This window comes from Bifidobacterium callitrichidarum (assembly GCF_003129905.1).
GTDB lineage: Bacteria > Actinomycetota > Actinomycetes > Actinomycetales > Bifidobacteriaceae > Bifidobacterium > Bifidobacterium callitrichidarum.
In genome coordinates, this window is the sequence record NZ_QFFM01000003.1 from 57398 (window position 1) to 115068 (window position 57671).

Genomic DNA, 57671 nt, shown 5'->3' on the forward strand with positions numbered 1-57671 from the left:
TACGCTTCAGGTTCGTCATCTGCTCCAACGTGATGTCGTTGGCCTCCTCATCAAACGCCCACATGGCGCCCAACAGTTTCAACACTTCCTGATCGGTGCTGAAACCGCCGCCGCCACGCTGTCCGCCGAGGATCTTCTGCGCGTCGACGCTGGCGACCTTCTCCTTGAAGGTCTCCTTCATGCTTTTGACGATCAGACCTTTGCCGTTGCCACCGTCACCGTACATGATGTAGGTGAGGTGCTTGTAGGGTTCGAGCATCGGGGTGGCGAAGATTCGGGTGAGGTTTTCGGCGCTGTGCCCGTTGTCGTTCGTGGTGATGAGCTTCAACAGGTCTCGCGCTTCCGCGGCGACCTTCTCGTCGAAGTCGCAGTCGAGGTTGACGAGATACGGTTCGTTGAATTTCGGGTTGCCGGGTTCGATTCGGCCGACCGGGTCGAACTGGTATTCGGTTCCGGGGCGGATGAACACGACGTTGCGGAATTTGATGCCTCGGCGTACGCGGGTTTCGAGTTTGCCGGTTTCGTACAGCATTTGTTCGACCCACATGGGGTTCCATGCGGTTTTGGGGATGACGTATTCCTTCTGCATGTCGAGTACATGCCAGGAGTCGAGGAGGCGTCCTTCGCCGCTCATGTCGACGTCCCTGCAGTAGAGGGTTTTGTCGTCGGTGCCGTCGATGTTGAGGCCTTGGAAGATGTTGCCTTGCACGTAGTCCCAGAGCATGCGCGCGTAGCCTTCGTGGAAGCATTCCTTGGGGGCTTTGCCTTCGTCTTCCCTTCGCGGGTAGTGGATGCCGTGGGCTTGGCGGTCGTAGAAGTCGGGTCGTTCGCCGTCGTTGCATTCGCGGAGTCCTGTGGCGACGTAGTTGATGTCGCCGACGTTGATGCCTCCGGGGAGTGGGGTGAATCCGTCTCCTTGGTGGAGGCGGCGGAAGGCTTCGGTGTAGGGGTCGTTCTGGAAGTCTTGTTCGTCGCCGTATCCGGTGTAGCCGTAGCTTTCGTTGACGGCTGGCGGTGTTTGGTTGTCTTCCATGGCGGTTCCTTAGGACATCGGAATGTGTGGGCGTTTTCAGTGTGTTACTGGTTTTGTGTTGCGTGTTTACTGTATCACTGTTGGTGGTGGTTGTTTTATGGTGTAGGGGGTTTGGGTGGTGTTTTTGGCTTGTTGGTGCGGTTTGTTTGGGTTTGGTTCGGCGTGTCTAACTGTGCCATACTGATATTGAATACACGTTGATTTGGTTTGCTAAACGTTGCTATCCTTTGCTGCTTTTTACTGGAACTTGCAGTAGCATTCGCCGACACTGACGATGGTCAGGTTAATTGCATCGAATTCGAGGCCTTCAACCCGCCTGCAGATATAAGAAAACCCCGGCGAAGAAGCTTAAACGCTGTCCACACGTTAAACAGAGCCGCCGGGGACGGAGAAGAGACATGAACCCAAAACAAGTTTTGAGTCAAACACCTCTTATGCCGGGAATTTCACCCGAACACGTTTACAGACTATAGCATGAAAACCACTGGAACAACGCATTCGGCGCGTTTCCTGCGGAAATACTTACTTCCAATCCGGTTTGCGCGCCATCAGTTCGATCATCTGCTCGGGCATCGGCTCATCCAACGCCTTCGTTAAAGTCTCCCAATCCTCGGCGTTCAGACGGATGGTGTGCGGGAAGTCGCTCAGTTCATCGTCGGCCGCATCGAGCAGGACGGACAACGCCCACCGGTCGGCGTCCATCCCGCTACGTTTAGCGGCCTGTTCGATCAGTCGCCGCTGCTCCGGAGTGAGTCGAATTTCAATCCGATTATCCATGTCAGGCCGCGCATCCCTGCAGGAAGCTCACCGTCTCAGCCTTCTCCCATTTGCTCATCGACAGCTTGTACTTGTTCTTGATGTACACGCGCTTCGCCATGTACGCGCACTGGTACGTCTGATTCGACGGCAACCATACGGATGGCGTGCTGTACTGCCAACGCTGCTGGCCGGTGTCCTTCCATACGGTCTTGTACCGGTTGGGCACGCCTTTCGAATACAGGTTGATGCCTTCGCTCTTGCGATTGTTCGCATCCCCTTGGGAGGCGAGGAGCACTTCGGGATCATTCGCATAGGCGACGCGATCCTTCTCCCGATCCGGCTTCCACAGGCCTGAAGCCCAGGCGTCGTTCAACGCGACGACGTGGTCGATCTGCACGTCCGCCGAGGTGGAGCGCCCGTATTTGAAGTTCACGTCCGTTCCCGTATAGGGGTCGTGGAGGACGCCGGTTTTGATCTTGCAGGTCTTCGCATCCTGCGTCGTGTTCACCAAATCTCGGGCGAGGATGTAGTCGCGGGTGGTTGCCGTCCCGCACATTTTATCGCTGTTAATCCACGTGCCGAAGTCCTTTTCCCTGTCGTAGCCGGCGGGGTGCGGGGTTTCGACGGTGATGTCTTGCGCGATTTGCGCGGCCTGCTGGTAGGTGATGGGACTTGTGGCCGCAGCGGGGAGACCGGTTGACTCGTCTACTCCACTGTTTCCGTTGGTGGTGCCGTTCGGGTTCGCCTGCAACTGCCAGCCGTTCGAACCGGTGTTGGTGTTGGGTTGGAGGTTCTGCCAACTATCGTTGTTCGGGTTCGCCTGCGGTTTCGGCAGGGTGATATGCAATCCCAACGAATCATAGTCGGAGCCGGAGGGTTTCAACCCTTCGACCCCGTCAACCTGGTTGAGGGAGGCGCCGAGCGCGCTGACGACCCGGTTCCAGGCGCCGTCGCGGACAACGATGACGCTGGCGCAGATGAGTGCGAGGATGATGAGGATGGTAGTGATGATGCCGGGAATGTTGAACCCGCCGCCACCGTTTCCGGATCGTCGTCCTGCCATTGGTGTCCCCTACCTGTGAATCCGCCGCGTTTAGAAGAGGCTCATGATCGCATTGCCCGCCAAGGCGAGCACGAACACGGCTCCGATGATGAACCCGATCAGGGTGCCGTTGTTGTTCACCCAGTCGCCGAAACCGTTGTCGCCACTGTCATTGTTGTTTTTCTTATCCGCCATGATGCTGGTCTCCTCCTGTTATTTCGCCGAATCCGAACTGGTGTCGGTTTTGCCGCTGTCGAATGAGGTGTCCTCGTCACCGGAACCGGTGGCCGGGCCGCCGGTGTCTTTCTTGCTATCCGTACCGGTGCTCTTGTCGGTCTTGTCGCTGCTGCCGTCCGTGGAAGTACCATCGGTCGACGTGTCACTGGAGCCGTCGGTGGATTCGTCGCTGGAACCATCCGTCGTCCCATCCGAGGACGAGTCCGAACCATCCAACGTGGACCCATCCAACGTCTCATCCGATGACGAATCCTCCTCCGTCGTCTTGATCAACGACTTGTTGACCGCATTCCGATACGGTTTCAACCCCTTGATATACCCGTCCGCACCCCAATCCACGACCTTCGCGCTACCGGAAGTCGGATTCTTCACCAGCAGACACATGCTGGTGGTGGAGTTCGAATAATGCGACACCGTATCCGTACCCTTATCGGTCTTCTCACCGTACGGGGTGAACGTGATCGTCACCGACACCGCCGCATACGGGCTGGTCTCGCCCTTCTTCAACCCCTCCTGACTGTAGACGGCCCAATTGATGCCCACATTCGACAACGTGCCGATGGCCGCCGGCTGGTAGGCGTGCTGCGTGTTCGGGTCGGCGACGTTCACGGTCAAAGCGTTCGCATCCTTGCCGACGTACACTTTCGCCCATTGGCGGATGATCTGCGTCAACGTGTCCGTCGAATCGATTCGACGGTATCCGCTTGGCGCGGTCGTACCGGTCGATGAGGATGTCGAGTTCACGGTCTGCATCGGCAACAGCGACGGCTTCCCGTTCGGCGTGCTCACGCCCCCGCTCACATCGATCAACTGGGAGCATTGACGGGTCGTCCCATCCGCCTTGCTGATGAAACTGAACGTGTGACTCCACGTCGCCGTCGTCACACCCTCACCATCCGTGGTCGTGCCGATACGTCGAGCCTCATCCCAGATCAGATTGCTCGTACCCTCCGGGAACGGGCTCGAATCACCGTCCAACCAACTGGTGACCGCCTCCATGGCAGCCTGTTTGCCGGGTTTCACGTCGGAGCTTTTCGCCACATACGCTTCAACCTTGCTCAGACTGTTGTTCGCCGTCGAAGACGCACCCAAGGAGATGGGGAGTGCCATGAACGCGCCGAACGCGATCATGGTCATGAGGATACGCACCCAACTGGTTTTCTTCCTCGCCTGCTTCCACGCATCCAGTTCGACCTCGTCGGCGTTCTCGAATTCACCCCAACGGACGGGTTTGCCTTTGGGTTGCTTCTTGGGTTTCTGACGTGGTTTGGTGGGTTGCTGTTTTTTGGAGGCCATGGATGCTCCCTGGATGAGGGTGTGGGTGTGTTTCTGTTGGCTGATGGTACTGGTTGCACCCGGGGTTTTGAGACGCGGACATGATGGTTCCCCGTCGGTTTTCGCATGATTTTGTGTGTAACACCGTGCCACACCGCTGCCACACCCGGTGTGGCACCTCTTAGCCCTACTCCCGTAAGGGCTGAGAGGGGGTTGCCACACCGCCACACCGCCTATACCACCTCTCCCCCATCCCCCAAAACCCTCTGTTACCGCTTTTACTTACATCCCGCCGTTACGGTGTGGCGGGGGTTACTAATACTATATGGGAGTAGGGCTGAGGGCTGCCACGCCGGGTGTGGCAGCGGTGTGGCACGGTGTGGCATTTTGTAATGAAAGTGTGTTTACTGCATACAGTCTTAACGAAAACGGTTTTACAAAAGTGGATGGAATGACACGCCAAGACCAGAACTGAAGGCAAACACAAAAACGTTTCGGAACACCTACGCGAACATGGTCCCGACAGCAAAGTCATGCCGGGAAACCTAAAGAATCATCCTATGACCGCTGTTCTCTCGCAACATCAACAATAAAAACATGTCAACCGGTTTGCCCGACGGGTTGACAACGGTCGTGTGGCGTCCAAACGTTCCAACTGGTTGGAATATGTTTTGAACCATGAGAATGGACTTGCTTTGGGTTGAATCCCATTGCTCGCCCGCTCGCGTTTCTTCGCGGTTTTTGGGGCGGTCCTCTCTTGCAAGGAGCTCATCTTATGAATTTACGCTATTCACTGCGGGGGGGGGGCTTAGATTATTTACGTTCCCCCTGGCTGTAACTATTATCTTGTTTCTTCTGACCATCCCGAACCAAGCACAAGCAGGACCTATCTATACATGTCACGGCGGCCCCAATCCTGAATCTTGCGCCAACGGGGACCCTCAAAAGTATGGGTACTCATGCACCCTCACCAGCTCCGACCCCGATATGGGCTACTACGAATACGACTGCTACTACAAGGGGGGCTCCACAGGAGGTGGGACAGACACCGGGACAGGACTCACGGCTACGATTAAATATTCGCTGAATGGAGGGACCGGCTCATTCGCCAACCAAACCGCATCCTCAGCCACGGCCGGCAGCTACGCGTTCACGCTGAGAAAAGGCAAGCCAACTCCGCCGACAGGTAAGAACTTTCTGGGATGGTCCCTAAGCCCGTATAGCATTTCTGCAACTCCACCCGTGTTGCAACCCGGAGATCAACTCATCGTCCAATACGGTGCGACCATAACCTTGTACGCCATGTACGGAACCCCATCAGACGATAGCAACTGCGTCGTGCAGATGCCTACAACCGGAGCGCCCGAAGGAACGAATGTTCTGGCCGCGGGCTCGATAGGAGTTGCCGCGACTGGTTTAGCGATGCTGCTGCGCCGAAGGAAAAACTCCTTCTGATTTGCTAGCGCATATTAAACCATGAGAATGGGCGTGCTGTGGGGATAGGTCCCCATTGCTCGCCCATCTGATTTTCTATGTGTTTTCGGGGCGATTCTCTCTTGCAAGGAGTTTCTATGAACCTACGATTCATACCGCGGGGGGGGGGCTTAAGTTAAAGACCTTCACCCCACTTCTGGCAGTCTTATGCGCGGCGTTTCTTGGAGTCATACCGGCACACGCCGGGAGTGCTGTGACCTGCAAAGTCGACGCTTGGGATGAGGATACCGCAATCAGTATCTGCCAAGAGATGTATCCCGGTTATGACAACTGCGAATACTATGATCAAGGTGCCGGCAATGCTATGGTTATCTGCACCGACGATTCAAGTAGTGGTGGTGGAACAGATACCGGAACGAAACTCACAGCTACCATCTCATATGATCTGAACGGCGGCACAGGTTCTTTCGCTGACCAATCGAAAACTTCAAATAAAGCCGGCAGCTTTACTTTTAATCTTCGAAAAGGAAAGCCTACTGCACCGGCTGGCAAGGTATTTCTAGGATGGTCGTTAAGCAAGCCGGATTCCACTACCGCTAAGCCATCGGTGTTGCAACCGGGTGATCAACTGATAGTCCAATACGGGGCAACGATAACTATGTATGCTTTGTACGGTTCGCAGGCCACTCTCAACGATTGTGTTGTTCAGATGCCTACAACAGGAGCTCCGGATGGGTTGAATGCTTTGGGTGCGGCTTCGGTTGTGCTTGCCGCTGTTGGCACCGTTGTTTCGTTGAGAAGACGAGTTCGTATCTAGTCGAATTCCCCTGACCATGAGATTGACTTCCTCCCCCGGCTGAAGCCGGGGGGATTCCCGTCTCGCGACGGGTGTTCTTCCTGTTTCATTGACGGATCGGATCGGTGTCGCGGGGTATTCTCCGTTCGACCGTCCTACCGTCTCCGCAGGCTATGACCGCCAGTCCGGCGGCTAGAATGTTTTCGGCCGCGTTGATGTCCCTGTCATGGTGTGTCCCGCAGTACGGGCATGTCCATTCGCGGACGTTCAACGGTTTGCGTCCCGTGCGTTTGCCGCACGTGGAACACACCTGGCTGGACGGGTACCAGCGGTCGATGACCACCAGTCGGCGACCGTACCAGTCGGCCTTGTATTCGAGCATACGGCGGAATTCGCCCCATGAGGCGTCCAGTATGCTCCGGTTCAACCCCGACTTGGCCTTCTGCCCGTTCCTGAGATAGGATCCGGGCCGGTCGGGGTCGGGTTTCGCCTTGACACGGCTGCTCATTCCATGCACGTTCAGATCCTCGATGACGATCGTTTGGTTTTCACGAATCAATCGGGTTGAGAGCTTGTGCAGGAAGTCGCGTCTGCGGTCCGCGATGCGGGCGTGGATACGCGCGACCTTGAGCCGTGCCTTGCGACGGTTGTTGCTGCCCCTCGCCTTGCGGCTGAGGGCCTTCTGCGCTCTCCGGAGGCGCTTGGCTTCCCGGAGAGCGTGTCTGGGGTTGTCTATCTTCTCGCCGTCCGAGGTGACGGCGAACGATTCGAGGCCGAGGTCGACGCCCACGCTTTTCGACCGTTTGCGCAGTCGGCTGACCGTGGTCTCCACGAGGATGCTGACATGCCAGCGTTGCGCCGAATCCAGGGACACGGTAACGCTCGAGGGCTCGCATCCCCTGGGGATGGTGCGAGACCATCTGACCGGCAGCGGCCGGTCGGTCTTGGCGAGCGTGAGCTCCCTGCGTTTCTCGTCCCAGGTGAACGCGGTTTTCATGAACGTGGCGGACCCGCCGTGGGATTTCTTCTTGAACGTGGGGTAGTCGCCGGTCTGGTTGAAGAAGTTCGCGTACGCCTGCTGCAGGTGTCGGAGGGACTGCTGCAACGCCACGCTGGACACGTCCTTGAGGAATTCGAGTCCTGGCGTCTTCTTCCATTGGGGGAGCATGGCGCACGTGTCCTTGAACGTCACGTTGCGGTGTTCGCTGGTCCATGCCTCGGAGCGTATGGCGAGCGCCTTGTTGTATACGAGTCGGCAGCAGCCCAGGGTGCGGCGCAGCAGATTCTCCTGCTGCGCCGTCGGGTAGAAGCGGAACCGGTATGCCCGCTTGACTGTCTTGGACTCGTCCATTAATTAAATCATATAATGATTGTTTTTAAAAACAAGGGCGCCTTGCATCCCCATGGCTAAAGCCAGGGGCATTACGGCACCAGCTGGTAAGTGAACGGTAGTAGCCTGTGCTCCTCTCATGGAGGAGAGCACAGGCTACTACCGTTCACTGATGTCAGGCAATGGGTTTCTTGTTAGAACCAATGGATGGCTTCGACTGGCCACCCACTTGGTTCTCCTTCAAGTCAATGGCATTCAGGAGTTTTGACGTGACGTCGGGATTCGAGGAGTCCACCGGCCAATAGTTGCCGTTCACGGTTATGGTCGGAGTGGAGAATCCGCCTTGCGGGTTCTGAACCTTCGGGTTGCTTGTCGTATAGTTGTTGGCGGCTTCTAGCCAGTCCTTGTATTCAAGAACGCCGGAGAACGCTTTATCCGCGATGGCCGGGTCTACGCCGGCTTTCACAGCCTGCTCCTTGAGCTGGTCGTTGCTTACCGGCTTATAGGAGTCGCCTTCCTGCGGCTGGAAATCCTGAGTATAGATGTTCGTCATGTATGCGAGCAGATGTGTCGGATTGTCGTCGTGTTCGGCGATGTAGACTGCTCCGTTCGCAGCGCGATTGGAATAATCGTCGGATGAATTCTGGTTCAGAAAGTTCACCAGATACAGGTCCACGTTGATTTGACCGGCTTCGAAAAGCTTGGTAATGGTTGGGTCGATTGTCCGGTTGAGCTGGCCGCAGTAGGGGCAGAGGGGTTCCTCATACAATCCTATGGTTGGCACGTTTTTTATTGGCTTGTTGTACCCGTTTTTTGAGAAGAGGATACCACCGGTCTTGCCGGCGCGTTTGGGCTTGTTGTTTACGCTGTTCAAGGTTTTCGCGAGCTGTTTCATATCCGGTTCTGGCTGTTGGCCCGTTTGCGTCTGAGCTGTCTGCGCGTTGTTCGCAGTTTTGCTGGATGCTAGCAGATATCCGACTGCGAAGGTCATGATAGCGAGAAGAATGGAGAGGATTCCAACCAGCCACACCCATGGCCCCATGTGATGAGAGTTACTTGGTTTGATGGTTTCCTGCTGGTTTGTTGTCATAGTTGTTTCTATTCCTTGCGTTTGACGTGCTTGTCCGTTTTGGGCTTGAAGTATTTGATGGTGGGGAGACCGTTCCGGTAGTCGGATACGGTCTCCCCGGACTTGTTGAAATGAATTAGTTGATTGTTCTATTCCTGCGATGGATGATGATCCCACTCGACATGAGCAGAAGACTTGCCCCCCAGAGCATTGCCCCGTTCACGCCGGTTGATGGCATTTGCGAAACCAATGGCACGAAAACTGGGTACAGGTTGACGTCCTTGGCACCGTAGGTGAATGTAGCGTTCGGATAATAGCTAGTGCCGGCGCCCTTCGGATCAATGTTCCAGTGATCGAACCTCATACCCGCCGGGACGGTGAACTTCTTCGACTGCAGGTTGGGGTCGCTGAAATCATAGAGTTTCAACGTCGACCCTTCATCCCTCGTATATTGGGCTACCGGGTCCGACGCATTAGGGCCACCATGGTAGATGAGCTTCGAGGAAGCCACTTTTTGCCATATAGCGTATAGGGTTTGGGAACTACCGTAACTGACGGAGATAGTCCCGCTTTTATCCTTCGGATATGCGGGTTTGGTCGCTTTGCTGTTCTGATCCCATCCGAGGAACTTGTAGTTCGTGCGCGTGGGCTGTTTGCTGCTGATGGAGAAGTTGACGGAACCCGAGGCACTGGTCGCGTAAATGGATTTCGACTGTTCGGCCGGAGCGCCAGAACCACCGTTCGCGTTATACGTTAGAGTCGCGTAGTACGTGTGATACGTGGGTCCATTATAGGAACATGATCTTGTGCAGGTACGCCACCATTGATTTTTGTAAATACATCCTTGTTCGAGATAAGCTCCGTCTCCCCACCAGTATGCGCCGCATGAAGTATGGAGAGTATAGCCACTAGGGCAGCTGGAAGGTCCTTCATATTGATCGGCATACAAGTCCACTCTCTTATACGACGTGCATTCAGCGTATGCGGTAGATACCGGAACTGTCACTGCTGCCAGACAGATAGCGATAAGGGCTAGGACACGAGCTGGTAACTTAAGCCCCCCCCCCGCAGTCTATTGTGATTAGACATAAAATCTCCTTGCAAAGAGAGCAACCCAACAAGAACCGTTGTAAAACAACGATAATGGGTTCGCCTCCGTATTGGTCGAAGGCGAACCCATTATCGTCGTGCGATGAAAAACAACCGGTTTCATTTGAACCATTGAAACCAGCCGATGTTCCTATGCTCAGCCGAGCAGGCGCTTCTTGCTAAAACAGACAAGACCAGCAAACATAAACATCAGACTTGCCGCTGGCATAGGTGACTCCGAAGTCCCGGTCGATGGCATTGACGTCAACAATGGTGTGAAAACAGGATACAGGTTGACATCAGTCGTTCCATAAATGAAATTCGCGTCCGCATAATATGTTGTCCCGGTCCCATCCGACGCAGTAGTCCAATGGTCGAATTTCATTCCGGACGGTACAGTGAATCCAACGGCTTTAAGATGCGAATCCGAGAAGTCGTAGACCGTTACGGACGTTCCCGATTCTCTTGTGTATTGTTCTACCGGGTTGTTCTCGTCGGTGCCGGCATGGTAGATGAGTCTAGATGAGGGGATTCTCTGCCATATCGCATAAAGGGTGATGGTGGAACCATAAGGGACGCTAACGCTACCGTTCTTGTCGACGGTGGCTGCTGTTGCGTGCTTATCGGTGTTCCATCCTAGGAAGGTGAAGTGGTCCTGTGATGGTTCTTTGCCTTTTAGTTTGAATATTATTGCTCCTGTGGTTCCGGTTGCGGTCATAGGGGTTGGAGCATTTGAACCACCGTTGGCGTCGAATACCAGTTTGGCGGTCTTCTGTGGTTGAGGTAGTGAAACCGGTTCTGATGGGCTATCGCACATGACCCACCAAGAGTCCAGTCCGCCTTCTCGGATTCGGATGCAGCCGAAATCTCCGAGGTCTTTGACTAGTTTTCCGTTCAAGTCAGAGATTGTGGCGTGACCCCCACCTCGGTTGGGTGTGCCATTCCCGACGGAGAAGACGTCCATGCGAAGGACGTAATTCGTGCCTTTGTATACAAACCCGGCGGTGCCGTAGCAGCCACGAGGGCAGCTATCCGCGCTTTTAGAATCCATAATCACGGTTTGACCCGTGTCCAATGTGATGGCGAACAGCGGATACCCGTCTTCCGCTTGGGAGGGGATTGCTAGTATCAGTGTTGATAGTATTGCGACGAGGATTGTTAGTAACCTAAGCCCCCCCCCCCGCAACAGACTGTGTTTGATCATATGTTCTCCTTGCAAGAGAGAAACCTATGTGAACCATTGTGATAACAACGGTCATAGGCATGCGTTCATGCCGTTTTGAGGCAACATCATTATCGAGGGTTTTCAGAAGAGTGAGACTACTTGGCTTGACGGCCCGATAATTATTGCGTCGAGAATAGTTCGCTCGACCATGCTCAGAACCTTGGAATACGGGGAGTCTGGGCTTTAATCTCTCTTGCAAGGAGTTTTTATGATTCTAGAAAATCATATGCGGGGGGGGGACTTAAGTTTACGGTCTCTCTTCTGGCAATGTTCTGTCTAGCTGTCTTTGGGGTTGTGCCTTCCTATGCCATCGGCGGGTCGGCGACATGCAAAGGCGAAATAGGGCTTGGCGAGGAAACGGCAATCAGCATCTGCCAGTCAAGATATCCTGAGTACCCGTATTGCACTTACTATGAGGAATCCCCTCATTACACGGTTGTATGCACCAAAGAAGACCCCGATTCAGGTGGTGGCACTGATCCGGATCCAGTCGAATTGAAAGCGGTCGTCATGTACGACGTGAACGGAGGGTCCGGTGCTGTCGCCTACCAGTCAAAGACCTCGACGTCGTCAGGTAGCACCACGTTTGCGCTCAGACATAATAAGCCGACCCCGCCAGCAGGCAAGGAGTTCCTAGGCTGGGCGATGGGCCGAGCTGCGACGAAACCGGTGTTTCAGCCTGGCGATCAGCTGACCGTCCAGTATGGGGCGACCGTGAAACTGTATGCGGTTTACGGGGCGCAGGGTGCGTCGACGAATGATTGCGTTGTTCAGATGCCGACCACCGGCGCCCCTGACGGGTTGAATGTTCTGGCTGCAGGTTCGATTGGATTGGTGGCGGTGGGCGCTGCTATCGGGTTGCGGCGAAGGAAGCTGTCCGTCTGATTCGACGTTGCTGATTGGACCATGAGAATGGGCGTGCTTTGGAATTAGTTCCAAGGTGCGCCCATTCGCTTGTTTCTGCGGGCGTGGGCGGGTTCCTCTCTTGCAAGGAGTTTTCATGTTCGATATTAGAAGGTTGCGGGGGGGGGCTTAAGTTTATAACTCTCGCAACGATACTTCTCTTAATCCTGCTGACACCAAACATGGCTATGGCCGCCGACTTCAATCTGTTCAGCTTCACCCTCGATACTGGGAAACAGGTTTCCATTGACGCGATTCCATCGGAAGGATGCGGGAGTGGCTGTGCCAATTCAGCGGATTTCAAATATAAGGGCACGAAGTATGTCGTAGTGATGGAAGTTTATTCTCTGGGTTCAGCTGGAGTTGCCGGATATGGACGCGCAACCGTATATTTCGCAGACACTGGAAAAGTAGCCAAAGAATTAGGTTCATTTACCTGCAATAGAGCTTTCGGCGGAGATCTTTCCGGATGGGTAGCTTGCGGAGGCCCATCGGGCAAAATCTCATTGCCTACGCCACCCAAGCAAGCGATATTGAAATTCGATGCGAATACCGGCGTTAATGCGCCTACTGATATGATCGCATCGGGCACTTCAGGGTCTAAGACGTTCAAACTGTCCGGCGCAGAACCATCAAAAACTCATTGGAGCTTCCTCGGCTGGAACACCGATCAGCATGCGACGGCCGCCGCCGTGAGTAAAACCGGCACAATCAGCGTTCCATACGGTTCAACTGTCACCCTATACGCAATTTGGCAGAACTATTACCCGGCGCTTAAAGGAGTAACCAATCAGACTATCCCGGTTGGCTCCTCTTTCGATCCTAAGGCCGGTGTGACCGCGACCGACCCGGAGGACGGCAATGTTCTCCCAAGCCTGCGGATTACAGGAACTGTGGACGCATCCAAACCGGGACAATATGAGCTGATTTATACAGTACAGGATGCGGTTGGGTATAAGACGACCGCGAAAAGAATGATCACTGTCCAACAGTTCTTGACTAGCATGCCATCAACTGGAGTACCAAACGGATTGAATGCTCCTTGGTTGTTGTCGATATTTTTGTCCGTCGTCGGTGTTGCCGCTACGGCAGGGAAGCGCATCCGCTCGTAGTTTTCCCATTAACCATAAGAATGGGCGTGCTCTTGGGGTTATTCCTTAAGGTGCGCCCATTCGCTTGTCTTGGCGGGTCCGGGCGTTTTCTCTCTCTTGCAAGGAGTTCCTTATGTTCGACGCTAAAATGTTGCGGGGGGGGGGCTTGGATTTATTAGGCGAATCCTGGTCTTCACGCTCGCAATCCTGTTGATACCGATGATAAGTCCGAATACAGCACGAGCTGATTATGCCAGCGAATACTGCAAAGTGGCCTCCAACGACATGGCGGCATGGATGTATCTTCCGGACGGTCAAATTTTGAAGGTTCCACTCGGCCCGCCAGCCCTATTGGAACAATACAAATGCCAGACGAGGATCACCTTCAAATATGCGAACACCACATATAAAGCATCCGCCAGCTATACAGCTTTCCCTTACGGTTCACAAGGCGTAGCCGGTCAAGTTTACGTGCATATTCTCGACAATAGCGGAAAAGAGATTAAGAAGCGAATGGTCGGTAGTAACTGCTGGGTTGCCGAATATGCTGTAGGTGACTTTAGTACTGACCAGTTCTATCGCTGCTCCGACTATACAACCACCCCGACAGACCCTCAAACAACCAAAACCGCCACACTGAAATTTGACCTACAAGACGGTACGGGCGATTTTAAACCGTTAACCGCAACGGGCAAAACCGGCTCTCACACATTCCAATTGGATGGAACCGTGCCAAGTAAAGCCCACTGGAGCTTCCTCGGATGGAATCAGGATGATGCCGCAACCGACGCTTCAGTGAACAAGGACGGTAAGGTCAGTGTTCCCTATGGTTCGACCGTCACCTTGTACGCCGTTTGGAGGAACAATTACCCAGTCATCAACGGAGCTCAGGATACGACGATTCCCGTCGGATCCTTGTTTGATTCGACGGCCGGCGTGACCGCCACAGACCCGGAGGATGGTGATGTTCTTCCTAGTCTGCAGGTTACGGGAACGGTGGACACATCGAAGCAAGGAACATACGAGCTTACTTATACGGTGCAGGATGCGGTCGGATACAAGACAACGGTGAAACGAGTCATCACCGTCCGTCAGATGTTGTCTAGCATGCCATCGACTGGCGAGACCAATCCGCTGATGCTTGTATCCTTGGGTATCGGACTGTTGGGTTTAACCATTCCTGTCAGGCGTCGTCTTGTCTAGTTTTTGCGGCTGCAGCGGCGTAGGATTCGTGGACTGTCTTTCTTCGGATCGATAGGGCGAACGGGTTTAATGCCCAGTAGCAGTTCAACCTGCTGGACCGCGTTCGCAAGATTCTTGCGCTGCGTATCATGACGGCAATCGTATTCGATACGGTTGCCGTCAACTTTATTATGAAAGCCCGCAACTACGTGAATAATGTTTAAGCCGTGCTCTACCCATATGGGATCTTTTGCAGTGGTGTCAGGATGCCATCTCCAGCTGTCGTGCTCGATGACGGTATTTAACCCAGGAATCCATACGTCGGCTTCCTGGCCTTTTATTATGGCCCTATTACGTACGGTTCGAGAATAATCACGTGACAGGTAGAACATCAAAGTCTGCTCACCGAAGCTAGTGTTCCATTTCGACCCGCATACGGGACAGCCATGGCCGCGTTGGGCACGTTGTCGGACTTCAGTGACCCATTTGTGGCCTTGTGGGCATTTCCAGTGGGCTTTGTACCGGCTGGATGATTTCATTCCGACTGGATTGGCTTTGTCATCCCATTCGCTCATGATTTCCGGATGGAGTGTGGGCAGGTCGTTGACGCCTGGGACGATAAGCTGTCCGGTGCAGACTGGGCATCCGTGTCCTCTGGTTCGGACAGTTATCTGTGATTGCCATGAATGTCCTTTGGGACATTTCCACCAGACTCGTTTGCTTGACCCTTTTGTCACGTTATCCGGTGTGAGTGGAAGATTTTTTTCGCGATCCCATTCTGGAATCAGTTCTGGGTTTGTTTCGGTTAGACTCATATATCTGAGTTTATGCTATTTTTGTAGCCTGTTATAACGCACGAATCTTTATGCGGGGAGGGGTTGCAGTTTTGCTGCAACCCCTCCCCGATTCAGTTAAAACCACATAGTCGGATTAGCGGTTCAAAGCTGTTCTTCGTGTGATGAAGGCCAGCACGCCGCAGCTGAGGAGTATCAGCGCGCCGATGCTACCCAAGCCGATACCAACACCGGTCGCTGCTAATTTAGCCGCCTCTGCAGGCGTTGGCGTCCACTTTGCATACAGGTGCAGGTCACCCGTGATGCGCGTATTGACGTCAAACTTCTGAGTCAGAGCTTTGTCCGTATACCATCCAGCGAACGTGTAATTGTCTCGTAACGGAGTTCCAGGCATTTGGGCGAGATGACCGTTTTCAACTTCAATCGTTTGAACCGGATTCCCATTATTCGGGTCGAACGTCACAGTGTGCTTCGTGCTATTCCATTTCGCGTACAGAATCATGTCGGAAGTCACTGTTGTGGAAAAGTCGAACGGTGTCGCGAGAGACTGATCCGCATACCAGCCGCCGAATGTGAAGCCATCGCGGGATGGGTCCGATGGCTTCTTGATTGGGGTCCCCTCCTGTACTTCGATTGGATCGATCTTGCTTCCACCGTTTGTATCGAAGGAGATTTTGTGAGTTGAAGCAGATTTATCCGGTTTTTGAATCCACTTTGCATACACGGTAGTATCACCTTCGACTGGTTTGGTGAAGTCGAATGGGATGGAGAATTCGGAGTCGGAATACCATCCGGCGAACGTCGAATCCTTTCGTGACGGGTCTTTCGGACGAGTTGGTGTCTTGCCTTCCTCAACGTTTTGAGTTGTGACATTCCCCGAACCATCGTCGAAGGTAATCGTATACTTTATGGCCTCGGGTTTATCGGGCTTGGTTCCGGAATCGGAATCATCCTGCTTCTCCCATTTCGCATACAAGGTCATATTCTTGGATATAGGGGTCTTCGAATCGAATACGTCGGTGAGCTTGGTATCCGTATACCAGCCGGCGAACTTGTATCCGGAGCGTTCCGGGATTGGAACGGTCAACGTTTTCCCTGATTCGACCGAGATGGGATCGATTTTGTTTCCGACATTGGTCTCAAAGCTAACTTGGAATATGGTTGGCTTATCTGGATCCGGAGTACTATCGTCGCTTTCCCATTTCGCATACAGGGTCAGGTCGGCGGTGACTGGCTGACTGAAATCATATGATGCAGTCAGAGTCTTGTCCGTATACCATCCTGCGAACTTGAATCCTGTCTTGGAGGGGTCGTCCGGTGCAATCAGCTTCTGTCCGTCATCGATTTTCACAGATGCTATGGTGCTTCCACCGTTGGTTTCAAAAACAACGGCATGGGTCTTTGCCGGAGTCTCGTCTCCACCGTCACCGCCGTCTCCGCCATCATCGCTCTTGGACCATGTAGCGTAGAGGGTTAGATCCTTCGTGACAGGAGAGGAGAAATCATAGGCCGTACCACCGGTCTTGCTAGTTGACCATCCAGTGAACTTGTACCCCTTGCGAATCGGATCCGCAGGCTTGGACACTGTCTTCCCTTCTTCGACGTTCTGCGCCGGAATACTGGTTTCACCTCCGTTCGTATCGAAAGTCACGGCATGCATCATAGGAGCAGCAGCGTCCTCCTCCCATTTAGCGTATAGGGTGAGGTTCTTAGTAACCGGTTGGTCGAAATCGTATGGGGTTGAATACTTGTCATCCGTATACCAGCCTACAAACTTGTATCCGTCCTGTGCCGGATCAGTCGGTTTCGTCAGTTTCTGCCCGGCATCGACTTTGACGGAATCCACTTTGCTGTCACTGTAGGTGACGAAACTGACTGTGTATTGGGTTGGGGCGGCCGTGTTCCATTTCGCATACAGTTGTAGGTCCGACGTTACCGGCGTGCTGAAATCGTAGGCTTCGGTGAGTTTGGCGTCCGTGTACCAGCCTGCGAACGTCTTCCCTTCCTTGGTGGGGTCTGAAGGTTTGGTCGCTGTCTTTTCGTCTTCCACTGTCTGAGAGGGCACGCTACTTCCTCCCGTTGTGTAGAACGTGACTTTCCAGGTTTTCGCCGCTTCCTTCCAATGAGCGTAGAAGGATGTTTCTGGATTCAGACCACTGTAGGAGGATGCTTTGTCACCGTCTCCGACCTTGATGCCACCGGTTCGGTCCGTATACCATCCGTCGAATACGAAGCCATCCCTGGTAGGAGTATCCGGTGCATCGATCACGTCATCCATATTGGAGTCGGTTCCGACGATTGTAGTGTCGGACGAATCATAATTCCGGTAGAAGTTGTGCTGGTATGAAGCATATTCTCCGCCAAGAGTGACGTTCTGGGTAAAGGCGATGGTATTGGACAGGCTCCAGTTCTCGGCTGAATCATCGCCTCCGACTGAATCCGCGTACACTGATTCACCGGAGCAGACATCCTTGGATTGACCGGACTGGCAGGAGATTTCCACGTAGGTAGTGTACTTTGAAGCTTCGGTTCCCAGTCCTGAGGCATAGTAGAACCGGTTGAACCAATATTGGAGGACGGCACCCGGCTTGGCCGTTATATCACCGTAATTGATGTAACCTTTGATACTTACCGACTGGACTTTCTCGCCCTTATATGTGTCGGGGATAGTGAATGTTCCCTTATCCGAGTAGGTCACTTTATCCATTTCACTCGGATAAGTGAATTTGGCCCCTGGGATCAGGGTGTCGGGGCCTTTGCTTACAGCACACATGACGCCATGCCCGCCCTTGCAGTCAGAGGAACCGATGAAGGTGATATTGGTTCCCGCACTGGTGGCCATTGCTGCTGACGGGACAATGGCAGCAGCGGAGATCATCGCGATAGCTGTAGACGAAAGCAGCATTTTTTTGAAGCTTCCGACCATAGTCTTTCTCCTCGCAAAAGAAAATGGTTCAGAAGCCTCATTGAGGTAATCCTTTTATGGGGTTTCTGAACCTGTGAATTCATTTCACTCCATACTGGGATAGAACAGCCTGAGTGTGGCTTCCATTGATAATGATAGAGGAGAACAGGTGGATTGGATACCTGCTGATTGCAGCATTCCAATCCACCTGTTCTCCTCTATCGGGAAGCGCCGTAAGTCACCGGATTTAGCTGTGGGGAGAAAAGTCAATAGGCGTTACATTGCCCCGGCGGTATCCAGGATATGGTTGCCCCATTCGTTGATTTTTCTGGAAAAACGCCGCATCATATCCGGGATTTGTGTAATTCCAATCGCTGCAAAGGGAATCATCGCCTGGGCCATGGGCCACATGTATTGTCCTTTTGCTTCCCATATCAGGTAGAGAAGGAATCCGCCTGCCACGAATAGGGCCAGACCGTATTGATTAGCCTGCATTTTTCTTTTGGCGAAGCAGATAACGAAACCAACGCAGGCAACTAATTGGATGATGTTCATGACATTGATCGACAGCCAATGGAGTTTCCCGTCATACATGCTGTTGGATATCCGTGTTTTTGGTCTTTCGCTCAGTGGCGGAGTTGTTCCCCTGTTCCAATTGGATGCGATGATGCTTCCATACGTTGGGTCTCCCCATTCGTATACGAGTTTCTTGCCGAAGAATCGAATCGCAGACACTGGGTTATGGGCGAATTCAACGATGCGGTTCCTTAAGTTCCTGTGGTCCATTTCGGACTGTTTTGCTGACGAGTAGGTTTCAGACGGTTGGATTGTCGGATACGTATCGAACATTCCGAGACCTCGATATGGCTGCTTACCGGTCGGGTTAGCTCCCAACCCCATGACTATCCAAGTTGTTTTCGGCAACCCGTTGCTTGGATTCGCGTCATATTCACTGAAAACGGCTTTATCGATCGACATGGGGATGATCAGGCTTGTCGTCAGTAGCAGAACCACCGGGATGAGAGGTTTCCAATCGCGTTTTCTCAAAGAGTCGAACAGCCAGACGCATGCAATTGCCGCACCTCCAAGAAGGAAGGTTCTTTTCGCGATTACCGCCACCAACATGAGAACCACTGCAGCAATATGCCAACGGTATTGATTCCTATTGAACCCTCGTGATTGTGCCAGGAACGACAGAAGCAGACATGTCAAAGCAAACTGGTTCCCGTATACGAATGTCACATACAGGATCGAAGGCAGGAACAACGTCTGAAGAACGGCGGCTACAGCCGCGGCCGGCGAGTCACCTGTCCAAGAGTATACGAGTCGAACCACACACCATGAAGCCAGTCCCACGCAGACTGCATTGCCTAATTGGAACAGCAACAGTGCATTGGATCCAGCTATCCACTGGCATGCTTTCAACGCCAATATCATTGACGACTGGTAAGGGTATCGTTCCATATACCTGGCATGTGCCCATTGGGGTGCGTCCGATTGAGTAGCGGCATTCCATAATTCGAGCGAATCCCATACGACTCCGACATTTGCGGAGAAAACCCAAAAAACTCCCCCTACACCTGTCACGAAACCTGCAACCAACGCAAGTTTCCTGTAGTCGAGGGAAGATAACCTGTGAATCAAGCCGGTCGCATATAAGGCGATGACAGTGATCAAAGCCGCTAATCCAGTGACCCACCAATGACGGGTTGAAAAAGTGAAGATGCGTTCACCGTAATCTGTGGAGACGGTCCAAATGAGGGATATGAATCCTACGATGACGCCAATAGCGATAATAATCCAGCGGGCAATGGATTCGATAAGGTAGGAAAAATAGTTTTTCACCATCAGAAAGCCCCCAATGTTGCGACAATGACCAGTAATGCTGCGATGCAGATGAAAGAGATGGAAGCTAGGAAGAATGAGAGGATTAGGCCCCAGATTTTCTCATCCCATTGACGGTAGAAAACGTATGCGAGCAAACCTGTGGATAAGCCGAATACGATGATAAATATTAGTATTATTCGCAGTAGCAACGGCATCACCTATAGTTCCGGCCGTTGACTGTTTCGTTCGATGTGAACACCATTCTCTGAAGCTCCTCATGGCTTGACAGTCTGCGGATACATCCGTGAACCAAGCGCTATGAGGCACGGGTTCACGGAATAGCTTCAGTGTGATGGTTTGCAATCTAGCTAAAGTACGCGGGACTGTAAATCCCCCTTCAGAAACCCGCCAGACTCAAAGCGCTTAACGTCAATGCGCAATCAATCAAACCACCTGAACGAAGTCGGTTAATCTCATTTCGGGAACACCATACCGGGTGCTTCAATTCAAAATCCACGGTATTGGAAACAGGCACGCAATCGTAGGCAACGACTATTCGAACATCATCCTGTAGGATTCCCCCGTCAGCATGTATGCGACCGATTTCAACTAACCGATGAGGTTCGAGACCAGTCTCCTCCATCAATTCACGCTGTGCGGTCTTCTCTGGGGTCTCTGATTCCTCGCCGGCGCCGCGAGGCAATTCCAAACTCCAAGTATGGTTAGCTGGACGATAATGCCAAGCCAATAACGTTTCCCCATGGTCATTGATAGGTACGATTACCACGCCGGGGACACTAGTGGCGAAACCCGCATAATGATAGAGAAAATCACGCCCGTCAGCTCTGATATTCTGCTTCCATACGGAAACGTGAAAACGAGGTTCGGACCATACGCGAATCTGGTCACCGCTCGTGGGAGTTCCTAATATTTCATCCAAATATTTCTTGGCTTGTATAAGTGACATTCGGTCGTTGTTAGCTGCGTAATCGCTTATTACTTGTTCTAATTTCTTATCGGATTCGGCAAGATTGTTGAATTGTTTTTCTGATTTAATCATGAGGTTAATCTAATGCTCTCGTGGAATGGGGGGTAATAGCCGAATGTGATTAGCGGATACTGCCGGTAATGATGAAACCGGTACTGAGGTGATCATGGTCAAGGACATCATCAAAGTTCCATAAACCTTGATATTGCAACGAAACGCAGTCTTTCTGAACTTAAGACACGCCCGTGTCTTTGACATGAAAACGGTATCATCCTAACTTAGATGTCAACAACCACAGAGGTTGTTGGTGTGCAGAGAATTGTTGGTATCCAAGAGATTTCCCGGCTTGGGTACCGTAATCTTCCTGTGCATGAAACCGCTATTAGATATGTGAGGAAGCATATGGAGAGAGCAGACCATCAAACGTTCAAATGGGATACACCCGACTTGGAACTAGTTTTCCGATACAGTGATTCGACACCGGTCGAACTCACGACAGTACAGTCTGGAGAAACGAAAGCAGTTTTCTCTGACCCCCTACCTATTGTGGAGATACTTGCGGCAGGGCATGGACATCGACTATCAAGCGGCAGGCTTATAGCCACGCATATCGGAGCTGAACTCAGGTATAAGAATCATGAAGCCACCGTGTCTGATGGTAAATACCGTCTGACGGTATACCTTACCGATCCGGAATCCCACGTCAATGTGGAAGCCCACTATGAGACCTTCACCGGTTCTTCGACATTCCGCTCGTATATGACCGTAACCAACGCCGCAACTGCCGATGACACCATTGTTCTGGAATCCGTCACCAGTTGGACAGCTGGCTTTGGCGCCCCGAACGCAGAGACTGACATCAATGCCTGGGACGTGCTCGAATGCGACAACGAATGGCTCGGCGAAGGCCGCTGGAAGCGTACGCATGTAACGGATTACGTGCCCGAGATGCATGAAAATCTCATCGGACACAACCAGCGTTACTCTCATACGGTCGTCTCAACCGGCACATGGTCTACCGGAAGCGGCGCACCTATGGGTGTTCTGGAATCAAACCAGCTGAAACTCGTATGGCTGTTCCAGATCGAACACAACGGTGCATGGCGTTGGGAGATCGGCAAGAACGGCGACGACGGATACCTTGCGTTGTCGGGTCCGACGAATAACGATCATTCGTGGGAGAAGATCCTGAACTCCGGCGAATCGTTCACCACTGTTCCCGCAGACATCACGCTCGCGGCATCGTTCGACTCTGCCATGGAGCAACTGACTAAATACCGTCGAGCCACGCGAACCCCGCACGACGACAACCACAAGCCGCAGGTGATTTTCAACGATTACATGAACACCATCAACGGCGACCCGACCACCGAAAAACTGCTTCCTCTCATCCAGGGAGCATCGGCAGCCGGCGTCGAAGTGTTCGTAGTGGATTGCGGCTGGTACGACGACACCGGAAACTGGTGGCCGTCAGTCGGCGAGTGGAAACCCTCCAAGACCCGTTTCCCGAACGGTTTCAGCGAAGTCATGAGCGCCATTGCCAAGGCGGGGATGAAACCCGGCCTCTGGGTCGAGCCGGAAGTCATTGGAGTATTGAGCCCAATCGCAAGCAAACTTCCCGACAGCGCGTTCCTTAGCCGTCACGGTCACCGTATTGAGGAACAGCAACGCTACTTCCTTGATTTCCGTAGCCCGGAAGCATGCGAATACATCACCGGGGTCATTGACAGGCTCATTAACGACTTCGGTGTCGCATACTTCAAGTTCGACTACAACGTGTCCCCCGGAAGCGGCACCGACATCAACAGCGACAGTTGCGGTGACGGGCTCCTGGAACACAATCGTGCCTACAGCAAGTGGATTGACAGCCTCCATGAGAAATACCCTGACCTGATCTTGGAGAACTGCTCCTCCGGTGGTATGCGCATGGATTACGCACAACTCTCCCGGTTCCAAGTGCAATCCACTTCCGACCAGCAGGACTTCCGACTCTACCCGACCATCGCCGCCGCCGCCCCAATGCAGATGCTCCCTGAACAGGCTGCCAACTGGGCTTACCCGCAATCAACCATGAGCCAAGAGGAAATCGCTACCAACCTGAACACAACGTTCTTGGGACGATTCTTCCTCTCCGGTTATATCAACAGGATGGAGGACCAGCAGAAGAAACTCATAGCGCAGGCAGTTTCAGCATACAAGGAACAGGTCCAACCTGTTCTCCCGAATGCGATACCTTTCTGGCCTACAGGATTGCCTCATTGGGATGATCCTGTCGTCTCACTGGGATTGAGGACTGACGAGTATTCGCTTGTGACCGTATGGGCACGCAATCTTGCTCAACCCCAAATCTCACTGCTGAATATCCCCTTCTACCAGGGTGAAGAAACCGAAGTCTCAACCGTGTTCCCCATCGGTGACGGGTTCCCCGCATGGCCTGTCCATTGGAGCGATGAAAAGGGCATACTGTCGGTCTTCACCCCAGCAGACGGATACGTGTCCCGTACGTTCCGCATCAAGAACAAGTAACAGTAAACCTAAAAGAACGATTGAAAAGGTTGAAAAATGAAGAACAATAGCGCAATGAAGCACATTGTTTCCGCTGCCGCATTCATAGCTGCCATGTCTATGCTGCTCGCCGGATGTAGCAATCCGACCGCGTCTAGCACTGACGTGGATACTTCGGCCGCCGATTATTGGCCGAAAGCCACCCAATCACTTGAAGGAACGACCCTGAAGATGTGGGTGCCCCAGGCTGCAAGCAAGATTCCAGTCAACATGGTCAAGGAATTCGAGAAGGCCACCGGAGCCAAGGTTGATGTCGAAGTGATTCCCGACCCTTATGAGCAGAACGTCCAAACCAAGGTCACTACCGGAGACACTCCGAACCTTGCCCTCTGGCAGCCCACACGATCCATGCTCGCAGGTTTCATCGCCCAGGATAAACTACAGAAACTCGACAACGCCCCATTCGTGGACAACTACACCGAAGGCATGGCCGAAGCCGGAGGCATGGTCGACAACACCCGTTACGCGGCATTGTTCGGAGCCCCATCCGTAATGGGTGTCTTCTACAACAAGCAGGTCTTCGAAAAGGCCGGTATCACCGATACTCCGAAGAACTGGGATGAGCTGGTCGAAACCGCCAAGAAGATCAAGGCGGCGAACATCGACGGCGTCGAATCACCGTTCTTCGAAATGGGCGGATCCCAGTGGGGTACACAGTATTCGGTTCAAGTCCAGTTGGCTGAAGCCGCCAAGGATGGATTGTGGGATCGAGTGAACACCGGTAAGGAAAAGTTCACCGATAAGACCATCATGACCGCGATCAACAACTACAAGGCGCTGTTCGATGAAGGTTTGGAAAACAAGGATGCAGGCTCCGCCAAAAACGACGAACAGGCTGCAGCATTGTGGAACGGTAAGACGGGCATGATGATTGGCATCGGTGTCATGTTCAACATGGTTGCCGCACTGGCCAACAATGACAAAACGGCGCTCGATGAGAAGATTGGCTTCTTCCCGATCTCGGCTGAAGGCAACATCGGCACCATCATTCCTGATGCGAACAATGGTGTTGTAGCTTTCAAGTCCGGGGACGACAAGAAGGATGCCGCCGCACGCCAGCTTATCAACTACTGGCTGAGCGACGGGTACGAGGGCTTCGTTAAGGACCAGAGCGCTGTTTCCGTCCTCAAGACCGTGGACTCCTCCCCTGATGTTCCTGAAGCTCTCACGGATTCCGCGGCCGCCATCAAGGATGGCGTGGGATCCATGCAATCCCTCGCCATCGGCAACCCCCGACTTGTACATCAACCTGGCTGACATGATCAATGGCACCAAGACGCCGGAACAGGTCGGACAGGCGACGCAGGACCAGTTCGCTCAGCTCGCCAAGGCTCAAGGCGCGACTGGATTCTAAAACTTCCCCGAATAAAAAGGGTGGTGGCAGGCAGGTTCTATCTCCTCTTCCACCAAGTCTGACACCACCCTCACTCCTTTTGCTTCTCCTGGTTCAAAGGAACGATTATGGCAAAACCAACATCGACAAGCCGTCACACCATCCTCATCAAACAGAACTATCCGCTCAGATTCCTAATCCCCGCGATAGCGTTCCTGCTTGTATTCTTCTTCATCCCGACAGTACTGAACTTCATCTATGCGTTCACTAACTGGTCCGCATTCAGTAAAACCATCAGCTTCAACGGATTTGACAACTTCATCACCCTGTTCACCAGCGGCACACTGCTCAGGGATCTGCGAATCACGCTCCTGTACGCAATCTTCGTCGGCATATTCCAGAACGTGTTCGGACTTGCCCTTGCGGTATTCCTTGAAAAGGACACGTTCATCAACAGGCTTTCACGAGTACTGTTCTTCGTCCCCGTCATCATGTCCGCTTTGGCAGTCGGATATATCTGGCAGGCCATTCTGAAAAGCGATGGTGCTCTGAACCAAATCCTGAGCGCATTCTCCGGGCATACTGTGGAAATCGCCTGGCTGGGCAACATCAACTGGACGTTGCTCATCGTCGCCAGTATTCACGGATGGAAATGGATGGGTCTTGCGATGCTCATCTACTTGGCTGGCTTGAAGACAATCGACCCTGATGTCATCGAAGCGGCCACCATAGATGGGGCATCCGGTTCGCAGCTGTTCTGGAAAATCAAGTTCCCATTGTTGGCACCGGCATTTACCTTCAACGTTGCCACATCGCTATTGGGCTCCATGAATGGATTCGATATCGTGCAGGCAACCACGCAAGGAGGTCCCGGTGGTTCGACGGAAATCCTGAACATCTTCATTTGGCGTACCTTCGGCCAAGGCCTTTACTCGCAGTCCACCACCATGAGCCTCGTCCTGTTCGTCATGGTCATGATTATCGCAGTACCTGTCATTTATCTGCTTCGTAGAAGAGAGGCGAAGATCCTATGAGTTCCGCAACTTTCGGTCAGGTAAAAACCAATGAGCGAGTGACAGTAAACAAGAAATCACCTCTGGGTGAGATTATCCACACCATTCTTGCCGTCATTATCCTCATCATCTTCTTGGGTGTGCCTTTCTGGCTGTTGATTGTCACGGCCGGAAAATCCCAAGCCGAAGCCATCTCCCCTAACATGAGCCTGCCATCCCACTGGCAACTATTGGAGAACTTCAAAACCGTGCTCATCGACGGCAAAATGATTCAGGCGTTCTTCGGATCGGTAATCGTGACCGTGCCTTCGGTCCTGCTTACACTGATCTGTGGTTCCATGGCCGCATGGATCCTCGCACGCCGCACCACCAAGCCAATGGCCATCGTATACGCGCTGAGTATTTCCGGCCTGATTCTTCCCCCTGCAGTCGTCACAGTCATGATGCTGCTGAAAATCATCGGATTATCCGGAACCGCACCCGGCATGGTCGGAGTATATGTCGGAATCTACCTTTCCACGGTCATCTTCTTCGTGACCGGCTTCATACGCACAATCCCAGTATCACTGGAGGAAGCAGCCAGGATCGACGGTGCCGGACCGGCGAGAATTTTCTTCACCATCATCCTTCCTCTGCTTGGACCGACGTTGGCGACTGCAACCATTCTGGTCACCTTGTACATTTGGAACGACGTGTTCTACTCGCTGTTCATCCTGTCCGGCAAGATGAACCTTCTCCCGCTCAACCTGTACAACGTGGCTTCCGCAGGCCTCTACCTCAACAACTGGCATCTAATCTTCGCCTACATTATCCTGATGAGCTTGCCGCTACTGGCGATATTCGCCTTCACACAGAGCAAGATCATCTCCGGTATTACAGGCGGAGCCGTGAAGTAAATAACATACACTAGAACCAATAAACCGAGAATCAATGGAGACGCGATATGGTGAGAACAACAGTCAAAACAGCATCCATCAGGGATGTGGCAGCCTTGGCGGAGGTATCAGTTCCCACCGTATCGCGTTTTCTCAACAACCCGTCAAGGGTAAGCGAGGAAAAACAGGAGCGGATCAGCCAAGCGATCGCAATGCTCGGCTATCGACCGAACCCGGTAGCCCGAGCATTGGTCCACAGGCAAATGCCATCGGTGGCAGTGTTCACGACCAATACCACGCTCTACGGTCCTTCCCTAGTATTCGAAGGAATCGAGGACGCAGCGAGAGAAGAGGGACTCCCTCTTTCCATCTGTGTCCTCAACGGGCAAGACCGCTCAGACCTGCGCAAAAGCGCCCAACTTTACCTGGACCAGCATCCCTCCGGCGTAATCATGCTCGACTTCGACAACCTCGACATCGACATGACCTCACTTCTACCGGAAAACCTTCCAGTCGTAACCGTTGCCGGCGACGCAAAAAAAGCCAACAATCAAGTCACGCTGGGTGCCGAGCGAGGCGGATACGAAGTCACTAAATACCTATTGGAGTTAGGTCATAAGACCGTCATCCATGTCGCACTCCCCCATGAAGGCGTCAAATACAGTCGCATGGCCGGATGGCATAAAGCATGCGAAGAATCTAATGCGCCGATCTATGCACCAATATCCTCCGACTGGGATCCCGAAAGCGGGGTGAAAATCGGACATCGACTAGCCGAAGATGATAACGTGACTGCCATCTTCGCTGGCAATGACATCATCGCTTTAGGAATCATAAGAGGCTTGAACGAAGCAGGTAAAAAGGTCCCCGAAGATGTCAGCGTCATTGGCTTTGACGATCAACCATTATCTAAAATCTGGACACCAAAACTAACCACTTACCGAATGAACTTCATAGAAGGCGGTAAACAAGCTTTCAAACTACTCAGAACTCAAATCGGAGATAAACAAATCTCGACGGAAAACGGCCATGTTGTTGTGCCTGGTGAATTAATCGTAAGAGATTCGGCTAAGAATATCTAATAGAATCAAAAACTATGGGCCCCTCCAAACTATTTGGGAGGCCCATAAGTCGACCTATATTAGATGGATAGATTTCTCCTAAACAAGAATCCAATACCGAGCAGACAGATGACAGCTGAAGCTAAGCCAACCTGAGTTAAACCGGTCGGAGCTCCCGTAGTAGGCATTTGGGCTTGATAAGCTGCCTGAGTGTTCTTCGGTTTCCCTAACAGAAGAACACCATATTCCCGGTTATTTGGTCCTGACGATGCGGTTGTAAAAGTTACATCGGACATAATTGGCTCTGCAACCAAATTATGGGTTGTAGAGCCATCTCGTATGGGCATCACCCATAGTTGGCCTGTCTCATCAATCGAAAGCGCTTCTTTTTCGTAAATCAATCCACTCCATCTAGCTGAATGAAAAGTGATTTCACGAGAATTTAATATGTTGGGATCCGTATAACAAGCATCGGCATTTTCTGACGATTTCTTTATTTCACCAGTTGCACCATTGTCAAATTGAAAAACGTTGCCTATGCTAGATACGGCGCACGGTTTATAATACAGTCCTGAGTTTGCGGCTGCTCGCGTGAAATACCCCACTCTTTTAAATGTGCCTGCAGGATATTGTTTAATCTCGGATTCTGAATATGCGTAGTACAGGTTATACGAATCATCCGCAGCCTCCGCTTGTCGTGCCGCCAGTATTGTATATAAGCATCCCAAACACATGGTGACCGCAAAAATTATAGAGAGGAACTTAAGCCCCCCCCCCGCAACATTTCTCTTAAACGACTCATATAGGATTCTCCTTACAAGAGAGCATATTTACAGCCATATCAGCCGGCATTATTTTGATGGTTTTCCAAGACCTGATTTGCATGCGACCGTCCTTGCCTTGCATGCGTTAACAATCATCGACGTTCCCGCAATCCCCATTAGATATGCTCGATCCAACGATTGGGGGAAACATGGATGAGGATGAAACACTGCAGTTGGCTCGGTTCACGATTGATGGTGTCCCCGAGATAGGCGAAGTCCGCTTGAACGAGGATGGCTCCCTGACTGGTCTACTCGCAGAATTGGATGGTTCTGCGACTGAGGTTCTCTTACAGGATGCAGATGGTTTAATGACCGAGAATGTCAGTGATTTGGAGATTATCCGCGGCCATACGGATACTGAAATCGACCGGCTGCGTGAAATTGATTGGGATGCGCGTGCCAGTCGGTCGAATCTGATTGTTGATGGTTTCCGTGATGGCTTGTTGTCGGCTGAGTCGGCTGGCGGCTTGTTGTGGGAGCATTTGTTCGGTGATGGGTCGGTGTCGACGCCTAATCAATAATGGTTTCCATTATCTATAAAATGGCGACACGCCACAGATTTTGCATCGACCAAAAACCCTCGTGCCTATCGTTTAAACCAACAACGCCAACATCGGGACGAAGGAGACAAACGATGAAGGAAACTCGCGAGGTTACATACAAATGTGGGCATATCAGGCCGAGGAAGGTTGATCTCGACAATCTCGAAGAAGGCCTCGCCTACTACCTGAACAAGAACTGCCCGTCCTGTGCTTTTAAGGAAAGGCACGCCGCAGAGTACTCTGCGACTCCCGAGGAGCGTGCCGCGGAAGCCACGAAGGCTGCCGCATGGTGTGCGGCGAACGGTTGCTGCAAGCTGGTTGGGTCGGAGAAGCAGGTTGCTTGGGCTGAGTCGATTCGGTACAAGTTTATTTCGGCGAATGTCGCCGACCTGCAGAAGCTTGTTGACGATGGTGCAAGCCAGGAGATTCTGGATAAGGCGAATGCTCTGATCAACGAGCGGAAGAACAATTCCGACGTGAAATGGTGGATCAATAGGCGTTGGAGCAAGGCGATGTTGCACGATGTCGCCGCGTTGACTGAGTGATTGCGTGCTGTGGCGTCAACGGTGACGTCCGTTTCTAATTTCTACACTTATTGATAACGATTCTTGTTATCTTATATTCGGCCTCTGATCAACAACGCTGTTGAAATCCAGTGGCATATGTGTCGGAAAAATTCAATAGGGAACCCCAATCCCCTACCCCTTATTCGTCGTCGTCCTCGTATTCGTCGCGATGCCGTTTGGGTCTGCGTATGGTCATGTCGAATGGTAGGCCGTTTTCGCGTACGGTTGCGCGGCAGAATATGGTGACGGCTTGGCTGAAGCTGATGCCGAGTTCGTTGAAGATTTCGGTGGCTTGGTCGCGTAGGTCGCGGTCGATGTTGATGCTGGTGGGGATTTTGGCTGCCATGGTTGGGGTTCCTTTGCTTGTGGTTCTTGTTTAGTTTAACGCTTGTTTTAGTGGTTTTCTTCCGGTTTTTGGGTTTGTGGTTGTGTTTTTAGTGGTTTCTGCATTGGGTGCGGACGTCTGATGTTGGCATTTCAAACCGGTTTGATTGGCGTGAAAACCTTTGTTTTATAAGGGGTTTCGCGGTTTTAAGGCTTTGCTGTATTGTCAAGCGCGACACGCCGAAGACTTGAGAAAGATTTGCTTTTTAGTGGAATCCCACTAGCTTTATAGGTAACAGGAGCCCACCAAGGGCGACACCACCACACAGCGAAAGGATCTCCAATGGAGAACAACAACAAGCGCAAGGCCATCATCACCGGCCTCGCAACCACCCTCGCAGTCGGCATGCTCGCGCCGACCGCCATGGCCGACGAAGCCACCACCACCCCGGCGACCACTACACCGGTCGACCCGACCCCGGTCAACACGACCCGTGACGCCGTGTCCGACGCACAGCAGGCCGTCGACGAGGCGAAGAAGAACGTCCAGGAGAAGCAGGATCAGCTCAACAAGGCTCAGGCCGCCGCCCCGTCCCAGTCTGAGATCGATCAGGCTCAGCAGAACGTACAGGATGCTCAGCAGGCCGTCACGGACCAGCAGCAGGTCGTAGATAATGCGCAGGCCGAGAAGGATCAGGCTCAGACGGATTACAATCAGGCGTTGAAGGATGCCGGCATCGACCAGGGTTCCCTGGACAAGGCCCAGCAGGATGTGACCACGGCTGAGAACGATAAGACGAAGGCTGACGCGGACAAGGCGAAGGCTGAGGCTGATAAGCAGGCCGCCGATCAGAAGGTCACCGAAGCTGAGAAGGATAAGGCCAACAAGCAGCAGGTTCTCGACGAGAAGACCGCAGACACTGCTGCGAAGAAGACCGAAGCCGAGGCCGCGACTGATGCGGCCGACAAGGCCGGTGCCACGAAGGAGAACATCGACAAGGCTCAGACCAAGGTCGACTCCCTCAACCAGGATATCACCGAGGCTCAGAAGGTCGCCGACACCGCCAACAAGCAGCTGACGGACGCGAAGAACACCGCCGCCGATCTGAAGGATAAGGCTGATCAGGCCAAGCAGGACGCCAAGGACGCCAAGACCGCGGCCGACGATGCGAAGGCCAAGGCCGATGAGGCGAAGAAGAAGCTCGACGAAGCCAAGGGCAACCAGTCCCTCGCCGATCTGAAGGCCGCCTATGAGAAGGCTCAGGCCGACTACGAGGCCAAGCAGAAGGAAGCCGCCGACGCCAAGACCAAGGCAACTGAGGCTAAGGACGCCGCTACCAAGGCGAAGGCCGAAGCCGACCAAGCCAAGGCCGACGCAGACACGCTGAAGGCCGACGCCGAAGGCAAGAAGCAGGCCGCAGACACCGCACAGAAGCAGCTCGACAAGGGTGCTATCGGATTCCTGGAACAGGAAGGTTCTGACGCTGCGAAGTATCTTGTGAATCAGGATGCCACTTTCAAGGAGTGGGTTGATAAGGGTTGGATCAACCCCAAGGAGAGTGGAACCAGCTTTTCACTGGACAATATGAAGAAGTCTTTGTCTTACATCGACTATTTCAATCAGATTCGCAAGGACAACGGGCTTCCCGAGCTGAAGGTCTCTGACTATCTCATGGGAACCTCCATGTCTGACAATGAGGCTATTCAAGAGAATGGTTTCAACCATCCAAAGGAATTTATCGTCGGCGAAAACATCGCCTACGGATACAATACCCAGGAGAGTGTGTTCAAGGCTTGGTATTCAGATGAAAAGGGGTACCTCGACGAATATGCGAAGACCGATTCTGAGTTGGCGGCTCACAAGACTGATTCCAACTGGATTCTAAAGAACCGTCCGTGGATTTACCACGGCGAAGAGCATGATGGTGTTCAGTATGAGTCCGTCGGACATTATCTGAATATCATCGACAAGGATTTGAAGACAACCGGTTTCGGACTTGGCGTCGGCAAGGATGGGTACACGTACTCTACCCAGAACTTCAATGCCAATCTTATGACCGGTGAAACGATCTATACCACAACGGAATACCTGGATCGAATCACCAAGTATGAGAACGGTCTAAACTCCGATATCAATGCTTGGAAGGATGCTGACAAGAAGGCTGCTGACAAGCAGACCGAGGCTGACACTCTTGCCGGTGTCGCTACTGACAAGCAGAAGGAAGCCGACACCGCTGCCGCTCAGCAGAAGGCCGCCGAGGAGGCTGAGGCTCAGCTGAAGGCTGCTCTCGACGCGGCCAAGAAGGCTTACGATGATGCGGTCAAGAATGGTGGCACCACTACCCCGCCAATGGAAGGCGGCCAGGAGCTGATTGATCGGCTCCAGAAGGAGTACAACGAGGCTCAGAAGAAGGCTGACGAACTGCAGGCCGACTATAAGGTCAAGCAGGAAGCTGCCGACAACCTCGATCAGCAGCTGAAGGACGCGAACACGGCTGTCACTGAGAAGAACAATGCTCTCGATGAGGCCAACAAGACCCTATCCGACAAGCAGGCTGAGCTCAAGACCGAGACCGAGAACCTCAACAATCTGAAGGATCTCCGCAAGAAGGCCGACGACGCGACCGCAGCCTACCAGACCGCGGTCAACGCCCAGGCCGACGCCAAGACCGATCTCGACAAGGCCGAGCAGGCTCTGCTGAATGCGGAAACCGATGCCGAAACCGCCAAGACGACTCTGGAGACCGCAACCAAGGCCGCCGAACAGGCTTCCACCAACCTGCAGGACGCGCAGCAGAAGCTGACCGACCTGGAGAACACCGCGAAGGATCCGTCCAAGGTTCCGGCCATCAAGGCCGCTCGCGAAGTGCTTGAAGGCAAGGCCAAGGCTCTTGCTGACGCCAACGCCAAGCTGGCCGAACTGCAGGCTAAGCTCACTGATGCTCAGGGCGTGGTTGACAGCCAGAATGTGCTGCTGAAGGCGGTTCAGGATGCTCAGAAGGCTCTGACCGAGGCTAATGCCGCACTGAAGCAGGCTCAGGATACCCTTGATCACCTGCTGCACCCGGATCCGTCCCCGAACCCGGGCACTCCGGATAAGCCTGATCATGGTGGCTCTGACAACAACAACCCTGGTTCCGGCGATAACGGCGGTTCCGACAACGGCGGCGAGGACAACAACAAGCCGGGCGACAACGATAACAAGCCCGGTGATAATGGCGACGGCTCTGACACGAATAAGCCTGGCGACAACAACAATGGATCCAACGGCGATAACAACACCAACAACAACGGTGGAATTGTCACTCCGGGCCAGAACAACCAGGCTAACGGTCAGAACCAGTCCAAGCCGAACACCACGGACACCGTCACCCGCTACCAGGTGAACGCCGACGACAAGAGCATCACCAAGCTCGCCAACACCGGCGTTGACCCGATGGCCGCAATCATCGCATCCGCAGCGGTCCTCACTGTCGGCCTCGGCATCGAAGTTGCCCGTCGCACCACTAGTCGTAACGACTGACCATAATTAAACACTTGGGTTCGTGACCCGGTCGTAAGGCCGGCGAACACTCTTCTCCAGCTCGCACAGGCCTTAGCTGTGTGGAAACTGTTTGACCGCGTCATGAACCCAATCCCCTAGAAACGGGCTAATCGAATCGACGTACAATCGAAAAAGGTTAGCCCGTTTCCTCATATCTGTATGGAAGAGAGAAGAATCATGCTTACTGCAATGTGCGTAATCGGCATCATCCTCCTGGTGCTAATGGCTCCGTTCATTGGATTGGGAATGTTCTTTGAAACGAGCACCGGACAGTCCGTATATGACGGCATCAACTGGGTGCTTGGCGGAGGTTGGTTTGTCATAATCTTCGGCGGAATTGTATGGCTCGGCTGTCTCTGCGGCATGCTGTTTCAACCATTCAGCCTGCTGGAAGGACAAAGCACAGAGAGAAAATACAATCATTCCAACTTCGAACTGTTCTTCAGTTTCATCATCACCACGGTTCTGACGATTCTTGCCGCACTGTTGGGTCGCTGGGTATGGCCGTTTGGTTGGTCAAGGAAAGTAGTCATGTGGGTTATGATCATTTCCATTGTCCTTCAGGGAATCGTCACCTTGCTTGGAATGAACGCCAACAAGAAACCCGCTAATCCCGTGTCGGCTACGATTCCACCTTCCGTCGCCATTATTGACACAACGATGGCATCTACAACCGAAAAGAAGGAAACACCTAAACTTCGCGTCGATTAGAGAAAGGCCCGATTCCAATTGGAAGACTGGCTTTCTCTAATTCGTTAGATCAATCAGGCCTTACGGCGACGAACGAACGCTACCGTAAAGGAGCATACCGGCATTGGCCAAAGCTTGGCTTAGTTATGTGTGTTTCTTTTTTCTTTTATCTTCTACCGGGTGGGGGAGAGAATTCGAAGTTTTGTCCTGACATATGAATGTTGGGCAGGGAATCCTCTGAGGTTCCCCTGCCCAACATTCATATGTCAGCCGCGACGGCGTTTGCTTTCAACGAGGAGCATGCTGATGCCAACGAATCCGAAGATTGCCATGGCGACGGCAAGCAGTCCGATGGCCACGCCTGTGAGTGGGAGAGGCTGGGCTTCCCATTGGGCGTAGAGGGTGATTTCGCCCTTGTCCTTGTCGACAAGGTTGGTGACTTCGGCCTCATCCTTATAGGTGGTTCCGGATCCGTCCGCCTTGGTGTTCCATCCCTTGAAATTGTGGAGAGCGTACTCGTACTTGTTCGCGGTGAGCTTCGCTGTCTGGTCATATTCTATGGACTGGTCGTCCATGTCACCGGTCGCGGCGTCATCGTTCTTGTCGAACTTGATGGTGTACTTGTTGGCACGCCAGACGGCTTCGAGGGTTTCACCTTCGACGGTCAACTTACGGGTGTCCTCGGGAAGGATGAGTTTGAGTTCCTTGGCGAGTTCCTTGTCGGACTTGTCGGTAGTGTCATCGACGACATCATCCGTTGTTGTTTTGTCGGTAGTGTCGTCTTTCTTGTCCGTGGTGTCCTTGTCTGTCTTATCGTCAGAGGTGGAGTCGTCCTTCTTACTGGAGTCGTCGGTGGCAGTGTCATCCTTCGATGCACCGGTGGATTCGTCTGTGGAATCCGTGGACTCGGAGTCTTTTCCTGTGTCATCGGTGGATTTGCTGTCAATCAGTTGAATCGTGCCCTTGGTATGGGATGCTGATTCGTCTGCGGAAGGCTTATCCGTGGAATCGGCTGAATCCGAGGAAGTATCTCCTGAATCGCTGCTCTCACTGGAATCAGTATCGCTACCTTCTGATGAAGTGTCATCGGAAGTTGATTCATCCTTCGTGGAGTCCGTCTTATCCGAGGAAGAATCCTTTTTATCGGACTTGGTACTAGCGTCAGCGAGTTTCCATCCTAGGAAGGTATGGCCGCTCCAGGTGAAGCCGTTCTCAGCAACCTTCACCTCCTCGTCAACCGTTCCCTCCTGGGATGGGGTTTCCCCGGCGGCCTTATCGGTTCCTGGAAGATAGGACAGGGTAGAACCGTTGGCCTTCCACTGCGCGTAGAGGACCAGATCGCCTTCCTTCATGGTCAGCTTGTCGCCCGGCTTATAGGAGTCACCCTTGCCGTCAGCTTGAGTATTCCAACCCATGAATGTGCGGCCAGCCCATGTGAAGCCGTTCTCGGCGATGTCGATTTCGTCACCGTCAAGTCCTTCCGAGCCATCGGTCGTTCCTTCGGCCGCCCCACTGTTCTTGTCGTAGCTGACAGTTGCCGGCATTGTGGTCCACTGGGCGTACAGGGTTTGGGTTTTCTGATTCAGTTGGACGTCATCACCTGGCTTGACCATGCTTCCGGAACCATCCGCCTGGGTATTCCAGCTGACGAACCGGTGGCCCTTCCACTTGAATTCGTTTTCCTGTGCCTTCACGCTGGAAGCATGCTCACCGGTCTGATCGTCCATGGTGCCTTCGCCACCATTGGCATCATAGGAAAGCGAAGACTCCAGTGTTCCGACTTGGACGACAGGGGTGGCGTATTCCGTAGTCTTCTTGTCATCGATGCTTTCGCCGTTACGGAAGAACTCGTAATTGAGGATTGCCTTGTCCTTGCTAACCTTGTAACCTTCTTTGCCAGCAGAGATAGCACCGGTGTCCTCGTCGCCCTTGTCTCCGTCATACTTGTACCCGGAATCCTCGTAATGCTTGATTCCATCGGCATTGACTTTGACGTTGACCGTCACCTTGTAGATGGCCTTGGCTCCGATTTCTCCCTTGGATGGCCAGGCAATCTTCAGAGTACGGCTGCTGTCATCCCAAGTCGTCTTAACTTCTTCGGCTTTCGGGGCTTTTGAACATCCTGTGGCATCTTCACCGGGGTCGACATTGTCCCTATCGGTACAGGTGACCTTCGCTTCAGATACATCGGTTGGATCGACATAGGGGCCGAATTCGTCCACGATGCTTGTATTGGCGACGCGCCAACTTGTGGCCTGTTCCTTGCCGATTTCGTCGAACAGTTTGGACATACCGTCTTCGTCGGTCAGGTCTGCTTGGATTCCTGCCTTCTTCAGCATCTCCAATGTGGCTGGCAGTTTTGTTCCGCTACCTGAGCCGACTTGAACTAGATGGAAGCGCCATGGAGTGGAACCATCTGTAGGCGCGCCCATGGCTTTCGCAGCATCGAGACCTGTTGAAGGCTCATCCGTACTGCCACCATCGGTAATGATCATCACATCACGTGTAGCGGTTTTCGTTCTGGCCGTGTCTGCGATTTGCTTGATGTATTTGAAGGTTGAGCCGAGAGCATCGCAGTCCACGCAGGAATAAGAGTATGAACCGACATTGGCTTTGAAGGTACTGGCTTTGTTGTTCCAATACGAGCCGGTATTCTTCAACGCATGATCGCCTCCTACAGATGAATAGGAGTCATACATTGAGGTGAACGCAACCTTGTTCTGCTGCTCTTCCGGAAGAGTGCTGTTCGGATCAGCAAGACTCTTGCTCGCCAGATCGGAACTGGCCTTCTTTACCGTATCGGCCAAAGCGCCCATGGAGCCACTGGAATCGTATGCGACAATGACATCGCCTCCCAGATGCACCACTGAAGGCAGGCTCTTACCTTGCAGTTCGTAGGTCATGGCATACACGCCTTCAGTGGATGTAGCTTTGACCTGACGAGAATGTATAGGCACACCCAATGTTGGGGTGTCATCGGCCATCGCTGCGGGGACACCCGCCGCAAACAGCGTCGCCGTGCCTGCGATGATGGCCGTAAGGGTTTTGAAACCGTGTTTCATTGTCCCGTTTTTCCTCTCCTAGATAGGACTGCTGTGCAATCCTCCTGGGGAGGGCCGGGCGTTAGACGAGTCTGGGGTTCCGGCCTGATAAACCGTTTCTACGGCAGGCTTATTCCCGGAAGACTATTTTAATGCGAATCGTTCTACTTCGCTGCACGCTTGTGGAGACGACGGCCCGGGAGGAGACGGAATTCACGACGGCATTGGTGCATCATCCAAGCGAAATAGTCAAGGAATACCGGGGTTCCGGCGGCGGCGGCCGCGATACTCCAGTCCTTTTCCCAGTCGAATGTGCTTCGTGCCTGGACGTCCTTTTCATATGGTGCAACGTCTGGCATTTGGGCTCTGATGCCTGATACGAGGAGTCTGTGCGTGTTTCGACCATATGGGGTGCAGGTCATCAAAGTGACTCTGTCCTCCCCCTTACGGATTGTCAGCTTGCTGAAATCATCTGGGAGGATCACGTCAATCTGGTCGACCTTGTAGGCGAGGGTTTGTCCTGCAACGTGAATATAGAAGGTGTCGCCTTTTCTCATTTCATCCAAATGGGTGAAGAACAAGGCTTTAGGACTTCCGGTATGGGCACTGATTACCGACAGCGTATCTTTTCCTCCGACTGGGAGACTGGTTCCGTACATGTGTCCTGCACCTTTATCCAAGGTCGCGAGGCTGGTTCCGTGGTAGATAGGCAGTTTGACGCTGATGCTTGGAATACTGATGCTGGCCATAACACCGTTGCCGTCGGTATCAAGAATGCTGTTATAGGTCCTGTCTTTCTGACTGATCGGAATCTGATCCTTGTCCTGGGTGAATGGATCGACCGCATCTCCCAGGACCCTCTGCCCATCCTCAACCAGTTTCCGGTTATAGGCATGAGCCTTCTTCATTTCCGCCTTCTCGTCATCAGTGGCGAGTGCGGCTGTGGCGCTTTGTTTTGCGAGTTTGTCGGCGTTGTAGAGTTGCGCGAGTGGGCTTGCCAGCGCGAGACTGACAGCTACAAAGAATAGGAATACTGTGAGCCAGCTCCATGCCCATCTTTTTTTGAGGAGGCTGCGTTGGCTGTATGTTTTTTGGCCTGGTAGTGGCTTGTGTCGAGCTATGACTCGTCCGTCCATGATTCCCATCCTTATTTGGATACCACAGTTTAGAAGGGAGCGCCCCTACCGGGGTTTTAGCCCAGATAGGGGCGCTCAGAAATCAGTTAAGGATTAGTTTCTTAACTGATTGGTTGGAGCTCAGATGCGCTGGGACTGCTTGGCCTTGACGGCGGAGACAGCCACACCGGCGGCCACAATGGCAGCCATGGCGCCGAGAATCACCTGCATGGTGGAACCGGTGGCAGGCAGCTGGCTGAGGTTCTTAACCTGCATGATGCCGATGCCGGTAGGACCGTTCTGGTAGGCGAGACCGTTCTTGTTGGTGGTGTCGTTGACCAGGGTGGAGTTCTTGGTCCAGGTCTTGTCAGCGTTCTGGGTAGCGGTAGCGTTGAAGTAGAAGTCAGCGCCGAGGCTAGCGGAGAAGCCGGTCGGGAACGGGGCCACCTGGCTCACATGGTAGTTGCCGGCGATACCGTTGATGGTAACGTTCTTGCCGGCGGGAACCACGATGGTATCAGTGCCAGTGCCGTCCTTTGACAGCGTGTAGTGCTGGTCGTCAACCTTCACGAACTTCTGTGGGGTCTTGTCTGCACCCTGGAAGATCTGGAAGCTGGCGTCAGAGGTCAGAGGATTCTTGTCCTTATCCACGGCGGTCAGGGTCACCTCACCGACGTGAGCCTCGGACGGGTTGTCCTTGTCTCCGTCCTTACCGCCTTCGATGGTGCCCAGCTGGTCACCCCAAGCGTTCGGGTTGTTGGAGTAGTCGGTGGCGATGATGTTCTTCAGGCCATCCTTGACGGTGACTTGTTCGTTAATCTGACCGTAATAGGTCACCGTAATAGTAGCGCCAGGAGTGAAGATGGCCTTGGTGGCGTCATCCTTGAGAATGTTGCGCACGTCCATGGCAGTGCCACCCTCTGGAGTGTAGGTGTCAGCGGCACCGAATTCCCAAGTCAGGACACGACCATCCTTGGAGGTGGTGGAGGTGTCGGACTGGGTGAACTTGTACAGGGAGGCATCCAGAGCCTTACCGTTCACGGTGATCGTGGTGGCGTGAGTAGCGTCGTTGACATAGTCAAGAGAGGCGCCGAGCGTATCGCGCAGGTTCAGACGGTAGCCTGGGTAGCCAGTGGTGTTCGGCACCTTCTGGGTGACGGTGTACTTCAGGTAGTCGCCGACCTTGTGAGCCGTGTCGGAGTTCTCGAAGTCCTTGGCTGGCGGAGTGATGTTGCCACCCTTGTCCGGGTTGGTTGGATCCGGCTTCTCGGTCTTACCGGTGTTGTCGTCGTCGATGGACTTGTAGACGACGGTGCCGAGCTCGCTGCCAGCGAAGGACTGGCCGCCGAGCGTGGTGCCGACGATCATCGGGATAGCGCCGGTGTGACCCTTCGGGGTGGTATCACGGATCAGGTAGTAGCCTGGGGTGAGGCCGGTGAAGTCGAATTCCTTCTTGTTGGTCGCGTTCACGGTACCCGGAGTGCCCGTGGCGTCCTTGATGGCCTTCTGAGTATTCAGAGAGGTGGCGAACTTACGCAGCGCGGAAGAGTAGGACGGGATGGTGTCGGCGGTATCGCCGGTGATCTGCATCACGTCGTAAACCGGGTTGTCAGCGTAAGTGATCTTCACGCCGGCGTCGCCGAGGGCAGCGGTGATGGCGTCCTTGTAATCCGCGTTCGTGGTCACGGAAATGCCGGTCAGGTTCGTACCGTTCGTGGTGCCGCCATCATAAGTGGCCAGTGGAATAGCCTGCAGGGTAGCGGTCTTGCCGTCGAACGCCTTATCGTTCGTAGCAAGCAGCTTGATAGTGCCATCCTTAGCCTTATCCGGGGCAATGGCGGTATCGGCAGCCATCGCAGTGCCGGCGATCACACCACCGGCCGCCAGTGAAGCGGCAGCGGTCAGACCGGCAAGCACACGCTTGGCAATGCGCTTATCAATCATTGGCATGATTGTTTTCCTTCCTATAGTGAATATTCATTTGTAGGAAAAATTGGTGAGACCAATCATCGTGGTCTTCTAACAGCCTCGCCTCGTCATCATGGTGACCAGGTCGGGGTTCAGACTGGTGGCGTGGATGACCTGACTGGTTTCCAACGTGCCGTCGTATTCGCGAACATGGGGACGATCGTCCACGCGCCCGCAAACCATGACAGGAGTACCGACTTTCAGCATGTCCAGTTCAATGCTTCGTTGGATTGCGTCGGCGGTTTTCCCGTCGAGTTGGATGATGATGCGGACTGGTTCCGCGCCTGGGATTGGAGTCCATTTTTGGAGGTTGGTGTCGAATCGGCGGGGAGTGTTGATGATGACTGCGGTGAGTCTGGCTCCTCTTCCGTTTCGTGCGGGTCTGTACACGGGTGTATCGAGTAGATCCCCGATGACCGTGCATTGGCTTTTGATTGCGGCCATCCCGCTCCTTCCTTCATGAGATGGGCTTTTCCCAACAGCGCCTCAATATAGTGGTGTGTGTTTTGGGGTCAAGTGTGGGTTCTTGTTTGGGTTCTTGGAAGGTTTTGGTCAGCGGTTTGCTTGGGTTTTGTCAGGATGCCGCGGTTTTATTGGGTTTTTATGGCTTTGAGGTGGCGGGTTTTGGAGGGGAAATTGAAAAACCCGCCCACCCCCTACAAGGGTGAACGGGTTTATTCGCTTGCGCGGATCAGCTGATTTTCAGTAGCGTGGGCCGGTGAAACGGTTCTTCCGATACTTCGGAACATGCGAATTCTCGAACACTCGGTTCTCGACCAGTGCGTCGCGCATGATGGCGGCCATGATCAGCCAGGTCGGCTTGTCCAAGTCAATCGAAAGGTTCTTCAACGCGCGGAACGTCTCCTCATCGACACGGCCGGTGATACGACGCGGCAACTGGTCTTCACGCACGTACGCGCCATCCTCATCATGAATGACGGGCAGACCACTACCGGGCTGGCCTTCCACCGGCGCGGGCACGGTCACCTGCTGCTGAACCGCAGCGACGGCCTGGACCGGAGCCTGCTGGACGGAAGCCTGCAACGGCTGTTCCACCGGTTGCGCCGGCTGGACGGGCTGCGACGGTTGACCCGTGGTCGGGGTGAACAGCATGTCAGACGGAGACTGGACTGGAGCCGACTGGACGACCGGAGCAGCCTGCACAGGAGCAACAGACTGAGCGGCCTCCGTCAGAACCGGGGCTACAGTCTCTGCCTGCACAGTATTAATAGGAGTGGCTGGAGTCTCCTCCACCACAGGCGCCACTACGGGAGCCTGCTGGACCGGCTGCTCCACTACAGGCTGCTCGACCTCCACCGGCGCGGAATCAACAGTCGCCTGCCGTTCCTTGACCCGCTCCTCCTGGAGTTTCGTCTCATCCTGCTCATACGTGGCCTCATTGACCGGACGAATTCGTTTATTCGAGTGAGTGAACGCGCTCTTGACCATGATCTTTTACTGCTCCTCTCCGTTTTCGCGCATTTGATCAAGCTGTTTGACGTATTCGATGAGCTCTTCGGCGACGGACGCATACTCCTCGTTGTCGGTGCTGGTCGTACCGTACATGCGTCGGATCGCTTCACGCTCATGGACGACGGTTTCGAACCTTGTGATTTCGGAACCATCCAATTCGTGGATCGCATCCTCGGACAGTTTCGTTCCACGCCTCATACGGGTCAACAAAACGACCGCATTCTCGGTCGCGTTGTATGTCATGCCCGCCTGACGTCGATCGGCGACACCGGGCTGCGTGGGTACGATGGTCACGTCACTGATATCCATGGCCCGTTGGATCACATCCATACTGGATGCGGGAGTGTCGATCATGATCCACGTGTCCGGATATTTCTGCATCAACCGTTCCCGGTTCAACCCATGCAGGTTCATGGGTTCCACGGTATAGGGGAGTTTCTTCCCGTCCTCGTACACGTAATCATCCCAAATGGTCGCGCCTTCGGTGTTGTCGGTGTCGAACACGATGACCTTGTATCCGCGTTTGGCGAGCTCCCCTGACAGCATCATGGTTGTCGTGGTTTTGCCGGTACCGCCTTTTTTGCAGGCTATGGCGATGATGTGTGTTCTCATAAGCTCTGACTGTATGCGGTTTGTGTTTTAGACGCGCCGATGCTTGGAGTTTTTGTGGGGTAAATGGTTGGGGTTGTACAACCCTATAGGATTGTGTGATTCGAGGGGTGGGGGAGTAGAGGGTGTGTGGATTCTGTTCGGAGAATGCAGTACACTATACAACTGTCGAACGCACAACCAGACGGTAACCTGCGTGAAGACAATAGAGGCGGCTGCCAGGGAACGGACCTAAAGAGTAAAAAAGGTCCAAACCCAAACAGCCGCCTCACCTTATATATAAGGAGTCGGAAGCCACTCCCCTATCAGCTATTCGCAACCGTAAACAACCGGGCAACAAAATCAAGGAACTTCCCCACCAACATCGGCAAATACCCGCCAATCGTCGCCAACGTCTCCCTCACCGGAATACCAAACGCCTCCAACACGCCACCAATCACCCAGACAAAGAACAACACGCAAACGATCTTCCCGGCAATCGACAAGACGCGCACCGAACGACCCAAAATCTTCATCACCACACTGCCGCCACCAATAAAAATCAGCAACAGCATCAACACCGCGCCAGTCGGCGTCAGAATCCAACTCATAAACACCGACAACGTATCATTCGCAGTACTCGTGGTCGTAGTGGTCAACTGATCAGTCCCATTCATACCAGTTCGGTCGGCTCCTTATATATAAGGAGCCGACCTCCTCCTTCCAAAGCATTCCCAGGATTGGCCGGAGGAACAGAAAAGCCGCCGACCGTAGACGGCAATGATTCTATTGGATTGGGAAACGAGGAATGAGAGACAAGAAAGAATTCCCCTGCTTTTTATATGGGTAAAAATCTCAGCTTGTTCAGGGGATCCACGTACAAGGTTTTATCTAAAGGCGTCGTAAGACCCCCGGCTTTAGCCGTGGGGATATAAGGTGTCCCGTTATCTTACAATTCCGCTTCAATTCTGTAAACATGTGATATAATGGTTTCCATGAGTATCCAGACCGTCAAACGGGCCTACCGGTTCCGTTTCTATCCCACGCCGGAGCAGGAGCATCTGCTGCGGTGCACGGTCGGATGCTGCCGCAAGGTGTATAACATGGCGTTGGCCGCCCGCACGGAGGCTTGGACGGAACGCAAGGAGCGCGTGACCTATGATGACACGTCCGCCATGCTGACCGGTTGGAAGAAACTGGACGAGTATTCGTATCTCAACGACGTGTCCAGCGTCCCGCTGCAACAGGCGCTCAGACACCTGCAGACTGGGTTCAAGAACTTCTTCGCAAAGACGGGCGACTACCCCGTGTTCAAGAAGAAAACATCGGGCGGTTCCGCGTCGTTCGTCTCGTCCGCGTTCACATGGGATTGGAAGAGCCGGTCCCTGACGTTGGCGAAGATGCGCGACCCGCTGCCGATCCGCTGGTCACGCACGCTGCCCCGCCATGCGAAGCCGAGCACGGTGACCGTATCATTGGACGCTGCACAGCGTTGGCATGTGAGCATCCTCGTCGAGGACGAGGTCGAGACCCTGCCTGACACCACCGGTCAGGTCGGCGCTGACCTTGGCTTGGAATCGCTTTGCATCCTGTCCAACGGAGAGAAGATCACCAATCCACGCTGGTACCGGAACGCCGAAACGAGACTCGCCCGCGCGCAGCAGGAGTTGTCGCGCAAGCAGAAAGGATCGAACAACTACCGGAAGGCCCGGTTGAAGGTCGCACGCGCGTACGCACATGTCAGGGACATGAGAACCGATTTCCTGCACAAGCTGTCCACGAGGCTGATCCGTGAAAACCAAACGATCGTCCTCGAAGACCTCGCAGTATCGAACATGTCCAGAACGTGCGCGCCGAAACCCGACCCGGACCATCCCGGACAATATCTTCCCAACGGACAGTCGGCGAAGAGCGGGCTGAACAAGAGCATCATGGACGCCGGATGGCGTGAATTCCGCATGATGCTCGAATACAAGGCGAGATGGTACGGGCGTCAGCTCGTGATCATCGACCGGTATTACCCGTCGAGCCAGATCTGCTCCACGTGCGGGAGGAACACCGGGAAGAAACCATTGGACATTCGTGAATGGGAATGCCCGTACTGCGGCACACGCCACGACCGTGACGTGAACGCCGCCAAAAACATTCTGGCCGCCGGACTGGCGGTCATCGCCTGCGGAGACCCGAGACTCCAAACCGCCACCATACGGTGACGGTCGAGTAATCCCGGACAATCAAAACAGGAAGATCCCTATCGCGAGACAGGGAATCCCCCGGCTTCAGCCGTGGGAAGGAAGTCAAACTCGCGAGTATTATACTCAACATCGATTTTGTTTCATGACGCCGCAGTAGCATCGCTACTGATACCATTGTAGGTAAACGCAGTTCAGCAACAGTAGAAATAGAGGCGTCCCACATGGTCGATATCAACACCCTCAACCACTACTCCTACCGAATCCAATGGTCCAACGAAGACCACGAATACAAGGGCACATGCTTGGAAATCCCCGGACTCAGCTGGCTTGACGACTCTCCCACGAGAGCCCTCTCGGGTATCCAACGAGTCGTATGCGAAGCCGTAGCCGACATGGAAGCGCGAGGTGAGACCGTCCCGGAACCGTTGGCGGAGCGATTCTATTCAGGCAGGTTCATGGTTCGTATTCCACCGGAGCAGCATCGGCGTCTCGTCGTGGAGGCTGCCGAACAGGGCGTGAGCCTCAACCGTCTCGTCGCTATGAAGCTCAGTGCCAAATGATCAAAGAAGATTAAAGGAGTAACCGCAATGACCGTGACCTATGATGACAGCCAACCATTGAAGGAACGCGCCCGCACGTTCGCCCAAATCTGGGCTGGGCGAGGAGATGAGAAATCCGAGACCCAACAGTTCTGGCGGGATATGCTCGACCATGTTCTCCTGGTCGAGAACACGTCGGATCGGCAGACGCTCTGGTTCGAACGGCGCACCGCCCTCTCCGGATATATCGACGCATTGATGATCAAGGCGCGAGTACTGGTCGAGCAGAAGAGCGGCAACATCGACTTGGACAAGCCGGAGGAACGGCAGAAAACCCAGAAGACACCGGTCCAACAGGCGTTGGATTACGCGAACGCTCTCCCACCGTCGGAGAAGCCGGGCGTGATCATCACCTGTAACTTCAATACGTTCCGCCTCTACGATTTGGAGACTGACCCGATCGCAAGCAAACCACAGTCGGAATTCGCGTTGCAGGATCTCCCCGCGCACATCAGTGAGATTGCCCGCCTGTTCACACACGAACACTCCCGCGTCGTCCAACAGGAGAAACTATCCGTCGAAGCCGGCCAACGAGTCGCCCGCCTGCATGATGGGTTGGCGAAATGCTTCCCGAACCCGGATGATCCGGTAGACCATGATGCGTTGGCTATGATCACGGTCCGTCTCGTGTTCTGCCTGTATGCGGAGGATGCGGGATTGTTCAAGGCGGACGCCTTGAGGGATTATGTGGCTGGAACCTCGTATGACCGGTTGAACGAGGACCTTTTCGACCTGTTCAAAGTCTTGGATACTCCGGTCGAGGAACGCCGCCGCTACCTCTCCCCTCGACTTGCATCATTCCCGTATGTGGATGGCGGCCTGTTCGCCGAAACCATCGACGTGCCACCATTAACCGAGGAACTGTATACCGCACTGTTGGATATCAGTGAAGGATTCGACTGGTCCGGCATCAGCCCGGTCATCTTCGGCTCGCTCATGGAGGAAACACTGTCGCATGATGAACGTCGAAAAGGCGGCATGCACTACACGAGCGTGAAGAACATCCACCGTGTCATCGACCCATTGTTCCTAGACGAACTCAACGAGGAACTCCAGAAAGCCGAATCCCTGAGCATCGCCGGCGGCGCACGTAAGAAAGCACTCGACCGGCTACACGACAAAATCGCCGGTCTCCGGTTCCTGGACCCCGCATGCGGATCCGGAAATTTCCTTACAGAAACGTTCCTCCAATTGCGTCGCATCGAGAACCGCATCCTCACCGACCTCAACAATGACGGCCAACTCACCCTCGACCTCGACGGCGACTACAACCCCGTAAAAGTGTCAATCGACCACTTCTACGGCATCGAAATCAACAACTTCGCATGCGCCGTCGCCAGAACCGCACTCTGGATCGCAGAACAACAAGCACTGGACGATACCGAGTCGACTATTTCCGGTCTGCCACGTCTCCCATTCACCGACACGGCACACATCGTACAAGGCAATGCTCTCCAACTCGACTGGAACGAAATTCTCCCTGGTGACCAGTGCGATTACGTCATGGGCAACCCACCCTTCATCGGCCAATACCTTATGAGCGATAGCCAGAAAAAAGATATGAAGGAAGTATGGGGAAAGAACTACGACGGTTATCTTGACTATGTGACCGGATGGTTCCGTAAAACCAGCAGATATCTGATCAAAGACTCTTCCTCTTTCGCGCTCGTTTCCACGAACAGCATTACCCAAGGTCAGCCTGTATCGAGTCTCTTCAAGCCGCTCATCGCGGATGGATGGCAAATTAGCTTTGCACATCGGACCTTCGCGTGGGATGCGCAATCAACAGATAATGCGCATGTCCATGTTGTGATTATCGGAATGGGACGCGACACTACCGGCTCAAACAGGCATGTACTGTTTGAGTATCCGAACATCGACGGAGACCCGATTAAAACATCTCCCTCGCATATCAACGGTTATCTAATCGATGGGCCAGAAGCTTTCGTGGAGAAAAGGACCACGCCTTTGTCTCCTGACTTACCAGAAGTTGTATATGGGTCCAAACCAACTGACGGAGGAGGATTCTCTCTTGATGACCAGGAAATTAATGATGCGGTAGCTCAAAAATATGTGAGAAAGTTTATCGGGGCACGCGAATTAATCAACGGAGATAACCGATGGTGTCTCTGGCTTAAAGCTGCATCCGCATCGGACATGATGTCTTCAAAACTCATTCGAACGAGACTGGATCAGATTAAGGAATTCCGGCTTGCCAGCACTAAACGACAGACGCAAGAAGCATCGAGAACACCTCAGCTGTTCACCGAGGACCGACAGCCGGACGTCTCTTACCTGGCTATTCCGTGTCATTTTTCCGGACGTCGAACTTACGCAACATGCGATAGGTTTACCCCAGATGTGATTCTAGGGAATTCATGCTTCCTCGCGGAAGACGAGGATGGCTTTGCTTTTTCGATTATCGAATCCCGCATGTTCATGGCATGGCAGAAAGCCGTTGGAGGACGAATCAAATCTGACTGTCGTTTCAGTAACACTATCGTTTGGAACAATCTGCCTCTTCCACGGCTATCAGAAACCGCTAAAGCGAAAATAATGGCTCTGTTAAACCAGAATTGACGTGAATGTGGATCACATGTCCAATACTGTAGTTACACTGAGATTACAGTATTGGAGGTGAGAGCGATGAGGCTCGCGGACGCGGTACGCAGACAACTCAAGGGCATGAGCCCGGTCGAACGCGAGAACGCGGTGCGCGAACTGCGCGAAGTCCTCTATGAAGACGCCTATGAGACCATCACCGACCGTGACGACGATTTGGCGTGCCCACGCTGCGGTTCCGTCTCCATCATCAAGAAGGGGCATAATTCGGACGGCTCGCAGCGTTGGCAGTGCAAGGACTGCAAGCGTACGTTCTCGAACACGCGGGATACGCTGATCGGCCGGTCGAAGCTGCCGGTCGCCAAGTGGATGATGTACGTGGAGTGCTTCGTGGACTGCCTTCCGTTGCGTGATTGCGCGGTCCGGTGCGAGGTGTCGTTGCGTACCGCGTGGCTCATGCGTCGCCGTTTGCTGAAGTGCCTCGAACGGTACCTGCCGAAGTTCGCGGCCGGGGCGGGTTCGTCCGTCCAGTTGGACGAGACATACCTGCGAGAGAGCTTCAAGGGCAACCACACGAAGGGCAGGTTCATGTTGCCGCGACCCGCACGTCATCGCGGAGGCTCCCTGCGCAGGCGTGGACTCAGCAAGGAACAGATCTGCGTGATGACCGGCATCGCCGATTCGGACACGGCGTTCGCCGTATTGAGCGGACGCGGCGTCATCTCCAAACGACGTGCCATCGAATCGCTCGCCGGACGAATCGGACGTGGCGCCCATGTGACGGCGGACGAAGCCGCCGCCTACCCCGGCGCGATGAAGGCGCTGGGCGCGGTCTTCGAGCAGGTGGACGCGGAATCGCATCGCATCAACCGGATCAATGCGCTCCACTCGAACCTCGACGGCTTCCTCCACGGATTCAGGGGCGTGAGCACGAAGCATCTGCAAGGCTATCTGACGTGGTTCCTGTGGCGGCGTTCGTTCCGTAGCGACAGGAACGATAGCATCATCAGACAAGTGGACGCGCAGCCCTGCCCGGGCGTGACGCGCGATTGGAACGGTGTCATGCCGCCTTACATGGAGTACTGGGGCATGGTGGCATAATCGCAAGTACACTGTACATATCGCTGATACGGAATGAAAGGAGGAACGGCATGGCGAATACACCCACCACGACCATGCGCCTCGACCCCGAATTGAAGGACGAGGCCATGAAGGTGCTCGAACCATTGGGATTGAACATGACCGGAGCCGTCACCATATTCCTCAAAGCGGTCGTCAGAGAGAACGGCCTGCCGTTCGATATGACGCTGGATGACGGATCAGGAAAGGCAATATGAGCGAATTCTTACTATCGGAGGCCGACATGTTGGACAATGTCGGAAAACTGTTGGAGGCGGCTCGAATCTCCGCGAACGAAGAGCAGCTCAAAATCAATGCGGAGAAAATCCTTGAAGAGCTTTGCACTGAACATGGAATCTTCTGGAACTCGTACACTTATGAGCATAGTTTCGATTCCGGGCGCAGAAGGATAGACGCCGTCCACGGTTCCACTGTCATAGAATACGAACCACCACGCTCGTTCAGGGGGATGGAGAACGCGCAGCTGAAACATGCCCGCCAGCAGGCTGAAGAATACGTCGCTCTGCTTTCCGAAGAAGAAGGCCGACAGATAGGCAGGTATTCACTCATCGCATGGGATGGGGAAACGATAACGTTCGGTCGTCCTGCTGACGATGGTTTTATTTGGGAGCCGGCACGTCCGTTTGACAATCTTTGTTTGAACCGTTTGCTGACGTTGATTGCTGACGGTGGTCGTCCGCTGGTCAGTCCGATGCTGCTCAAACAGTTCATCGGACCAGACACGGAGGTTGGCCGACGCTTGCTTCCTGTGTTGTTTCAAGCTATACGTAGCGCCCAGGCAGCGGAATCCTCGACTAGGACAAAACTGATTTACACCGAATGGACGCGTCTTTTCGGGCAGGTCGATGGAACGGAAACGGAAAGGCTGTCCCGTTATTTGGAAGACGCGAGCCGCATCCACGGAATCGACTACAGGACCGACCCGCAGGCTTACGTATTCGCTTTGAGTACATATATTGCACTCGTGGCGAAGACCTGCGCGGTTTACTCTCTCGCCTCACGCTCCGATGAGGCTCTGAATCCTTCTTCCGACCCGAGGACATTCCTCAGGAGCATTGAGACCGGTGAATATTTCAGAATGTTCGGCATTGAAAACATGCTCGGAACGGACTTTTTCTCTTGGTATCTTGGTGATGACGTGACGGAGAGTCTGGACGAACCGCTTGGTCTCCTCCTCGAACGACTGCGAACCATCGATTTCGACGTCACGCAGAAAAGTCCTGAATCAGTGCGGGATTTATTCAAGGGCTTGTACATGGGATTCACCCCTGCACCCATGCGACACGCGTTGGGGGAGTATTACACGCCGGACTGGCTGGCGTCACATGTTATGGATGCGGCGGGTTGGTCCCCAACGCAGTCTTTGTTGGACCCTACTTGTGGTAGTGGAACATTCATTTTGGAAGGTCTACGCCGACGACTGGAAACTGACTCGGGCTCCTCGCCCGCAAGGGAACTGCTGCACGGCTTGTACGGATTCGATCTCAATCCCTTAGCTGTGCTCACCGCTAGAGCGTCGATCGTCGTTTTCCTGTCAGGACGTTTCGACGCGTCCGATCCGGTGCTGCTTCCAGTGTTTCTGGCAGATGCGATCAACACGGCCGACCCTGTTGACGGTGTGTTCACCCATTCGATACTGACGGAGAAGGGAGAACGCTCGTTCTCCGTTCCTGTATGTCTGGCTGAATCCGCTGATTTCTTCCCTGTTATGGACCAGCTTAGGATATGCATCGATGCGGGACTAGATTGTCCTGCCATCGAAACGTCGCTGAAAGCGTTGTCTCCAGTTGTACGTAGTTTCGAGGCTTCCGCTGCCGCGGTCTTCGAGCGAACCATTGAAGACCTAGTGGACCTTCATCGTAATCACTGGAACGGTATTTGGTGCTTGATTCTGTTTGACCGAATCGAAGCCGGTTGCGTCAAGGACATCGACTTGGTTGCGGGGAATCCGCCGTGGGTCAAATGGAGCAATCTTCCCCGCCCTTACGCGGAATTCATCAAGCCAATCTGTGATCGTATGGATATTTTTAGCGAGGACGTATGGGTCGGCGGCATCCAATCGGACATCTCGACCGTTGTCACTTACCATGCTTTGGAACGTTTTGTGAGAAAGTCAGGAAGTCTGGCTTTCCTCATTACCGGAACGGTATTCAAGAACGAGTCCAGCCAAGGATTCCGACGCTGGAAACTCAGTCTCGAAGGTACTGATGAACTTATGACAGTGGAAACGGTGGAGGATTATGCCGCTCTCCGGCCGTTTGAGGGCGTGGCGAACTGGCCGACCTTGCTGCTTATACGACGCAACGGCAAGGCAACGAGCTACCCGGTCAAATATCGACGATTCACCAGCTCGAAGCGGGGTGCTTCGCCGAACCTTGATTCCTATGACGACCTTCAGGCGATGCCTGTACCTGGAACCGATGCAGGCCCTTGGTTGGTTGGGACCGCAGAGGAGATGAAAATCTGGCCGGGTTTGTTCAACGCTTCTAGGGAATCCGTCTATCGCGCCCGAAAGGGAGTGACCACCGACGTCAACGGTATCTTTTTCGTGACCGTACAACAGGTGCCAGACGAGAAAATGGTTCGTATCGCGAACGATCCTCGCAACGGTCGCCGGCGCGATGTCGCGGCAACGAGTGCCGTAGTGGAAAAGGATGATGTCTTCCCGTTGCTTAGGGGCCGGGACGTGCATAGATTCGTTGCCACCCCGCAGGCGGGTCAGTGCGTAATCGTTCCGCAGCGGGGAATGTTCGGGGACGAGGACTTGCCGGCAAGTCGGCCGCGGATGTTCAGGTTCCTCAGTCAATTCCGCACCATTCTCGAACAGCGGTCCAGCTACCGACGCTTCCAGCAGGGCAAGCCGTTCTGGTCCATCTGGTCGACAGGCGAATACACCTTCTCGCCATACAAGGTTGTCTGGAAGGAAATGTCTGGCGGCGGTTTCGTAGCGGCATACGTGGACTCCAGTGAGTTCTGCGGAGGAACGAAGATGGTGATACCGGACCATAAGGTCTATTTTGTCCCGGTCTCTTCCGAGGATGAGGCCGCCTATCTGACCGCCTTCTTGAATGCCGGTATGGTTTCCGATGCAATCAACGCATACTCCTCAGCGCTGAGCTTGGGAACAAGTGTCACCGACTACCTTAATATCCCTGGCTTTGATGGGCACAATGAGACCATGATGCTTATGGCATCAATGGCGAAACGCTTCAAGCATGGCGATACACCCACAAAAGAAGACGAAACGACCTTGAACTCGATGGTCCGCAAACTAATTAAGTAGAAGAACGGCTGGCGGTTTTACTTGAAAAAGAAAGACCGCCAGCCGTTTTATAAATATGTCAATTCTGGTTTAACAGAGCCAAAATAATTGAAGCAGGTCAGAATGTATTAAAGGCCCGATCAGACCATCCAGGTGAAACCTTGGCAAACCTGTACAATCCGCTGTTTATGCATCCAGATCTATTAAAAGCTCACGAGCAGCTAGACAGGCTTGTTGACATTGCTTTTGGATCAGATAAATGGCTAAAAGCCGATGACAATGCACGACTGAAAGTACTGTTTGATTCGTATACTCGGATGACTTCAGCCGATTAGGGCGAGTAATGGAATGGCCTCCCCTATGGGAGGCCATTCTTGTCTGGATTCAGTTCTGCGGAGGCAGTCCGACGGAGAATCCGTTACCCGTGATTGGCGGCTTACGTTTGTCTTCCTTCGGTTTATCCTCTTCGGTTTGTGGCGGCAGTGGTACTGGAGGTACCTCTCCTGCCTCACTGGTGGTTCTCTGTTCGGTTACAGTCTGCGGCTCGGGAATGGTTTGGGTCGCATCATTGTCCTCGGTTTCAGCAGCCGGCTTGGTTTCCGTGGGCTCGTCTTCCGACACCGGTACCTCCTCCGGCCCCTCAGTCTTAGCATCGCCGTTCTGGCGTCGTTTCGCCCATTCGGCTTTGCTTTTCTCCGCTTCGAATCGGGTTTGTTGTTCCTTGTCGGCGTTGGCTGGGCTGGTTGCGGGTGTGCCGTCGTCGTTGGGTTTGACGAATGTTTTCAACAGTTCGACGACTGACATGGGTACGTGCGCGGGTTCCTGCAGGTCGACAGCTTTGATCTCATCCAGCAACTGTCGGACGGTGACGGCTTTGATGCCGCCCGGCCATTGGAGGCTGTCGTGGAATTCCGGCGTACCGTTCTTACCGGTCGGCACACTGCAAACACGCCAATGCATGAACACGTTCGGCATACCGGGAATCTTCATCCAACGGGTTTTCCAATTGTCCGCCTGATAAGCCATGTTGCTGGACATTTTCAAACTTGGCGAATCACCGTAGCCTTTGACGAACGCATGCTTCGACTTGCTGACACGCAACAGCATGTTCTCCTCATCGGAGGGAACATACACGACATCCGAGCCGCCGGCATAGTTCTTGGCGTCAACGAACCACAAGTGCACCGTACCCTCACTGTCAATACCGGCGAGCACGCAGTCGATATCAGCCTCCATATGCTTCAGGTTCTTGTCCAAACCGTACAAGCTCCAGAAACTGATCACGTTCATCTTCTCATGCGTGATAATCTTGGCGAGATCCTTCTCACCGGTCGCGCCCATCAACGCGCTCATACCGAAGTGAGAGGATTTCAAACCGCCACCCGGATTACCGTACATGAGACACCATTTACGCGGCGAAGTGAACCATTGATCGGACGCGGCCTCCAACAACGGGTCAGGCATGCCGTCACCGGGCTTATCAACCATCCGATAACCTTTGTACGATTCCTCACCCGCCTGGGCTTGGGGAATCTCATACGCGTCGGCGATCGACTGCAATGAATAGACGCCGGTCTTATACTGTTTCGTCTTCGGACGCTGATCATAAGGTTTCATATTATCCGGAGCATTCGGCCTAGTGTCAGTCGCAGTCGTCTGCAAACGCGCCTGACCAGCCGCAGCTTCCACGCCGGTCTGAACACCCTTATGACTGTACTCGGAAAGACGCGGATCCATTTCACGCGCCTTGTTATAATCCGACTCCTGCCAAGTCGCGTTAATGATCAACGCAAGGAACACGCCAACCAACGCGACAAACAAGGAAAAGAACCGGAAACCCCAACTCGGATGAGGCGAAACGAAATTCCGATACACCACACCATGCAAACCAACATGCACAATAAACGCAGGAATCAGACAGATGACGATACGCTTCGCACGCCGCAACTGATAGCCCGGCAGGTGATCGACATCGTATTCCAATCCCCATAGACGATTCTTACGATCCTCCTCCGACTCACCCAACAATCTCGGCTCCTGCATCAGCCGATACCCACACTGAGTACCCCACGGATGGCAGAACGCCAAGGCAACAATGAAAATGATCGCGAAATCAATCCACGAGTAGAGATCTCCGAAAGCGTCTTCCAGACTCCACAGGATTGCTGTCCCAAAAGGTATTGTTTCCATGGCTTTATCGTACGACTGCGTTGTGGATGTCTGGAAAATCGGTAAGCGTGTCTCTTTGTTGGAAACTCGCCGTATCCTAAAGTCTCCCGTATTGAGTTACACTTATTTCAGTTATTGAAAGGAATGATATGACACTCTGCATCGCGGAACCAGAAACTATTTCCGAAAAAGACAAAACAATCGTCTTCAACATGCTAGAACAGTTCGACAACGATTCGGCGGTCAAAAACGTCTTAGCAGAACTTGTCTCCGACCCCAACGCCTCCATCGCCACGATTCAAAAGGACATCACACCCAATCAGGCAGCCAAAATACTCAACGTAAGCCGACCTCACGCAACACTACTCATGAAAAGCGGAGCCATCCCCAGCTACAAAGTAGGCACCAACTGGCGTACAACATTGAAGGCAGTGGAAGACTACGCCCAAGAACGCGAGCAAACAAAACTCGATTACGTCGCCGCCCAGTACTCACGTGACCAAGACATCAAAGAAGCGCTCAACTCCACCAAAATACAAGCCGAAGCCGAACGCCTCTATTCGGAAACCTGATGTTTCCAAGAAAATGACACTGGCTCAAACGGTAGCAGCATCAAGAGATGCGGACATGATTCCGGTCGCACGGTTTTACCCGCTGAGCCGATTCGTCAAATCAGGTGACTAGGGCCAATGTCATTCATTTTTATATTAGTCGAACTAGTTCATTATGCGTCACCGTACGCAAGATGATACGAACAAGCCACGCGCGTCCTTGCGAAAGACAAGCCTCGCCTGAAAGAGGCAAGGTAAGTCAATGGCTGAAAACCCTTTTCGTCTTCGACTACGGATATTCGATTCACGAAAATCTAAAAAATCTAAAAAATCTAAAATCCATCTAAAAACAATCCACACTAGTCGCCAAACGATCAACCCCACTGACGTGGGGACAAGTGCCCGTCAAAAGGCAGAACGGGACCGCGCTGAAGATTCAACCCCACTGACGTGAGGATAAGCAGTACTCGGCTGACGACGGCTGCGGGGTATTGGATTCAACCCCACTTACGTGGGGATAAGTTGCCGTTTTTCTCATTCTTTTTGATGAGATGGGATTCAACCCCACTTACGTGGGGACAAGAATGAGCCAAAGGCTGCGTCAATTTTGCAATGGGATTCAACCCCACTTACGTGGGGACGAGAACTCCTCAACAAACGCTACCTCGGTGACGTCAGATTCAACCCCACTCACGTGGGGACAAGAGACGGGTTGCCCACTGGCCTGCAGCAGTCTCAGATTCAACCCCACTTACGTGGGGACAAGGTCTTTGCAAATGGCGTCGCCGCGTGGACCTTAGATTCAACCCCACTTACGTGGGGACAAGTGCAACACGTTCTTCCTGGAGCTGGCCTTTAAGGATTCAACCCCACTTACGTGGGGACAAGAGCAAAGAAATAACGGAATATCAACGGTCTGCTTCGAGGAAAATAGTTATTTTCCCGCGAATGACAGCCGGTTTCCGTTTTCTCTACTTTAGAGGCGCCCTGTCATCCCTGTATCCGGCGTACAGGGTCAACCCCACTGACGTGGGGAATGAAGCAAGAACCGGATTATAGGATCCACGCAGTCATATCGGTGGAAACTTTCTTTAGACTCGGGAATGCTGTCTTATGCTTCGAGTTCAGATTCCGAGTGTGTGTTTTCGTCGTTCTTTCTTGTACATGTTTTCAGTCTATCATACTCTGCGGTTAACTTCGACCTCGGCGTGTCATCACAACCGTCAGCCTCAAGGATTTTATCCAACACCACCGGTGGATTGATATCCAAGGCAACGCAGATGTCAATGAATTCTGTAAAGGTTGGCGGCCCTCCGATTTCGCTTGCAAGTTGAAAGAGTCGAGTGCTTGTCATGTGAGCCTTCTCAGCCAGATCTCTGTATGACAGGGCATTCTGCGCTTTGGCTTCGGTGATTATTGCCACTAAAGCTCGATCTTCGCTGCTCCACGTTCGCGGTACTTTTGCCATACTTCTATTGTATGTGCTTATATAACAACACGCCGAAAGCGACCCTCATTTGACTCTGTGCTTATATAAGCACATAATGGTTGTCAGGAGAAGATACATAACAAAAAAGGAAAGCACCTCTTCGACGAAAAATGGGGCTCCGCTGCAACCGGAACCCCATGCACGGTCAAAAGAAAGGACTAAACCATGACCGGCCAAGAAGAAGTCTACACCGCACTAGAAACACAGTCCACGAAGATCGTTGCAGCCATACACGCAACAGCCGCCACCATGGGTGAAGGCATCAAAACTGATAAGCCCTCGTCGGACCTCCACCCCGTATGGGGCATAGCCTCCCTACAGAAAACCGATGGTGTTACTTTATTACACGTACCAGCATGGCATGAAAATGGCGAGCCCGCAATGCTCACGATAACGACTAGCTCATTCGGAGGAGTCCATTTTACCCAAACGGACTATCCAACAGCTCCAGAAGCCGAACGCCTTATGCTCTTTAACATGATCATTGGATTCGACTCGACCCTATAACACCATTGGCCGCGTGTCCAGCATCCGCTCCGTCCTATTGTTAACAACAATACAACAGAGCAGGAGAGAAAGGACACGCGGCCATGACGTTGCAAGATATCCTCGATGAGGAATTGTTCTGGCATGATCTATACAACAACCGTAGGGCCGAACGTATAGCCGAAGAACAGGAAGCACGCCGAGCAGCGGATGCACGTCAGCATTCCGAGGATATGGCCGCGTTGCAAAATTCCGTCGATGAGCTGAAGAAGCAGTTAGCCGCCGAACGCCAAGCCCGTCGTAATGAAGAACAACAGCGGTTGAACGCTGAGGCTCGGTTCCGTTTTGAGATGTGGAGTCAGACCGACAATGGCAGAAAATATTTGCGAGAGAAAACACTGTTCCTCGAAAAAGCCAAGGTAGTCGAAATTATGGTCGACGCCATCGAACAGGATACAAAGGAATACGTGGGGAAATGGTTACTCCATAATGGCTACTGGCCCAATCCAGCGTATTACGGTATCACCGCAAAAGGTCAGCTACTCAAACAGCCTCTTTTCGGTGCTGCCAAGAAACGCGATGAGGCAGTCAAACGTTTCAACGCTGCTGTGGCTAAAGCCAAGAAAGAACACATGAATGATGCGAAGCAGTATGTGGCCGGCCCTCTAATCGAAACGTTCTCCCGAGGATTCTGGATTAATGAGTACCGTCAGGGTA

At 53.3% G+C, this 57671-nt stretch carries 47 protein-coding genes and 1 pseudogene (2 of these 48 running past the window's edge); 23 read left to right on the top strand and 25 right to left on the bottom strand.

The features are described from left to right. The 5 genes from DF196_RS01890 to DF196_RS01905 form a co-directional block, all read right to left on the bottom strand. A protein-coding gene (locus DF196_RS01890) for a primase-helicase family protein (protein WP_109056247.1) crosses the window boundary here: on the bottom strand, positions 1–1033 show its 5' portion. 1079 nt of this gene lie to the left of the window's left edge; only the first 1033 of its 2112 coding nucleotides appear in the window; the start codon lies at positions 1031–1033; its stop codon lies off the left edge, out of view. A 522-nt stretch (positions 1034–1555) separates the two neighbouring features. Continuing rightward, positions 1556–1810: a type II toxin-antitoxin system TacA family antitoxin gene (locus DF196_RS01895; RefSeq protein ID WP_109056248.1), complete on the bottom strand. Its 255-nt coding sequence runs from the start codon at positions 1808–1810 to the stop codon at positions 1556–1558. Position 1811: 1 nt separating this feature from the next. Next, positions 1812–2855 carry a GmrSD restriction endonuclease domain-containing protein gene (locus tag DF196_RS01900; RefSeq protein ID WP_109056249.1) on the bottom strand — a complete coding sequence of 348 codons (1044 nt, stop codon included), beginning with the start codon at positions 2853–2855 and terminating at the stop codon, positions 1812–1814. Positions 2856–2885: 30 nt separating this feature from the next. Further along, positions 2886–3029, bottom strand: coding sequence for a hypothetical protein (locus tag DF196_RS13390; protein WP_158276242.1), 144 nt, complete (start codon positions 3027–3029; stop codon positions 2886–2888). 18 nt (positions 3030–3047) lie between these two features. Beyond that, entirely contained in the window at positions 3048–4367 is a 1320-nt protein-coding gene (locus tag DF196_RS01905) for a hypothetical protein (RefSeq protein WP_109056250.1), read from the bottom strand. A gap of 1666 nt (positions 4368–6033) precedes the next feature. Here DF196_RS01905 and DF196_RS13190 point away from each other — a divergent pair. Next, positions 6034–6597, top strand: coding sequence for a hypothetical protein (locus tag DF196_RS13190; RefSeq protein ID WP_146194662.1), 564 nt, complete (start codon positions 6034–6036; stop codon positions 6595–6597). An 85-nt stretch (positions 6598–6682) separates the two neighbouring features. On the opposite strand, the gene DF196_RS01915 is transcribed toward DF196_RS13190, so the two are convergent. From DF196_RS01915 to DF196_RS01930, 5 genes and pseudogenes are all read right to left on the bottom strand, one after another. Continuing rightward, the gene (locus tag DF196_RS01915; protein WP_109056252.1) at positions 6683–7927 is read right to left on the bottom strand and encodes an RNA-guided endonuclease InsQ/TnpB family protein; all 1245 of its coding nucleotides are present in this window, start codon (positions 7925–7927) and stop codon (positions 6683–6685) included. A gap of 154 nt (positions 7928–8081) precedes the next feature. Next, positions 8082–8996 (bottom strand): DsbA family protein, encoded by a 915-nt coding sequence (locus DF196_RS01920; protein WP_109056253.1) that lies wholly within the window; start codon positions 8994–8996, stop codon positions 8082–8084. 115 nt (positions 8997–9111) lie between these two features. After that, on the bottom strand, positions 9112–9402 hold the full coding sequence (locus DF196_RS13750) for a hypothetical protein (RefSeq protein WP_146194663.1): 291 nt from the start codon (positions 9400–9402) through the stop codon (positions 9112–9114). Positions 9403–9510: 108 nt separating this feature from the next. After that, positions 9511–9981, bottom strand: a pseudogene (locus tag DF196_RS14165) (InlB B-repeat-containing protein); the annotation flags it as partial. A 240-nt stretch (positions 9982–10221) separates the two neighbouring features. Continuing rightward, a complete protein-coding gene (locus DF196_RS01930) occupies positions 10222–11268 on the bottom strand; it encodes an InlB B-repeat-containing protein (RefSeq protein WP_109056255.1) in 1047 nt (348 codons plus the stop codon). Positions 11269–11556: 288 nt separating this feature from the next. Here DF196_RS01930 and DF196_RS13205 point away from each other — a divergent pair, with 288 nt between their 5' ends. The 3 genes from DF196_RS13205 to DF196_RS01945 all read left to right on the top strand — a co-directional run bounded on the left by DF196_RS13205 (position 11557) and on the right by DF196_RS01945 (position 14486). After that, on the top strand, positions 11557–12174 hold the full coding sequence (locus DF196_RS13205) for a hypothetical protein (RefSeq protein WP_146194664.1): 618 nt from the start codon (positions 11557–11559) through the stop codon (positions 12172–12174). Positions 12175–12380: 206 nt separating this feature from the next. Next, a complete protein-coding gene (locus DF196_RS01940) occupies positions 12381–13304 on the top strand; it encodes an immunoglobulin-like domain-containing protein (RefSeq protein ID WP_158276244.1) in 924 nt (307 codons plus the stop codon). A gap of 264 nt (positions 13305–13568) precedes the next feature. Further along, complete coding sequence (locus DF196_RS01945; protein WP_158276245.1) at positions 13569–14486, top strand: DUF5011 domain-containing protein; 918 nt, start codon at positions 13569–13571, stop codon at positions 14484–14486. Here DF196_RS01945 and DF196_RS01950 read toward each other — a convergent pair. The 4 genes from DF196_RS01950 to DF196_RS01970 all read right to left on the bottom strand — a co-directional run bounded on the left by DF196_RS01950 (position 14483) and on the right by DF196_RS01970 (position 21051). Further along, positions 14483–15280 carry a zinc-ribbon domain-containing protein gene (locus tag DF196_RS01950; protein WP_109056259.1) on the bottom strand — a complete coding sequence of 266 codons (798 nt, stop codon included), beginning with the start codon at positions 15278–15280 and terminating at the stop codon, positions 14483–14485. The two genes, DF196_RS01945 and DF196_RS01950, sit on opposite strands and share 4 nt — an antisense overlap. 115 nt (positions 15281–15395) lie before the next feature. Beyond that, positions 15396–18185 (bottom strand): InlB B-repeat-containing protein, encoded by a 2790-nt coding sequence (locus tag DF196_RS01955; protein WP_109056260.1) that lies wholly within the window; start codon positions 18183–18185, stop codon positions 15396–15398. Between the two features lie 255 nt (positions 18186–18440). Then, the gene (locus DF196_RS01960; RefSeq protein ID WP_109056261.1) at positions 18441–20012 is read right to left on the bottom strand and encodes a glycosyltransferase family protein; all 1572 of its coding nucleotides are present in this window, start codon (positions 20010–20012) and stop codon (positions 18441–18443) included. A gap of 376 nt (positions 20013–20388) precedes the next feature. Then, on the bottom strand, positions 20389–21051 hold the full coding sequence (locus DF196_RS01970; protein WP_109056263.1) for an NUDIX hydrolase: 663 nt from the start codon (positions 21049–21051) through the stop codon (positions 20389–20391). Positions 21052–21627: 576 nt separating this feature from the next. Between DF196_RS01970 and DF196_RS01975 the strand changes: the two genes are divergently transcribed. The 5 genes from DF196_RS01975 (at position 21628) to DF196_RS01995 (ending at position 27847) form a co-directional block, all read left to right on the top strand. Then, entirely contained in the window at positions 21628–23505 is a 1878-nt protein-coding gene (locus tag DF196_RS01975) for an alpha-galactosidase (protein WP_158276246.1), read from the top strand. A 54-nt stretch (positions 23506–23559) separates the two neighbouring features. After that, positions 23560–24801, top strand: coding sequence for an ABC transporter substrate-binding protein (locus DF196_RS01980; protein ID WP_241519541.1), 1242 nt, complete (start codon positions 23560–23562; stop codon positions 24799–24801). Between the two features lie 204 nt (positions 24802–25005). Then, positions 25006–25911 (top strand): carbohydrate ABC transporter permease, encoded by a 906-nt coding sequence (locus DF196_RS01985; protein ID WP_109056265.1) that lies wholly within the window; start codon positions 25006–25008, stop codon positions 25909–25911. After that, positions 25908–26786, top strand: coding sequence for a carbohydrate ABC transporter permease (locus DF196_RS01990; RefSeq protein ID WP_109056266.1), 879 nt, complete (start codon positions 25908–25910; stop codon positions 26784–26786). The genes DF196_RS01985 and DF196_RS01990 overlap by 4 nt, the downstream gene beginning before the upstream one ends. Positions 26787–26833: 47 nt before the next feature. Continuing rightward, a complete protein-coding gene (locus DF196_RS01995) occupies positions 26834–27847 on the top strand; it encodes a LacI family DNA-binding transcriptional regulator (RefSeq protein ID WP_109056267.1) in 1014 nt (337 codons plus the stop codon). Positions 27848–27906: 59 nt separating this feature from the next. Here DF196_RS01995 and DF196_RS13210 read toward each other — a convergent pair whose 3' ends face one another. Next, positions 27907–28431 (bottom strand): hypothetical protein, encoded by a 525-nt coding sequence (locus DF196_RS13210; protein ID WP_158276247.1) that lies wholly within the window; start codon positions 28429–28431, stop codon positions 27907–27909. A gap of 368 nt (positions 28432–28799) precedes the next feature. On the opposite strand from DF196_RS13210, the gene DF196_RS02000 reads away from it, so the two are divergent. Together DF196_RS02000 and DF196_RS02005 are read left to right on the top strand one after the other, a co-directional pair. Beyond that, positions 28800–29171: a hypothetical protein gene (locus DF196_RS02000; protein ID WP_109056268.1), complete on the top strand. Its 372-nt coding sequence runs from the start codon at positions 28800–28802 to the stop codon at positions 29169–29171. Between the two features lie 113 nt (positions 29172–29284). Beyond that, a complete protein-coding gene (locus DF196_RS02005; protein WP_109056269.1) occupies positions 29285–29737 on the top strand; it encodes a hypothetical protein in 453 nt (150 codons plus the stop codon). A 160-nt stretch (positions 29738–29897) separates the two neighbouring features. On the opposite strand, the gene DF196_RS02010 is transcribed toward DF196_RS02005, so the two are convergent. Continuing rightward, positions 29898–30104: a type II toxin-antitoxin system RelB/DinJ family antitoxin gene (locus DF196_RS02010; RefSeq protein WP_109056270.1), complete on the bottom strand. Its 207-nt coding sequence runs from the start codon at positions 30102–30104 to the stop codon at positions 29898–29900. A gap of 321 nt (positions 30105–30425) precedes the next feature. Here DF196_RS02010 and DF196_RS02015 point away from each other — a divergent pair, with 321 nt between their 5' ends. Both DF196_RS02015 and DF196_RS02020 read left to right on the top strand, forming a co-directional pair. Next, entirely contained in the window at positions 30426–33605 is a 3180-nt protein-coding gene (locus tag DF196_RS02015) for a CAP domain-containing protein (protein ID WP_109056271.1), read from the top strand. A gap of 198 nt (positions 33606–33803) precedes the next feature. Then, positions 33804–34337, top strand: a complete 534-nt coding sequence (locus DF196_RS02020) for a hypothetical protein (protein WP_109056272.1) — start codon at positions 33804–33806, stop codon at positions 34335–34337. A gap of 245 nt (positions 34338–34582) precedes the next feature. On the opposite strand, the gene DF196_RS02025 is transcribed toward DF196_RS02020, so the two are convergent. From DF196_RS02025 to DF196_RS02055, 7 genes are all read right to left on the bottom strand, one after another. Next, positions 34583–37378 carry an InlB B-repeat-containing protein gene (locus tag DF196_RS02025; RefSeq protein WP_109056273.1) on the bottom strand — a complete coding sequence of 932 codons (2796 nt, stop codon included), beginning with the start codon at positions 37376–37378 and terminating at the stop codon, positions 34583–34585. Between the two features lie 143 nt (positions 37379–37521). Further along, a complete protein-coding gene (locus DF196_RS02030; RefSeq protein ID WP_241519542.1) occupies positions 37522–38493 on the bottom strand; it encodes a class C sortase in 972 nt (323 codons plus the stop codon). A gap of 120 nt (positions 38494–38613) precedes the next feature. Beyond that, positions 38614–40422, bottom strand: coding sequence for an isopeptide-forming domain-containing fimbrial protein (locus tag DF196_RS02035; protein ID WP_109056275.1), 1809 nt, complete (start codon positions 40420–40422; stop codon positions 38614–38616). Between the two features lie 69 nt (positions 40423–40491). Beyond that, positions 40492–40884 (bottom strand): hypothetical protein, encoded by a 393-nt coding sequence (locus DF196_RS02040; protein ID WP_109056276.1) that lies wholly within the window; start codon positions 40882–40884, stop codon positions 40492–40494. A 258-nt stretch (positions 40885–41142) separates the two neighbouring features. Next, a complete protein-coding gene (locus DF196_RS02045; RefSeq protein WP_109056277.1) occupies positions 41143–41889 on the bottom strand; it encodes a hypothetical protein in 747 nt (248 codons plus the stop codon). Positions 41890–41895: 6 nt separating this feature from the next. Continuing rightward, positions 41896–42525: an AAA family ATPase gene (locus DF196_RS02050; protein ID WP_109056278.1), complete on the bottom strand. Its 630-nt coding sequence runs from the start codon at positions 42523–42525 to the stop codon at positions 41896–41898. A gap of 302 nt (positions 42526–42827) precedes the next feature. After that, positions 42828–43178: a hypothetical protein gene (locus DF196_RS02055; protein ID WP_109056279.1), complete on the bottom strand. Its 351-nt coding sequence runs from the start codon at positions 43176–43178 to the stop codon at positions 42828–42830. A 318-nt stretch (positions 43179–43496) separates the two neighbouring features. Between DF196_RS02055 and DF196_RS02060 the strand changes: the two genes are divergently transcribed. The 7 genes from DF196_RS02060 (at position 43497) to DF196_RS14095 (ending at position 52594) form a co-directional block, all read left to right on the top strand. After that, positions 43497–44714: an RNA-guided endonuclease InsQ/TnpB family protein gene (locus DF196_RS02060; RefSeq protein ID WP_109056280.1), complete on the top strand. Its 1218-nt coding sequence runs from the start codon at positions 43497–43499 to the stop codon at positions 44712–44714. Between the two features lie 203 nt (positions 44715–44917). Next, on the top strand, positions 44918–45256 hold the full coding sequence (locus DF196_RS02065; protein WP_109056281.1) for a type II toxin-antitoxin system HicB family antitoxin: 339 nt from the start codon (positions 44918–44920) through the stop codon (positions 45254–45256). A 27-nt stretch (positions 45257–45283) separates the two neighbouring features. Further along, complete coding sequence (locus DF196_RS02070; protein ID WP_241519543.1) at positions 45284–47875, top strand: DNA methyltransferase; 2592 nt, start codon at positions 45284–45286, stop codon at positions 47873–47875. 66 nt (positions 47876–47941) lie between these two features. Next, positions 47942–48958, top strand: a complete 1017-nt coding sequence (locus tag DF196_RS02075; protein ID WP_241519547.1) for an IS1595 family transposase — start codon at positions 47942–47944, stop codon at positions 48956–48958. Positions 48959–49008: 50 nt separating this feature from the next. Further along, positions 49009–49194 (top strand): type II toxin-antitoxin system RelB/DinJ family antitoxin, encoded by a 186-nt coding sequence (locus DF196_RS02080; protein ID WP_109056282.1) that lies wholly within the window; start codon positions 49009–49011, stop codon positions 49192–49194. Beyond that, positions 49191–52280 carry an N-6 DNA methylase gene (locus tag DF196_RS02085; protein WP_109056283.1) on the top strand — a complete coding sequence of 1030 codons (3090 nt, stop codon included), beginning with the start codon at positions 49191–49193 and terminating at the stop codon, positions 52278–52280. The genes DF196_RS02080 and DF196_RS02085 overlap by 4 nt, the downstream gene beginning before the upstream one ends. 83 nt (positions 52281–52363) lie before the next feature. Further along, positions 52364–52594, top strand: a complete 231-nt coding sequence (locus tag DF196_RS14095; protein WP_338323314.1) for a type IIL restriction-modification enzyme MmeI — start codon at positions 52364–52366, stop codon at positions 52592–52594. Positions 52595–52643: 49 nt separating this feature from the next. Here the strand turns inward: DF196_RS14095 and DF196_RS02090 are convergent, their stop codons facing one another. Beyond that, positions 52644–54449 (bottom strand): Aim21 family protein, encoded by a 1806-nt coding sequence (locus DF196_RS02090; protein ID WP_109056284.1) that lies wholly within the window; start codon positions 54447–54449, stop codon positions 52644–52646. A gap of 128 nt (positions 54450–54577) precedes the next feature. Here DF196_RS02090 and DF196_RS02095 point away from each other — a divergent pair, with 128 nt between their 5' ends. Beyond that, positions 54578–55000 (top strand): helix-turn-helix domain-containing protein, encoded by a 423-nt coding sequence (locus tag DF196_RS02095; RefSeq protein WP_109056285.1) that lies wholly within the window; start codon positions 54578–54580, stop codon positions 54998–55000. Between the two features lie 1090 nt (positions 55001–56090). On the opposite strand, the gene DF196_RS02100 is transcribed toward DF196_RS02095, so the two are convergent. Continuing rightward, positions 56091–56447, bottom strand: coding sequence for a hypothetical protein (locus DF196_RS02100; protein ID WP_146194668.1), 357 nt, complete (start codon positions 56445–56447; stop codon positions 56091–56093). 186 nt (positions 56448–56633) lie between these two features. Here DF196_RS02100 and DF196_RS02105 point away from each other — a divergent pair, with 186 nt between their 5' ends. Together DF196_RS02105 and DF196_RS02110 are read left to right on the top strand one after the other, a co-directional pair. Then, positions 56634–56975: a hypothetical protein gene (locus DF196_RS02105; RefSeq protein ID WP_109056287.1), complete on the top strand. Its 342-nt coding sequence runs from the start codon at positions 56634–56636 to the stop codon at positions 56973–56975. Between the two features lie 83 nt (positions 56976–57058). After that, positions 57059–57671: the 5' portion of a hypothetical protein gene (locus DF196_RS02110; protein WP_109056288.1), read on the top strand. 206 nt of this gene lie beyond the right edge of the window; 613 of the gene's 819 nt are visible here — the first part of the coding sequence; its start codon is at positions 57059–57061; its stop codon lies beyond the right edge, outside the window.

Coding starts and splice junctions, on each gene's coding strand:
- DF196_RS01895 (WP_109056248.1), bottom strand. CDS start 1,810: ATGGATAATCGGATTGAAATTCGACTCACTCCGGAGCAGCGGCGACTG.
- DF196_RS01900 (WP_109056249.1), bottom strand. CDS start 2,855: ATGGCAGGACGACGATCCGGAAACGGTGGCGGCGGGTTCAACATTCCC.
- DF196_RS13390 (WP_158276242.1), bottom strand. CDS start 3,029: ATGGCGGATAAGAAAAACAACAATGACAGTGGCGACAACGGTTTCGGC.
- DF196_RS01905 (WP_109056250.1), bottom strand. CDS start 4,367: ATGGCCTCCAAAAAACAGCAACCCACCAAACCACGTCAGAAACCCAAG.
- DF196_RS01915 (WP_109056252.1), bottom strand. CDS start 7,927: ATGGACGAGTCCAAGACAGTCAAGCGGGCATACCGGTTCCGCTTCTAC.
- DF196_RS01920 (WP_109056253.1), bottom strand. CDS start 8,996: ATGACAACAAACCAGCAGGAAACCATCAAACCAAGTAACTCTCATCAC.
- DF196_RS01930 (WP_109056255.1), bottom strand. CDS start 11,268: ATGATCAAACACAGTCTGTTGCGGGGGGGGGGGCTTAGGTTACTAACA.
- DF196_RS13205 (WP_146194664.1), top strand. CDS start 11,557: ATGTTCTGTCTAGCTGTCTTTGGGGTTGTGCCTTCCTATGCCATCGGC.
- DF196_RS01940 (WP_158276244.1), top strand. CDS start 12,381: ATGGCCGCCGACTTCAATCTGTTCAGCTTCACCCTCGATACTGGGAAA.
- DF196_RS01945 (WP_158276245.1), top strand. CDS start 13,569: ATGGCGGCATGGATGTATCTTCCGGACGGTCAAATTTTGAAGGTTCCA.
- DF196_RS01950 (WP_109056259.1), bottom strand. CDS start 15,280: ATGAGTCTAACCGAAACAAACCCAGAACTGATTCCAGAATGGGATCGC.
- DF196_RS01955 (WP_109056260.1), bottom strand. CDS start 18,185: ATGGTCGGAAGCTTCAAAAAAATGCTGCTTTCGTCTACAGCTATCGCG.
- DF196_RS01960 (WP_109056261.1), bottom strand. CDS start 20,012: ATGGTGAAAAACTATTTTTCCTACCTTATCGAATCCATTGCCCGCTGG.
- DF196_RS01970 (WP_109056263.1), bottom strand. CDS start 21,051: ATGATTAAATCAGAAAAACAATTCAACAATCTTGCCGAATCCGATAAG.
- DF196_RS01980 (WP_241519541.1), top strand. CDS start 23,560: ATGAAGCACATTGTTTCCGCTGCCGCATTCATAGCTGCCATGTCTATG.
- DF196_RS01985 (WP_109056265.1), top strand. CDS start 25,006: ATGGCAAAACCAACATCGACAAGCCGTCACACCATCCTCATCAAACAG.
- DF196_RS01990 (WP_109056266.1), top strand. CDS start 25,908: ATGAGTTCCGCAACTTTCGGTCAGGTAAAAACCAATGAGCGAGTGACA.
- DF196_RS01995 (WP_109056267.1), top strand. CDS start 26,834: ATGGTGAGAACAACAGTCAAAACAGCATCCATCAGGGATGTGGCAGCC.
- DF196_RS02000 (WP_109056268.1), top strand. CDS start 28,800: ATGGATGAGGATGAAACACTGCAGTTGGCTCGGTTCACGATTGATGGT.
- DF196_RS02005 (WP_109056269.1), top strand. CDS start 29,285: ATGAAGGAAACTCGCGAGGTTACATACAAATGTGGGCATATCAGGCCG.
- DF196_RS02010 (WP_109056270.1), bottom strand. CDS start 30,104: ATGGCAGCCAAAATCCCCACCAGCATCAACATCGACCGCGACCTACGC.
- DF196_RS02015 (WP_109056271.1), top strand. CDS start 30,426: ATGGAGAACAACAACAAGCGCAAGGCCATCATCACCGGCCTCGCAACC.
- DF196_RS02020 (WP_109056272.1), top strand. CDS start 33,804: ATGCTTACTGCAATGTGCGTAATCGGCATCATCCTCCTGGTGCTAATG.
- DF196_RS02025 (WP_109056273.1), bottom strand. CDS start 37,378: ATGAAACACGGTTTCAAAACCCTTACGGCCATCATCGCAGGCACGGCG.
- DF196_RS02030 (WP_241519542.1), bottom strand. CDS start 38,493: ATGGACGGACGAGTCATAGCTCGACACAAGCCACTACCAGGCCAAAAA.
- DF196_RS02035 (WP_109056275.1), bottom strand. CDS start 40,422: ATGCCAATGATTGATAAGCGCATTGCCAAGCGTGTGCTTGCCGGTCTG.
- DF196_RS02040 (WP_109056276.1), bottom strand. CDS start 40,884: ATGGCCGCAATCAAAAGCCAATGCACGGTCATCGGGGATCTACTCGAT.
- DF196_RS02045 (WP_109056277.1), bottom strand. CDS start 41,889: ATGGTCAAGAGCGCGTTCACTCACTCGAATAAACGAATTCGTCCGGTC.
- DF196_RS02050 (WP_109056278.1), bottom strand. CDS start 42,525: ATGAGAACACACATCATCGCCATAGCCTGCAAAAAAGGCGGTACCGGC.
- DF196_RS02055 (WP_109056279.1), bottom strand. CDS start 43,178: ATGAATGGGACTGATCAGTTGACCACTACGACCACGAGTACTGCGAAT.
- DF196_RS02060 (WP_109056280.1), top strand. CDS start 43,497: ATGAGTATCCAGACCGTCAAACGGGCCTACCGGTTCCGTTTCTATCCC.
- DF196_RS02065 (WP_109056281.1), top strand. CDS start 44,918: ATGGTCGATATCAACACCCTCAACCACTACTCCTACCGAATCCAATGG.
- DF196_RS02070 (WP_241519543.1), top strand. CDS start 45,284: ATGACCGTGACCTATGATGACAGCCAACCATTGAAGGAACGCGCCCGC.
- DF196_RS02075 (WP_241519547.1), top strand. CDS start 47,942: ATGAGGCTCGCGGACGCGGTACGCAGACAACTCAAGGGCATGAGCCCG.
- DF196_RS02080 (WP_109056282.1), top strand. CDS start 49,009: ATGGCGAATACACCCACCACGACCATGCGCCTCGACCCCGAATTGAAG.
- DF196_RS02085 (WP_109056283.1), top strand. CDS start 49,191: ATGAGCGAATTCTTACTATCGGAGGCCGACATGTTGGACAATGTCGGA.
- DF196_RS02090 (WP_109056284.1), bottom strand. CDS start 54,449: ATGGAAACAATACCTTTTGGGACAGCAATCCTGTGGAGTCTGGAAGAC.
- DF196_RS02095 (WP_109056285.1), top strand. CDS start 54,578: ATGACACTCTGCATCGCGGAACCAGAAACTATTTCCGAAAAAGACAAA.
- DF196_RS02100 (WP_146194668.1), bottom strand. CDS start 56,447: ATGGCAAAAGTACCGCGAACGTGGAGCAGCGAAGATCGAGCTTTAGTG.
- DF196_RS02105 (WP_109056287.1), top strand. CDS start 56,634: ATGACCGGCCAAGAAGAAGTCTACACCGCACTAGAAACACAGTCCACG.